The organism is Escherichia sp. 20412-1 (assembly GCF_003027595.1).
In the GTDB taxonomy this organism is placed as follows: domain Bacteria; phylum Pseudomonadota; class Gammaproteobacteria; order Enterobacterales; family Enterobacteriaceae; genus Escherichia; species Escherichia marmotae.
This window is the reverse complement of record NZ_PYQM01000006.1, coordinates 1-57,671: the sequence shown is the minus strand read 5'-3', so window position 1 is coordinate 57,671 and position 57,671 is coordinate 1. Positions and strand designations below refer to the sequence as shown.

The window sequence follows — 57,671 nt, the reverse complement described above, 5'->3', positions numbered from 1 at the left end:
GTCGCTCAAATCACGCCACAGCGCGTGGGTCAGGCATTTATCGCCGCCCTGGCAGCCGCCTTTACCCTGACAACGGGTGGCATCTACAGATTCGTCAACAGCGCTAATCACTTCGCCAACGGCGATGCTGCTGGCATCTTTGCCCAACAGATAACCACCGCCAGGTCCACGTACGCTGGAAACCAGACCATTTTTACGCAGACGGGAAAACAGTTGTTCCAGATAAGAAAGGGAAATTCCCTGACGTTCAGAAATATCAGCCAACGGAACCGGGCCTGCTTCGGAGTTGAGCGCAACGTCCAGCATTGCGGTCACGGCATAGCGCCCTTTAGATGTCAGTCTCATGTCTTACTTCACCTCAAACTCGCCCCTGCCCGGGGTTTTTTATTGTAAAAGTGGGGGTATTGCATAGCAGGGTCAAGTCTGACATTCCCGAGTAAATTGGTCAACTATTTACTTGACTGATTTAGTCAGGTATTTAGCCTTCAGTGCCATTTTCTTATCGTGGCATTTGTACCTGTTGTCGGATGCGGCGTAAACGCCTTATCCGACCTACGGTTCCGCGCACTTGTAAGCCTGATAAGACGCGTTAAGCGTCGCATCAGGCAATGACTGTCGGATGCGGCGTAAACGCCTTATCCGACCTACGGTTCCGTGCACTTGTAAGCCTGATAAGACGCGTTAAGCGTCGCATCAGGCAATGACTGTTATTCGGCCTTATTGCCTTTATTCTGCTGCTCAATAGAAGCCAGAATCCCACGCAGGATATTCAACTCCTGACTTTCCGGGCGCGCACGCGTAAACAGACGACGCAATTTATTCATCACCTGCCCCGGATGGTTTTCACGAATAAAACCGGTTGCCAGCAACGTTTGCTCCAGATGACCGTAAAAACGTTCCAGATCATCCACCAGCGGATACGGCGTCTCTGCATGCTCAACCTGCTCGCCGTTTTCCTGGGTCGCCAGCCAGGCCATACGCACTTCATAGGCGATAACCTGTACTGCCATCGCCAGGTTCAGCGAGCTGTATTCCGGGTTCGCGGCAATCGCGACATGATAATGGCATTTCTGCAGCTCTTCATTGGTCAAGCCGACGCGCTCGCGACCAAAGACCAGCGCCACCGGCGTGTTTGCCGCTTCAGCGACGCTTTTCAAACCGCATTCGCGCGGGTCGAGCATCGGCCACGGCAGCGTACGGGAACGCGCGCTGGTGCCAACGACCAGGCTACAACCAGCCAACGCTTCGTCGAGTGTATCGACAATCTGCGCATTACCAATCACATCACTGGCTCCCGCTGCCAACGCGATCGCCTGGGAGTCAGGTTTCACCAGAGGATTAACCAGCCACAGATTGGTTAATCCCATTGTTTTCATGGCTCGGGCAACAGAACCCATATTGCCGGTGTGTGACGTCTCCACCAGCACAATTCGAATATTTTGCAGCATTGTCTTTCTTCGTCTAAAGATTATTCGCGCATCTTATCATAAAACGAAGACAGATGCCGATCTCGCTGCTATACTCTGCGCCGTTTTCCCGTTCTTTAACATCCAGTGAGAGAGACCGATGCATCCGATGCTGAACATCGCCGTGCGCGCAGCGCGCAAGGCGGGTAATTTAATTGCCAAAAACTATGAAACCCCGGACGCTGTAGAAGCGAGCCAGAAAGGCAGCAACGATTTCGTGACCAACGTAGATAAAGCTGCCGAAGCGGTGATTATCGACACGATTCGTAAATCTTACCCGCAGCACACCATCATCACCGAAGAAAGCGGTGAACTTGAAGGTACTGATCAGGATGTTCAATGGGTTATCGATCCACTGGATGGCACCACCAACTTTATCAAACGTCTGCCGCATTTCGCGGTATCTATCGCTGTTCGCATCAAAGGCCGCACCGAAGTTGCTGTGGTTTACGATCCTATGCGTAACGAACTGTTCACCGCGACTCGCGGTCAGGGCGCACAACTGAACGGCTACCGTCTGCGTGGCAGCACTGCTCGCGATCTCGACGGTACTATTCTGGCGACCGGCTTCCCGTTCAAAGCAAAACAGTACGCCACCACCTACATTAACATCGTCGGCAAACTGTTCAACGAATGTGCTGACTTCCGTCGTACTGGTTCTGCGGCACTGGATCTGGCTTATGTCGCTGCTGGTCGCGTTGACGGTTTCTTTGAAATCGGTCTGCGTCCGTGGGACTTCGCCGCAGGCGAACTGCTGGTTCGTGAAGCTGGCGGTATCGTCAGCGACTTCACTGGTGGTCATAACTACATACTGACCGGTAACATCGTTGCGGGTAACCCACGCGTAGTAAAAGCCATGCTGTCAAACATGCGTGACGAGTTAAGCGACGCACTGAAGCGTTAATTTCTCTGGCGGGTGATTTCTCTCACCCGCCCTCGCCTTTCAGGCGCTATTCCGAAATACTTTCTCGCCGCTTTACTTTCCCTCACCGCTCTCCCACCATCTTTCCCCGATTAATAGATTACAAAAAAGTCGCAAGGAAAGGTTATGGTCCTGCCAGTAAACAAGCGCGTTTTCAAGATTCTGTTTATTCTCTTTGTTGTTGCCGTCTGCGTTTATTTAGTGCCGCGCGTCGCTATCAATTTTTTCTATTATCCTGATGACAAAATTTATGGCCCTGACCCCTGGTCAGCAGAATCCGTAGAGTTTACCGCTGAAGATGGCACACGCCTGCAAGGCTGGTTTATTCCGTCATCGACTGGCCCCGCTGAAAACGCCATCGCTACGGTGATCCATGCTCATGGCAATGCCGGAAATATGTCTGCACATTGGCCACTGGTCAGTTGGTTACCCGAACGCAATTTCAACGTGTTTATGTTTGATTATCGTGGGTTTGGTAAGTCTAAAGGAACGCCTTCGCAAGCCGGATTACTGGACGATACACTGAGCGCCATCAACGTGGTGCGCCATCGCAGTGATGTAAACCCGCAGCGACTGGTACTGTTTGGTCAGAGTATTGGCGGTGCGAATATTCTTGATGTTATTGGTCAGGGCAATCGTGAGGGCATCCGCGCGGTGATCCTCGACTCCACATTTGCCTCTTACTCAACCATCGCCAACCAGATGATCCCCGGCAGTGGTTACTTACTTGATGAAAGTTACAGCGGTGAAAATTACATTGCCAGCGTCAGCCCCATTCCGCTTTTACTGATTCACGGCAAAGCCGATCACGTTATCCCCTGGCAGCACAGTGAAAAGTTATATGCTCTGGCGAAAGAGCCAAAACGGCTGATTCTGATCCCCGATGGCGAACACATTGACGCTTTTTCCGATCGTCATGGTGATGTTTATCGCGAACAAGCGGTAGATTTTATCCTCAATACGTTGAGCCCGTAGAATTAACCTTAAGATTAAAACCCGATAAAACAGCATGAAATCACCTTAAGACATGGCATTCAACTGGCCATTGCTGTTTATATCGATAAAAATTCTGTGACGCCTGCCCGCATTTCTGATAAATAGCGTTCCATTCACCATTTCCCTAAGCAAACTTTAGCTATCCTTATCAATTATGCTTATGGGAGATCAACAGATGATGTCTACACTTGCTCCACCATCTGCCCTTTCTGCTCCCCAGCGCCGCTGCCAGATCTTGTTAACGCTATTTCAGCCGGGGTTGGCCGCTACCACGGCAACGTTTAGCGAGCTTAATGGTGTGGATGATGATATTGCCAGTTTTGATATCAGCGAAACAGGACGGGAGATCCTGCGCTATCATCAACTCACGCTCACTACTGGTTATGACGGTAGCTACCGGATTGAAGGTACAGTACTTAATCAACGTTTATGTTTATTTCACTGGCTACGACGCGGTTTCCGTTTATGCCCGTCATTTATCACCGGTCGTTTCGCCCCTGCCATAAAGGAAGAATTGAAGCGTCGGGGGATTGCTCGCAACTTTTACGACGATACCAACCTACAAGCTTTAGTTAATCTGTGTTCGCGACGATTGCAAAAATGCTTTGAAGCTCGTGATATTCATTTTCTGTGCCTATATCTGCAATATTGCCTGCTACAACATCATGCCGGGATCACGCCACAATTTAACCCACAGCAACGTCGATGGGCTGAATCCTGCCTTGAATTTCAGATAGCACAAGAAATTGGCCGCCACTGGCAACGCCGGGCGCGCCAGCCTGTACCATCAGATGAAGCGTTGTTTATGGCATTGCTCTTTTCCATGTTGCGGGTTCCCAATCCGCTGCAGGATACCCATCAGCGCGATCGGCAATTGCGTCAGGCTATTGTCCGTCTGGTACAACATTTTCGTGAGCTGGGAAATGTCCGTTTCTATGATGAACAGGGGTTATGCGATCAGCTTTATACTCATCTCGCTCAGGCATTACGCCGCAGTTTGTTTGCCATCGGTATTGATAACACCTTGCCAGAAGAGTTCAGCCGACTTTACCCACGCCTGGTTCGTACAACCCGCGCGGCGCTGGCCGGGTTTGAAAGTGAATACAATGTCCGTTTTTCCGATGAGGAAAGTGGTCTGGTGGCGGTGATTTTCGGCGCATGGCTGATGCAAGCAAATGAAGTTAACGAAAAACAGATTGTTTTACTGACGGACAATGACAGTGAAAGAGAAGCAAGTATTGAGCAACAATTGCGCGAAATTACGCTACTGCCGCTCAATATTAAACATATATCGGTGAAGGCCTTTTTACGAAATGGCGCACCGAGAAACGCTGTGCTGATTATTGCACCTTATTCCATCCCGTTACCGCTCTTTTCGCCGCCGCTGATTCATACGAATCAGACCCTGACCGCACACCAACAGGAGCAGATCCGTAAAATGCTGGAATAATCAGCATGAGGGAACCACTTTTGGGCGCAGAAACATTGCCGGAAGCGCCACCAATGCCATCACCCAGAACACGCCGTGCCCCAGATATTGATACAAGAATCCGGCGAAGACGGTCATGATAGCGATACTGCCGCCCATCGCGACGGCAGAGTAAACCGCCTGCAAACGGATCACCTCACTACCCTGACGAGCGGCGATATAGCGCATGGCGGCCAGGTGGCACACGGTAAAAGTGCCGCAATGCAGGATCTGCACCAATATCAACCACGGTAACTCAGTGGTTGCCCCCATAATGCTCCAACGCGCCACTCCGCAAATCGCTGAGATCAACAACATATCGCGAGCGCTACAGCGACGGAAAAGTTTGTTACTCAGCGCAAAGATGATAACTTCCGCCACCACCCCAAGTGACCACAAATAGCCCACCGCCGAAGCCGAGTAACCCGCTGCCTGCCAGTAAATGGCGCTAAAACCGTAATACGCCGCGTGCGCTCCCTGCAATAGACAAACACAAGCCAGAAAGCGCCAGTTCTGGCGAACCAGCGCCAGCCAGGCCGGCCATCCCGTGCTCTCCTGCTGGCGGCTTACCCCTTGTGGTTGAATGGTCGGGCGAATGAGAAAACCAAGTAGCATGGATGCCACGCCCAGCGTCAACATCGCGAGGATCACCCGATAATCAAACACCGTGACCAGTTTGCCCGTCAGCGCCGAACCAATGACAAATGCCACCGAGCCCCACAGCCGCACTTTGCCGTAATCAAGCGGAAACTGCTTTTGCCAGGTATTCGCCAGCGCGTCAGTCAACGGCACCAACGGTGAGAAAAAGAGGTTAAAACCGACCATTACCACCATCAGCCACGCGACATGCGCGCCAGCCCAGAAGGCGACGGCAAACAGCAGCGTCAGCAACGCCAGCACCCGCAGCGCGGAAATCAGACGAGAAGGATCGCTGACGCGGGGCGCGATTATCAAACTACCGAGAAAACGGGCAACCAGACCGGCCCCTAACAACAGACCGATGGTTTCTGGCGTTAAGCCAATCCCCTCAAGCCAGACGCTCCAGAAAGGTAGAAAAATGCCGTAGCTAAAAAAGTACGTGAAATAACCGAGCGCCAGCCAGCGCGTGGATTGCAAAACCATGAGTCCCTCCCGTCAGGAGGCGTTAGTCTGGAGTTAATCGAATGTTGTTGCAAGTTGGAAAATAAGAATATTCGAGCGAGCTTCCCGGCATGAAGCAGCAAGCACATTGTCAGCGACCTGCGCTATGCCGTTATAGCAAACCAGGATAATTAGCGAATATCTCAACGCCTGGGGCGTGGCGAGGTGCCAGAGTGTGTATTACGTTTAAATCACATCTTTTTGCAAAGGGATTGGTTATGAACACACTACGTTATTTTGATTTTGGCGCAGCCCGCCCCGTTTTGTTATTAATTGCCCGTATTGCCATCATCTTAATTTTCATTATTTTTGGTTTTCCCAAAATGATGGGCTTTGACGGTACGGTCCAATATATGGCCTCGCTGGGCGCGCCAATGCCGATGCTGGCGGCAATTATTGCGGTAGTTATGGAAGTGCCTGCCGCGATATTAATCGTGCTTGGTTTTTTCACTCGTCCGCTGGCGGTGCTGTTTATTTTCTACACGCTGGGTACAGCGGTGATTGGCCATCATTACTGGGATATGACGGGGGATGCGGTCGGGCCAAATATGATTAATTTCTGGAAAAATGTCAGTATTGCAGGCGCATTCCTGCTGCTGGCGATTACCGGACCGGGGGCGATTTCTCTCGATCGGCGTTAAAAACATGCCGGATGCGGCGTGAACGCCTTATCCGGCCTACCGCTCCGGCACCCATTGTAGGCCTGTGCATCCGGCATTTTATAAATTACAGCAACTCAACCCGCAACGACATATCTAAGGTTGTTGACTCCCCCGGCGCAAGCGCAATGAGATCTCCGCCTTCGGGACGATGATGGTCATCCGGCGCATGACTCATCGGCTCCAGGCAGAAGAAATCAAACGCATACCCTTTATCAAACGTCGGATCCGAAACAAAGATGAAATAACACGGTGCGGGCGGCGTCGTTTCCATAGTGATGGCGTAACCCTGCTGTGGCTGCTCAATGCGTGCCTGACCATTCCATCCGGAAAAACCATTGTTCACCCACTGACGCGGCAACGGCGCGAGCTGATTGAAATCCAGCTCCAGCGGTAACTGCGCGCAAAACGCCCCCGCCAGCCACTGTTCCCGCTCCAGCCAGTAACCGCTCGCCTGCGCCTGAATCCGCGTTTGCGACGACAACGGAAAATAAGGATGCCAGCCCGTACCAAACGGCAGCGTCTCTGCACCTTCATTGGTGACAGAGAGCGTGACCGTCAGCGCATCTGCCGTTAAATGAAACGTCTGACTTACCCGATAATGATAAACGCCACCGCGATGTTCATACTCCAGACATAAACTATCATCGCTGCGCGTTACACATTGCCACTGGCCCAGCCAGCCATCGCCGTGCAGATAATGCGCGTCCCATTCAACGTTAGGATGTAGCGGATACTCACGCCCTTGCCAGACAAAGCGGTTGCCGCTCACCCGGTTAGCAAACGGCACCAGCGGAAAACAGGAGGCATCGGTTGCCACACCGTTTTTTTTACCCGGACGTAGCAACGCCGTCGTGTCGTGCCAGAAGCCTTCTATGACTCCGCCCTGGTCAGAGATATCCAGCTTTAGCGCCCCATGAAATAAGGTATAGATGGTCATCCGCTAACTCCTTAATCCGGGAAATTAATCACGACTTTCCCACATTTGCCACTTGCCATCAGCGCATACGCCTCACCCGCCTGTTCCAGTGAGAAGCGGTGGGTAATGGCGTTACGCGGCCACAGTTTCCAGTCCGTCAGATCGTGAGCGCATTTTTCCATATGGAACAGGCTGGTCACCCAGGAGCCAATAATCCGCCGTTGATGGTGCATCAGATCGGCGCTGACCTCGAACTCCACTTTTCCAGTTTCCCCGATGTAAACCACGCGTCCCCAGTCGGCGGTGGATTGCAATGCCAGCAAGCGCCCCGCAGCATTACCGGAACAATCGAGCGCAACATCCGCGCCGCCGTGGGTGAGCTCGGCAATTATCTGCGGCAGACCTTCAGTGGTTGCTAAATAACCGTGATCCATCACACCTAACTGTTTCGCCATCGCCAGACGTTCCGGCAACATATCAACGCCGATGATCCGTTTCGCACCGCGACCTTTCGCCAGCATCATCGCCATCATCCCGACCGGCCCCAGACCGACCACCAGCACGTTATCGCTGCCGGAGACTTCGCCGCGCAAAATCCCTTCATACGCCGTGCCAACGCCGCAACTGATAAACGCTCCATCTTCGTAGCTCAGTGCGTCTGGCAGGAGGATCAGATCTTTTTCTTCCGCCAGCAGATATTCGGCATGACCGCCGTCACGCTGCCAGCCGTAAGCCGCTTTTCCTTTGCCAGTACAAGAGATAGGAAAGCCGCGGCGGCAGTTCGGGCAAAAACCACAGCCGGAAATGTGATACACCAGCACGCGGTCACCCTCTTTAAAATGTCGACAGCCTTGCCCCATAGCCACAATCTGCCCGCACGGTTCATGACCGTTGATAAATCCCTGATACAACGGTTTATCGGGCGCCGCCGCCGTGGCGCGGTGTTGATGATAGATATAGTGGACATCGCTTCCGCAAATCCCGGAGGATTTCATTTTGATCAGTACCTGGTTAATCCCCGGCGTCGGCACCGCAACTTCCCGTAGAACAACGGTCGAATTTCCTGGTAAGTAAGCTGCCAGCATCGTTTTCATAAGTCCCTCATTAACAATACGATTAATTTTCATCCCTGCCGCACCCGCGCCAGGGGCGTTAATATTTAGCGTTTCGCTTTACTGCTTCGCTGGGTCAGCAAGATATTCGCCAGTACCGCCACCACGATGATGACGCCGCGAACCACCTGCTGGAAAAAGGAGTTAATTCCGAGCAGCACCAGACCGTTACCGATTAGCGTAATGACCAGAACGCCAAGCAGCGTACCGAACAGGGAGCCGCGACCACCGGAAAGCGCCGTACCACCAACTACCACGGCTGCGATCACGTCAAACTCCAGACCGTTTGCCGCGCCTGCGTTACCAGAACCGAGGCGCGCCGCCAGTAAAATGCCGGTCACCGCCGCTAATAATCCTGAAAGGGTAAAAATAAGAATGCGTACTCGCCGGACGTTAATCCCGCACAACTGCGCCGCCGTGGCATTACCGCCCACAGCAAAAACCGAACGCCCGAAGGCAGTTTTACGGCTGATGAACACAAACAGCGCAAACAGCACCATCATGATCAGCGCGGATACCGGCACGCCGAGAAATTGCCCACCCAGCCAGTCCAGTACCTCGTTTTCGTCAATCGGCACAGGCAGGGCGTTAGTCATAAACAGCCCCATACCGCGCAGGGCGCTCCACAACCCCAGCGTGGCCACAAAACTTGGCACGTTAAACACGCCACGTAACACCCCGGCGAGCGTTCCCATCAGCGCGCCTAACAGCAACACCAACAAACACGCCACCGCCAGAGGAACCTCAAATTGCAGTAAAAATGCCAGGCACACCGAGACAAAAGCCACCATTGGCCCAACGCTGACATCAATTTCACCGGAGATAATAATCAGCGTCATCGCCCAGGCGGCAATACCGATGGTGGCGGCATCGCGTAGCACGTTCATCTGGTTATTTAATGAGATAAAGCCTGGTGCGTTCAGGGAGAAGACCAGATACAAAATGGCTATCACCACCAGCAAACCGATCTCATTAATGTGGCGACTGACAAATTGTTTGAGCGAGACGCTCTTGCCCTGCGGCAATGGTAATGACGAAGCAGACATCTTCAGGTTCCTCGGTAAAATTCATCAGTGCACAGACAGAATGGCGGACATCAGCTCATCCACATTGACCGGCGAGTGAAACTCCTGCGAGAACGTGCCGTGCTGTAACAACAGGATGCGGTCGCACACCAGCGGCAACTCCTCCACTTCACTGGAGATAAACACCACGCTTTTTCCTTCTGCGGCCAGCTCGCGGACAATACGGTAAATCTGCTGCTTGGCTTCGATATCGACGCCGCGCGTTGGCTCGTCGAGCAACAGAATCTGGCTGGCGGCATAGACCCAACGACCGATCACCACTTTTTGCTGATTACCGCCGGAAAGCGTACCAATCGGCGTTTCGCTACTGGCAGCCTTGACTGTCATCCGTTGCATCACCTCTTCGGTCAGGCGGCGGATGGTAGACCATTGCAGCACGCCGTTAGCGCTGATTTTTTGCCGGTTGGTCAGCACTGTATTTTCGTCAACGCCCAGCCAGGGAATGATCCCCGCTTCTTTGCGATTTTCCGGGGTATAGCCGATGCCGCGTTTCAACATGTCGCCGTAATCCGGGCGCGTGATTTTCTCGCCGTTGATAACAATTTCGCCCTGCTCAAACGCTTCCAGTCCAACAATCGCTTTCAGCAATTCACTGCGCCCGGCTCCCAGCAGGCCAGCAATACCGAGCACTTCACCACGACGCAGTGAAAAATTGATCTCCGCAAGTTTTGGTCTGTGGCGTAACGCACGAACATCCAGCACGATCTGGTCAGCAATTTCCTGGGCGGCAACCGGCGCAATATCAACGTGATCGCGTCCAAGCATCAGCGACACAATATGACGGGTGGAGGTGTTTTCGAGCATCACATCGCCCGCCACCTGACCATCGCGCATGACGGTGGCGCAGGAAGCGATACGGCGGATTTCTTCCATCCGGTGGCTGACATAAATCACCGCCACGCCCAGTGCCGACATCTTTTTCACGGCGCTGATCACCAGTTCAACTTCCGCACTGGCAAGCGAACTGGTAGGTTCATCAAGAATGACCACGCGCGGCTCGCCCTTCATCACTCGCGCAATTTCCACCAGTTGCTTTTGCGCCGGACTTAGCGTCGATACAAGTTGTTCAGGGCTAACGTCGACACCCAGCGCCTGTAAGCAACGTTGGGCATCCTGCGCCATTTGCGGGTAATCAATCATGCTGTTGCGGCGTGGCCATTGACCAAGGCTGAGGTTTTCCGCCACCGTCAGCCCCTCCACCAGACTTAACTCCTGATAAACCGCGCGTACCCCCAGTTCAGCGGCACGGCGAGTCAGCGTAGCTTCGTCACCTTCCAGCCGCGTCTCGCCAATCCAGATATCGCCGCTGTCCGGGCGTTCGCTGCCGGTGAGCATTCGAATGAGGGTCGATTTGCCCGCGCCGTTTTTACCTAACAGCGCGCGAACTTCGCCTTTATTGAGCGTGAAATTAACGTTATCCAGCGCAACGACGCCGGGATAACGCTTATTTCCTGCCACCACTTTTGCTACCGGGACTGCCTCTGTTGCCGTGAACATAGGGACCTCTGCGAATCAGCTATTAGGGCAGACCATCAACATGCGTTGCCAGCCACTGCTTACCGTCTTCCGTTTTGGTATAGAGATCGATAGGCACCTGAATCACTTTCTCACCGTCGGCTTTTTTATCGATAACCTTCAATGTTTGCGCAAAAACAGCGTTACCCATTTTCTTACCGGAAATATCCACTACCGCTTTCAGCACCTGGTTGTTTTCCAGTTCCTGGGCAATTTCAGTCGTCATATCTGAACCAAAGACGGCAATTTTCCCGGCCTGATTTTGATTACGTACTGCTTTAACTGCGCCGAGTGTCGCGCCGCCCGATTCCCCCATAATGGCGTTGAGATCCGGCGTGGAGATAATCAGTTTTTCACCGACAGAAATCGCTTTATCTAAAACAGTACCTTCCTGATTCGCGACAATTTGCGCTCCGGGAACACGGGCTTTTAATACTTCTTCAAACCCTTTACGCCGCTGCACACAAACTTCAAAAGCTTCGCAATTTATGACGGCAATTTTTGGTTGTTCAATTTTGTTGGCAATAAAATAATCGGCGGCGGCATTACCCAGTTTTTTACCGAATTCCAGAGGATCGCCCACCAGATACGCCGAGACATATTTATCGACCCCTTTCTGATTAATACAGGTGTTGTAGCAAATCACTGGAATACCCGCCTCACTGGCGCGTCGGACGGTGCGGCTACTGCCATTTTCAGACACTGCCGACAAAATAATGGCATCAACATTACGCGCCACGAGGGTATCAACAAAAGTACTTTCTTTTGAAATATCCCCCTGTGCGTTGGTTTCTATTAACTGTACCTGTACTGAGGAATCTTTTGCCGCATCCTGAACACCCTGACGTACACCGGCGTAATATCCCTGAGTATCAAGATATATTGCGCCAATGGTCATTTCTTTTTCCGCAGCCCTGGCGAATAGTGCGCTACCCAAAAGCGTAGCTATTAAAATTATATTACGGGTTGCTCTCATTTTTTCAGGCATAGTGCCTCCTGTAGGGTTTTTATTTACAACGGCTTATTTTAATTATTTAGTGATGAGCGGCAGCGCATGCCGCTCAAATATTACAGTTAATAGGGTTTAGTGAACGTAGTTAAAAATAAAAGGCATCACGGTGGTGAATAATGCCGCTTTCGGCCAGGCCGGATTAATCGCCGTCAGTTCAGCGCGCACAGATTCATATTGCGCAATCTCCCCTAATCCCGCAGCCGCCAGCATCGACACCATCAGGCATTTTTCTTTATGCTGCTGTTGTAAATCGCCATACAGCGACAACAAGTCCGGTTGTGAAACAGCAAAGAAATCCGCTTCGATACTGGTTTTCGCCATCTGTTGCGCCCACTGTTTCATTTCACTGAACAGTTGCTGTGCCGTTTGTTGTTCGCCCAGCAATCGCAGTGCCATCCCTTGCCAGAAGAGATAATCGACCGGCTGATCGTTGTAATAACTGTGGATGTTAATGGTGCGATCGCCGGTCGCCGCCATTCGTAAGCAGCGCGTCGCCTCAGCTTCATCGCCCTGCGTTTTCGCGCATACTGCCTGCCAGAACCAGATGTCGTTATCAGTCTGCCCAGGTAAACGACCTTCGCTTAAATTCTCCGGATAATGCAACGCGGCATGAAGCAGTTCGCTTGCCTGCTGCGGCTGTCTGGCATCAAGGTGTTGCCAGGCGCGTAACAACTGGTTGAGGATAAACTGGCAGGTAACTTTCCCTTCCCCGCCTTCCCACGGATGGAATTTGCGCGTGGCGAGAATGTCCGCCGCTTTGTCTGCCTGACCGGTGAGATGCCACAAATTGAGCAGTTCTGCGGTCATGTCGTCGCGTTTCAGGGCAATTTCCAGATTATTTTCCAGACGCGCCAGTCGTTTCTCCGGCGAAGATCCGGTTAACTTATCCAGCAAATCGCGTTCGAAAAGCAGACGTGCATCCTGTGGCGCAAGCTGATAAGCATTATCAAGATAACGTGCGGCCAGTTCATCATCGTGCTGCTTATTCCACGCATGGATCGCCAACCCGCGCCAGCCGTCGGCAAACTCCGGCGACATCTCTACGCAACGCTGCCATAAGGCAATGGCTTTGTCGTAGCAACGCTTGTTGTAGTAGAAGCAGGCCAGTAAATGACGGGCGAACCAACACTCTTCAATGCTCTCCAGTGCCGCCACTTCCTCCAGCGTATTCGGGAAACGGACAAACTGCGGAAAGACATCAATGGCTTTTGTCACCAGTTCGCCACGATCAGCTTTCGGCAATAAGCTCGCTTGCAGATAAAGCGGCAACGTGCGTTGGCAGTCCAGTGCGTTCAGCATCTCTGCCGCCAGGGCGGGCATTCCCCAGTTAATCAACTGCCCGGCAGTCATCAGGGCGTTCACGTCGCGCCCCTGACACAGACCTCGCCACTGCGTGAAGGCAGATTCAGAACGACCATCGAACCAGTTCAACCACCACAGGGTGGCGTTCAGCGGATAATCGCGCAGCAGTTTCTCGCGCTGTAAACGCGCATTATCCTGACGGCCGCTTAATACCAGCAGCAGATTATGCAGGCAAAGCACTTCCTGATTAGTTGGGCAGGCGCGCAGGCTTTGTTGGCAAAAATCCAGCCCTGCCTCGAAGTTGCCATTACGCGCCGCCAGTCGTGCCAGACCGTAATAGCCGCCCGCTTTACTGTTGCCGCTCCAGACTGCACGCCAGAAATCCTCTTCGGCTTGTTGATATTGCCCCTGACGTTCGTAAGCACTGGCGCGAATCAAACTTGCCTGTCCGCACTGCGGGTTTTTATTCAGCGCATGTGCGCGTTTTAGCGCCTGACTGGCATATGCCACCGCTTGCGGGAAATCTGCGCGGTTATATTCCAGCATCGCCAGCGCCAGGTTGCAGCGATAATCGAGCGGATCCAACGCCACGCCGCGCAGGTAGTAATCGAACGGCGAACGGCTGGCGTGATGGTATTGCTCCAGATGCTGACCGACAAACCAGGCTTCATCTGTACTGGTAATGTCTTGTGCTGCCAGTGGCGCTTTAGCAACGTCCGGCAACGGTAGTTCTTGCGGCTGATGTTCCTGATAACTCAGTACAATATTGCCGTCAGCATCGGAAAGTTCGATAGTCAATCTGCCCGGATCAATACCGCGTAACACGCCCTGGATGGCGGTCGCTGGTGTCAGGGCTACGGCATCGTCAAGTAACACGTTGCATTTGCCGATTTCGCGGATCGCCAGACGATATCCACTCAACGGGGAGATGGCATACAGCCCCCACTCAATCCCCCGCTCGCTACGCTCTAATTTAATCACCGCGTCGCGGGAGGCGTTTTGCACCATGCCCAGAGAATGATAAGGCAGGAAATACTGCTCGAAACGCTTCTCTTCGTAAGCATCAAGCCAGGTAAAATCGGGCTGGTTGTCAGCAAAAATGCCAGTCATCAGTTCGATATACGGGCCGTTATTGTCGGTCAGGCTCTTATCCCACGCCTGACCAAATTCACTGTGTCCCCAGCTCCACTGTTTTTTACCTGGTGCAATATGGTGGTTGGCAACGTGAAGCAAACCGCCATCTTCATCGTGACACCACGCGCCAACAAAATCGTACTGTGATTTTTCGGCCATATATGATGTTGGAACGGGTACATTTTTATAACGAGAAATGTCCACTCCGGCGGAGTAGTCCACTTTGTAATAGGTTCCGGTGGCAATGGGGAAAGCTGAAACGGCCCGTTTGCCATGATCGAATACCGCAGTCACATCCGGTGGGAAAACACTCTGATGCCCTTCACCACCTTTCACCGCCGGATTGGCCCACCACAAAAAATGACGCGGCGTAGCATTGCCGTTATAGACGCGGCTGGCGATTTCCAGTGCGGCACGGTCAGGGCGCAGCGTGAAACCGGTCATCACCTGTAAACCGTGCATCGGCTCCGTTTCGCCAACCCATACAGTCTGTGCGCCATCTTCATGTGCTTCGATGGCGAAATCAACGGGCATAAAGGTGGTCGGGCGATGGTGTTGCGGCCAGTTAAACTCAATCCCGCCAGAGATCCACGGCCCCAGCAGCCCTACCAGCGCCGGTTTTATCACCTCATTGTGATAGACAAAATCGCGCTGTTTTACTTTATCCCACGCGCGATGCACACGACCGCCCAGTTCCGGCAGGATCATCACTTTGATGTAGTCGTTTTCCAGCCATACCGCCTGCCACGATTTCAGGGTTTTCTGCTCGCTCAGCGTATCCGTCACGCCATAGGGATAAACCGCGCCGGACGATCCCTGATAAACGCGATTTTCCAGAAACATGGGATGTATATCCTGCGGCCCGGTTTCATAGGTCGGGATCTCAACGCGCTCTTGCCACACTTTTACTGGAGTCATGGTGCCCTCAATATTAACAAGACATACTGAATTAAAAGATTTGTGGCAGTGTATTGAACAATCTGGCAATGTTTTCGCGGAATAATCACGCAATTAACTAAACAAGGTTTAGTGAAGATGAGAGCCTGCATTAACAATCAACAGATCCGCCACCATAACAAATGCGTGATTCTGGAGCTGCTGTACCGGCAAAAACGTGCCAATAAATCGACGCTGGCCCGACTGGCGCAAATTTCGATTCCGGCAGTCAGTAATATTTTGCAGGAGCTGGAAAACGAAAAGCGGGTGGTGAATATCGACGATGAAAGCCAGACGCGCGGGCATAGCAGCGGCACATGGCTCATTGCACCGGAGGGTGCCTGGACGCTGTGTCTGAACGTTACGCCCACCAGCATTGAGTGTCAGGTCGCTAATGCCTGTTTAAGTCCGAAAGGTGAATTTGAACGCTTTCAGATTGACGCTCCGACACCGCAGGCGCTATTGGCGGAGATCGAAAAATGCTGGCATCGCCATCGCAAACTGTGGCCAGAGCGCACTATCAATCTGGCGCTGGCAATTCACGGCCAGGTTGATCCGGTCACCGGCGTATCGCAAACCATGCCGCAAGCGCCGTGGACAGCGCCGGTTGAGGTGAAATATCTGCTGGAAGAAAAGCTCGGCATTCGGGTAATGGTCGATAATGACTGCGTGATGCTGGCGCTGGCGGAGAAATGGCAAAAAAATTCGCAGGGGCGTGATTTCTGCGTGATCAACGTTGATTACGGCATTGGCTCGTCGTTCGTGATTAACGAGCAAATTTATCGCGGCAGTTTGTATGGCAGCGGACAGATTGGTCACACCATCGTTAACCCCGATGGCGTCGCCTGCGATTGTGGACGTTACGGCTGCCTGGAAACCGTCGCCTCGTTAAGCGCATTAAAAAAGCAGGCGCGGGTATGGCTAAAATCACAGCCGGACAATACTCAACTTGATCCCGAAAAACTGACTACCGCGCAATTAATCGCTGCCTGGCAAAGTGGAGAACCGTGGGTCACCAGTTGGGTTGACCGCAGTGCTAACGCCATTGGTTTAAGTCTGTATAACTTCCTCAACATCCTCAATATTAATCAGATTTGGCTGTATGGTCGTAGTTGCGCCTTTGGCGAGAACTGGCTTAATACCATTATTCGCCAGACAGGGTTTAATCCGTTCGACCGCGATGAAGGGCCTGGCGTGAAAGCGACGCAAATTGGCTTCGGGCAATTAAGCCGCGCGCAACAGGTGCTGGGGATTGGCTATTTGTATGTTGAAGCGCAGTTACGGCAAATTTAATGCCGCGATAACGTAACAAGGCTTCCCGAAGGAAGCCTCGCGATGATCACAAACGTAAGATTGCCTGATGCGCTACGCTTATCAGGCCTACACGGATATTGCAATATATTGAATTTGCAAAGTTTTGTAGGCCGGATAAGGCGTTCATGCCGCATCCGGCATGAACAACGAGCACATTGTCAGCAAACCACCGTTTCGCTTATGCGTAAACCGGGTAGCGAGCGCAGATGTCGAGAACTTTACCTTTGATGCGCTCGATAACCGCTTCATCATTGATGCTGTCCAGCACGTCACACATCCAGCCAGCCAGTTCTTTCGCTTCTGCTTCTTTAAAGCCGCGACGGGTAATCGCCGGAGTACCCACACGAATACCGGAGGTCACAAACGGGCTCTTCGGATCGTTCGGTACGCTGTTTTTGTTCACGGTGATGTTAGCACGGCCCAGAGCGGCGTCAGCTTCTTTACCGGTCAGGTTTTTATCAACCAGATCAACCAGGAACAGGTGGTTATCAGTACCGCCGGAAACCACTTTGTAGCCGCGCTCGAGGAACACTTCTACCATCGCTTTGGCGTTTTTCGCGACCTGCTGCTGGTAAGTTTTGAACTCCGGCTCCATCGCTTCTTTCAGCGCTACTGCTTTACCGGCGATTACGTGCATCAGCGGACCGCCCTGCCCACCCGGAAAGACTGCAGAGTTCAGTTTTTTGTACAGCTCTTCGCTACCACCTTTCGCCAGGATCAGGCCGCCGCGCGGACCCGCCAGGGTTTTGTGAGTGGTAGTAGTGACAACGTGAGCATGAGGAACCGGGTTCGGATAGACGCCAGCAGCAACCAGGCCCGCAACGTGCGCCATATCAACGAACAAGTAAGCACCGATGCTGTCAGCGATTTCACGCATTTTCGCCCAGTCAACCACGCCGGAATATGCTGAGAAGCCGCCGATGATCATTTTCGGTTTGTGTTCTTTCGCTTGTTTTTCCAGATCTGCGTAGTCGATATGACCTGTTGCATCGATACCGTAAGGAACGATGTTGTACAGTTTACCGGAGAAGTTAACCGGAGAACCGTGAGTCAGGTGACCGCCGTGTGCCAGGTTCATACCCAGAACGGTATCGCCTGGTTCCAGCAGCGCGGTGTAGACCGCAAAGTTAGCCTGGGAACCGGAGTGCGGCTGAACGTTAGCGTAGTCAGCGCCGAACAGCTCTTTCGCGCGATCGATCGCCAGTTGTTCGACGATATCAACATACTCGCAACCGCCGTAGTAACGTTTACCCGGATAACCTTCAGCATATTTGTTGGTTAGCTGAGAGCCCTGTGCTTGCATTACGCGCGGGCTGGTGTAGTTTTCGGAGGCGATCAGTTCGATGTGCTCTTCCTGACGTACTTTTTCCTGCTCCATAGCCTGCCACAGTTCGGCATCATAATCGGCAATGTTCATTTCACGCTTTAACATCCGCATCTCCTGACTCAGCTAACAATAAAATTTTTTCGCCTAATTTTGGCGGTCCTGATGGACAACGGCGAACAGTATAACCGAATCATTCTGCGATAACAGGTCTTGACAAAGGAATTTACGCAAACGATTACCTTCAAGCACGTCAAGGCTTTGGTGAATAAAGGACTTACTCCCGGAAACGGATTTCTTTTCAGGTTTGTGATGCAAATTTTTCACTTCATCACATTCCTAATGAAAAACACCAAGGAACCATTTACAGGACAGGGTTATTTTTTATAAGATGCATTTGAGATACATCAATTAAGATGCAAAAAAAAGGAAGACTCTATGCTTGACGCTCAAACCATCGCTACAGTAAAAGCCACTATCCCTTTGCTGGTGGAAACAGGGCCGAAATTAACCGCCCATTTCTACGACCGTATGTTTACTCATAACCCAGAACTCAAAGACATTTTCAATATGAGTAACCAGCGTAATGGCGATCAACGTGAAGCCCTGTTTAACGCCATTGCCGCCTACGCCAGTAATATTGAAAACCTGCCTGCGCTGCTGCCAGCAGTGGAGAAAATCGCGCAGAAACACACCAGCTTCCAGATCAAACCAGAGCAGTACAACATCGTAGGCGAACACCTGCTGGCCACCCTCGACGAAATGTTCAGCCCGGGTCAGGAAGTGCTGGACGCATGGGGCAAAGCGTATGGCGTACTGGCAAATGTGTTTATCAATCGCGAAGCAGAAATTTATAACGAAAACGCCAGCAAAGCCGGTGGCTGGGAAGGTACGCGCGATTTCCGCATTGTGGCTAAAACACCACGCAGCGCATTGATCACCAGTTTCGAACTGGAACCGGTCGACGGTGGCGCAGTGGCAGAATACCGTCCGGGACAATATCTCGGCATTTGGCTGAAGCCGGAAGGTTTCCCGCATCAGGAAATTCGTCAGTACTCTTTGACCCGTAAACCGGATGGCAAAGGCTATCGTATTGCAGTGAAACGCGAAGATGGCGGACAGGTATCCAACTGGCTGCACAATCACGCTAACGTTGGCGATGTCGTTAAGCTGGTGGCTCCGGCTGGTGATTTCTTTATGGATGTAGCGAATGACACGCCAGTGACCTTAATCTCTGCGGGTGTCGGTCAGACGCCAATGCTGGCGATGCTCGACACGTTGGCAAAAACAGGCCATAGCGCCCAGGTGAACTGGTTCCATGCTGCAGAAAATGGCGATGTTCACGCCTTTGCCGATGAAGTTAAGGAACTGGGGCAATCGCTGCCGCGCTTTACCGCGCATACCTGGTATCGTCAGCCGAGTGAAGCCGATCGCGCGAAAGGTCAGTTTGATAGCGAAGGTCTGATGGATCTGAGCAAACTCGAAGGTGCGTTCAGCAATCCGGCAATGCAGTTCTATCTCTGCGGCCCGGTTGGCTTCATGCAGTTTGCCGCAAAACAGTTAGTGGATCTGGGCGTGAAGCAGGAAAACATTCATTACGAATGCTTTGGCCCACATAAGGTGCTGTGATTTGATATTGCCGGATGGAGACATCCGGCAACCCCGACGCGGTTTAAATTGCCGCGTCGTCCTCTTCACCGGTACGGATACGAATGACCCGTGCCACGTCAAAGACGAAGATTTTACCGTCACCAATTTTACCGGTTTGCGCTGTGCGAATAATGGTGTCTACACAGGTATCCACAATGTCGTCGGGTACGACGATCTCAATTTTCACCTTCGGCAGAAAATCCACCATATACTCCGCGCCGCGATACAGCTCGGTATGGCCTTTCTGGCGGCCAAAACCTTTCACTTCGGTTACCGTCATACCGGTAATGCCGACTTCAGCCAGTGCTTCGCGGACATCGTCCAGCTTGAAGGGTTTAATAATCGCATCAATCTTTTTCATGCTATTCCTTGAAAAGGTCGCCTGTCTTTTGATCTGCTAAACGTAACACATTACGCCAATTCATTCCTTGAAATCGTTTGCATCCAGTTCGTGTCGGGAAAGCAGTTTATAAAATTCTGTCCGGTTGCGCCCCGCCATTCTCGCCGCGTGGGTGACATTGCCTTTGGTGATTTGCAGCAGCTTGCGCAAGTAGTTGAGTTCAAACTGATTACGCGCCTCAACAAAGGTAGGTAGCGCCGTGTTTTCTCCTTCCAGCGCCTGCTCCACCAGCGCATCACTAATCACCGGAGATGACGTCAGCGCCACGCACTGTTCAATCACATTCACCAACTGGCGCACATTGCCCGGCCAGGTGGCGGTCATCAGGCGCTTCATCGCATCGGTGGAGAACGCACGGACAAACGGTTTATGTCGCTCTGCCGCCTGACGCAATAAATGGTTTGCTAACAACGGAATATCTTCCGTGCGCTCCGCCAGTGCGGGGATCTTCAGACTAACAACATTGAGGCGGTAATAGAGATCTTCGCGGAACTCACCTCGCGCCATCGCTTTTGGCAGGTCGCGATGAGTGGCGGAAATAATCCGCACGTCGATATCAATATCGCGGTTGCTGCCCAGCGGACGGACTTTGCGCTCCTGCAACACGCGCAGCAATTTTACCTGTAACGGCGCGGGCATATCGCCAATCTCATCGAGAAACAGCGTACCGCCTTCCGCCGCCTGGAATAAACCTTCGCGATTGCTGACGGCACCAGTAAACGCGCCGCGTGCATGACCAAACAGTTCTGACTCCAGCAACTGTTCAGGCAATGCGCCACAGTTAATGGCAATAAACGGTTTGTTGTTGCGTGGGCTGGCGTTGTGGATCGCCTGGGCGAAAATCTCTTTCCCCGTGCCGCTCTGGCCGTTAATCAGCACACTAACGTCAGACTGCGCTACCAGCCTCGCCTGTTCCAGCAAACGCAGCATCAGCGGACTGCGGGTGACAATAGCCTCGCTCCAGCGTCCGTCGGTGGCTGGCGCGGATTGCTCCAGCGCATCGTCAATTGCCTGATACAACGCGTCTTTATCGACGGGTTTGGTGAGGAAACTAAACACGCCTTGCTGTGTCGCGGAAACGGCATCGGGAATGGAACCATGCGCGGTGAGGATGATAACCGGCATCCCCGGCTGCACTTTCTGGATTTCGGCAAACAGTTGCATACCGTCCATTTCATCCATCCGCAGGTCGCTGATGACTAAATCTATTTTTTCGCGATTCAGTACCCGCAACCCTTCAGCGCCACTTTCCGCCGTGACCACGCTGTAGCCTTCGCTGGTCAGGCGCAGACCAAGTAATTTCAACAATCCGGGATCATCATCGACCAATAATAAATGCGCAGGTTTATGGCTCATCAGGGGTGACCTCATTGGTAGATGGCGCGGGCTTTTCACTCTCGTGCGTCGCGTCCGGCGCGAAATTTCCGGCAGGTTTACGGGTCGAGAGCTGACGTTCAATATCGGTCAGATTTTCCAGTTTACGGGTGGTAAGCTCCAGTTGCTGCTGTAGAACGTGATGTTGCTGGCGCAAAGCATCCAGCTCGCTATCGCTGGACTGCTGGAGTTTACTGTAGCGTTGACGCTCTTCCGCCAGTTGCAATTGTAACGCCTGACCATCGCGCCAGAGCTGATACAGCGGGCGAACCTGCGCCGGGATCTCGGTACTTAACGCGTCAATGCGCGCAACTAACTGGCGGCGTTCAAAAGGCGTAATTTTAGCGTCGGCCAGCAAAATTCCCTGTTTAAAGGTATTTTGCCAGCTACCGTCGCCATACTTGCGGGCTTCCTGACGCGATTGCGCTGGCATTAAGCGGTTGGCACAATCCATCGCCCGTAGCCAGTAAAGCGGGTTAGTTTCGGTTGATTTCCCTTGCAGCGCCCAGATGTCACTACATTCAGTAGGAAGATAATCAGCCAGTTGATAAACCGGAATTTTTTCTTCTGCTGGCGTATTAAGAGCTGGTTTATTGTAACTCTGCACACAGCCCAGCAATGCCAGACAAGGCAACCCCGCCAGCCATAGCCGCCGGGGCAAAATTTGTTGAAAAATGTGTCGCATATTCACCAGACTTAGAGCCTTTCCCAGTGGGCGTAATTGTTGCAGGAAGTTTGGACATGGACAGCGCGGAGAAACCGGAGCGTACACGTAGTACGTGAGGATTTCGAGCACTGCCCGGGGCCAAACTGGCAAATAAAATAGCCTAATGGGATAGGCTCTTAGCATTATTTCGTGTTTTTTGACGCAGGCAATTCAATACGGAAACAAACGTCTTGCCCGCTCTCATCGACCAGATACAGTTCCCCTTGCATACGGCGAATACAATCCCTGGCAATGCTTAATCCCAGACCGCTGCCCTTCACCGCCCCTTTTCGCTGGTGGCTTCCCTGAAAAAAGGGTTCGAAGATCATGGCGCGTTCCTCTTGCGGAATGGGCATACCTGTATTGATGACATCAATGTAAACCCGCGCGCCATGTAAGCTGCTGTGAAGGCAAATGTTACCGGATTCAGCCCCGTAGTGCACCGCATTGGAGTAAAGATTATCCAGCACGCTCATCAACAACATTGGCTCTGCCTGGCAAACTGTTGCCTGCAGATCGACGTCGGTATGCATCATTTTAGCCCGTGCAGGCAAGCTGTGAGCGGAAACTACCATCTCCACCAGTGGTGCAAGCTCGACGTTCTCCAGTGCCACCGCGCCGTCCGCCTGTTTACGGTTGTAATCAAGCAGTTGTTCGATCAGCTTTTGCAGATTGCGACTGCTGTTATCGAGAATGCTCACCACCTCTTTCTGCTCTGCCGTGAGCGGCCCAACAACCTGATCAGCAAGTAATTCAGTACCTTCGCGCATACTCGCCAGCGGCGTTTTTAATTCATGAGATAGATGTCTTAAAAACTGATGGCGTTGAGATTCCAGCCATGACAGGCGCTCGCTTAACCAGATAATTCGTTGCCCGACCGAACGTAATTCACGAGGGCCGCTGAACGAAACGCTATTCCCCAGAGAACGCCCTTCCCCCAATCGGTTGATCATCCGTTCAATATTTTTTACCGGACCGATAATCATCCGTGTGAAAAGCAGCACCATTACCAGGCTTACCAAAAACAGTACCAGCGATTGCCAGCCGAAATATTGCCCACGTTCGGCAATTTCTCGTTGCAGTTGCTGCCCACGAGAGAACACCACGGTGCGCGTGGCCTGTACCATTTCAGTATTCGCGTTGGCGAAGGCTTCCAGACGCGCAGCAGCGGCGGCATCGGGGCCGCTGTTGTTGCACTGAAGTTGGGCGAGATTGTTCAAATCCTGACGCAATGCCTGGTAGAGTTTATCGTCCGGCAGCACGCCTGCGTGGGCGTCGAGCATTTCGCTGTAACGCTTGCGCTGGCTTTGGTAGACCTTCGCCAGGGTGGGATCGTCCAACACGCAATACTGACGGTAGCTACGCTCCATCTCCAGCGCCGCGTTGGTCATCGCTTCACTGCGCCGGGCATCGATAAGCGTCGTGCGGTTGACCAGCGCCGCCTGATCGCTAAGTACATTCAGGCTTTGCCAGGCTTGCCATGCCAACACTAACAAGGGCAGCAGGATCAGCAGGAATGCCAGCGTTACCAGTTGTCGTAATGAATGGGGAAAAACGGGCCAGCGTTTCAAGGCATTACTCTCGTCAGACGCGAATAACGTGATGCTAACCGAGGGGCTGTTCAGATACAACAAAGCCGGGAATTACCCGGCTTTGTTGTGGAATAAGGCGGTGCCTAACTCGACGTTTCGCCCGATGGTTGATATAGCTACGCTGATATCAGAAGTTGGACGGCAGGCACCTTGTTGTGCGTCATTCGGTTTTTATGTAGCACGTCCCGAAGGGGCTGACATAAGTGGGTGAATGAGCCACTGGTTACTATTATGCATTAACTGTGCCAATAAACAAAATAGTTTGATAACGTACTGATTGTACGTTGTTTTGATAGGTTTATGAGTGCTTCACGATTTGACTATAAATCAGCCGTTGTGTCGCCTAAAAGAGACGGTCAAAGATAAAATTATTAGTCTTAAATAAAATCAATAGGTTAAATGTCGCCAATGAGCGACACGGTAAACCACCCATTGTCGTGATTTACAGACACAAAAAAGCTCCCGGAGTTGGGAGCATATGATAGTGGTTGGTGTTTAATGCCGGATGCGGCGTAAACGCCTTATCCGGCCTGTAAAACCAATGCGTTGCGTAAAATACCCGCAGTCTTACCCCAACTGCTTACGCGCATTGCGGAAAATACGCATCCACGGGCTATCCTCACCCCAGTTTTCCGGGTGCCAGGAGTTGCTGACAGTGCGGAAAACACGTTCCGGGTGCGGCATCATGATGGTGACACGACCGCTTTCAGTCGTGACCGCCGTAATGCCGTTCGGGGAACCGTTCGGGTTAGCCGGGTAAGTTTCAGTGACTTTACCAAAGTTATCAACATAGCGCAGCGCCACCAGCCCTTTGCTTTCCAGTGCCGCCAGATGCGCAGCGTCACGCACTTCCACGCGCCCTTCACCGTGAGAAACAGCTATCGGCATCTGTGAACCCACCATCCCCTGCAACAGCAGTGACGGGCTTTGGGTCACTTCAACCAGACTGAAACGCGCTTCAAAGCGATCGGAGGTGTTACGCACAAAACGTGGCCACAGGTCGCTACCAGGGATCAATTCACGCAGATTAGACATCATCTGGCAACCGTTACATACCCCCAGCGCCAGCGTTTGCGGACGATGGAAGAAGGTTGCAAACTCATCGCGCACACGGTCGTTGAACAGGATAGACTTCGCCCAACCTTCACCTGCGCCCAGCACGTCACCGTAGGAGAAACCACCGCACGCGACCAGGGCGTGGAAATCCTCCAGGCCAGTGCGTCCAGCCAGCAGGTCGCTCATATGCACGTCGATAGCATCGAAGCCCGCACGGTGGAACGCTGCCGCCATTTCAACATGCGAGTTCACACCCTGCTCACGCAGCACAGCAACTTTCGGGCGCGCGCCAGTGGCAATAAACGGTGCCGCCACATCTTCGTTGATATCGAACGACAATTTCACATTCAGACCCGGATCGGCATCGTTAGATTTCGCCTGGTGTTCCTGATCGGCACACTCCGGATTGTCACGCAGACGCTGCATCTGCCAGGTGGTTTCTGCCCACCAGACACGCAACGTGGTGCGACTTTCGCTGAATACAGCCTGCCCGTTGGCCGTAATCACAAAACGGTCACCAGAAACAGCCTGACCGACATAATGGACACAATCAGCAAGTCCGTGCTGTGCCAGTACGCCTTCTACGGCTTCACGGTCTGCAGCGCGTACCTGAATCACCGCCCCCAGCTCTTCGTTAAACAACGCGGCCAGGCGATCTTCACCCAGAGTTGCGATATCTGCTTCAATGCCGCAATGACCGGCAAACGCCATTTCCGCCAGCGTCACCAACAGGCCACCGTCAGAACGATCGTGGTAGGCGAGCAGCTTACGTTGGGCGACCAGCGCCTGAATGGCGTCGTAGAAACCTTTCAGTTGAGCAACATCGCGCACATCTGCCGGTATATCGCCAAGCTGACGATATACCTGCGCCAGCGCCGTTGCGCCCAGCGCGTTATTGCCTTTGCCGAGGTCAATCAGCAGCAGTGCGTTATCTTCGGTAGAAAGCTGCGGCGTAATGGTGTGACGCACATCTTCCACACGGGCAAATGCAGAGATTACCAGCGACAGCGGGGAGGTCATTTCGCGCTCTTCATTACCTTCCTGCCAGCGGGTTTTCATCGACATAGAGTCTTTACCGACCGGGATCGTCAGGCCGAGCGCCGGACAAAGTTCTTCGCCCACCGCTTTCACTGCTTCATACAGGCCCGCATCTTCACCAGGGTGACCTGCCGCCGCCATCCAGTTGGCGGAAAGTTTGATGCGTTTAATATCGCCAATCTGCGTAGCAGCAATGTTGGTTAACGCTTCACCGACCGCCAGACGAGCAGAGGCGGCAAAATCCAGCAGCGCAACCGGCGCACGTTCACCAATTGCCATTGCTTCACCGTAGTAGCTGTCGAGGCTGGCGGTAGTAACCGCACAGTTAGCTACCGGTACTTGCCACGGACCGATCATCTGATCGCGCGCCACCATGCCGGTTACGCTACGGTCGCCAATGGTAACGAGGAAGGTTTTCTCTGCCACGGTCGGCAGATGCAGCACGCGTTTCACCGCGTCAGCAATAGTAATCCCTTCACGAACCAGCGCGTCGCCTTTCGCTTTCAGCGTTTGTACATCGCGGGTCATCTTCGGCGTTTTACCAAGCAACACGTCCAGCGGCAGATCGATCGGCTGATTATCAAAATGACTATCGTGCAGAGAAAGATGCAGTTCTTCGGTTGCTTCACCAATCACCGCATATGGCGCGCGTTCACGCTTACACAGTTCGTCAAACAACGGCAACTGATCGGCGGCAACAGCCAGCACGTAGCGTTCCTGGGATTCGTTACACCAGATTTCCAGCGGACTCATCCCCGGTTCGTCGCTAAGAATATCGCGCAATTCGAATTTACCGCCACGCCCGCCGTCACTCACCAGTTCCGGCATAGCGTTAGAAAGACCACCTGCACCAACGTCATGGATAAACAGGATTGGGTTTGCATCGCCCAACTGCCAGCAGCGGTCGATCACTTCCTGGCAACGACGTTCCATTTCGGGGTTGTCGCGCTGTACAGAAGCGAAATCGAGGTCGGCATCAGACTGACCGGAAGCCATAGAAGACGCCGCTCCGCCGCCAAGACCGATGTTCATTGCCGGACCACCGAGGACGACGAGCTTAGCTCCAACGTTGATCTCGCCTTTCTGCACATGATCGGCGCGGATGTTGCCGATCCCGCCCGCCAGCATGATCGGCTTGTGATAACCACGCAGCTCTTCGCCATTGTGGCTGTTCACTTTTTCTTCATAAGTACGGAAGTAGCCGTTCAGTGCCGGACGGCCAAATTCGTTGTTAAACGCCGCGCCGCCCAGCGGGCCTTCGGTCATAATGTCCAGTGCGGTAACAATACGTTCCGGTTTACCAAAATCTTCTTCCCACGGCTGTTCAAAGCCTGGAATACGCAGGTTGGAAACGGAGAATCCAACCAGGCCGGCTTTCGGCTTCGCGCCGCGTCCGGTTGCGCCTTCATCACGGATTTCACCACCGGAACCGGTCGCCGCACCCGGCCACGGAGAAATTGCCGTCGGGTGGTTGTGGGTTTCCACTTTCATCAGGATGTGAGCCGGTTCCTGATGATAATCGTAACGCCCCGTTTCATGGTCGGCAAAATAGCGGCCTACTTCGGAACCTTCCATCACGGCAGCGTTATCTTTATATGCAGAGAGAACGTGATCTGGTGTGGTTTCGAAGGTGTTTTTAATCATCTTGAACAGCGATTTTGGCTGTTGTTCACCGTCGATAATCCAGTCGGCGTTAAAAATCTTGTGACGGCAGTGCTCAGAGTTCGCCTGGGCGAACATATAAAGCTCGATGTCGTTCGGGTTACGACCAAGCTTTGTGAAAGCGTCTTGCAGATAGTCAATCTCATCTTCTGCCAATGCCAGGCCAAGACGCAGGTTAGCGTCGATCAGGGCCTGACGACCCTGTCCCAGCAAATCAACGCTGGTAACCGGAGCCGGTTGATGATGAGCAAACAACTGCTTTGCATCATCTAACGCAAAAAAGACCGTTTCCATCATGCGGTCGTGTAGTTCAGCGGTAATCTGCTGCCATTGTTCGTGAGTCAGCGTACCGGCTTCAACATAGTAAGCAACGCCACGTTCAAGACGGTTTACCTGTTGCAGCCCGCAGTTATGGGCAATATCGGTCGCTTTCGAAGACCAGGGAGAGATGGTGCCAGGACGCGGGGTCACCAGCAGTAGTTTGCCTTGCGGGGCATGGCTGGCGAGTGCCGGGCCATATTTCAGCAGGCGTTCAAGTTGCGCGTGCTCATCATCGTTTAACGGTGCATTGAGGTCAGCAAAATGGACATACTCGGCGTAAATGTTGTGAACCTGGAGCCTGGCAGCCTGAAAACGTGCCAGCAGTTTATTGATTCGGAATGCCGACAGTGCAGGCGAACCACGCAGAATTTCCATCATAAGTCTCTCGTCTTCTAAGCTTTCGGTGTACCCAAAGGGGGGAAACGGGCGTCATTATAAAGAATCTGGCGTGCTGACGAAACCGTTTGCGTGGAAATAAAATCGCCGCCGTGGATTAGCAACGCGTGCCGCCAATATCTGTAATAAGTTGCCAACTGGCGCGGGTTTACGCAAAATGCCGCTCATTTATGATGAAACCTTTCTACATTATTACGATTTTTCAGGCAGGGAAAAGCACGACGCAGAGAATTAACTAATTGAAAAAATTAAAGATTAATTATCTGTTCATCGGTATTCTGGCACTGCTTCTCGCGGTCGCTCTCTGGCCATCCATTCCCTGGTTTGGTAAAGCCGACAACCGTATCGCCGCCATACAAGCGCGGGGAGAGTTGCGCGTGAGTACTATTCACACACCTCTCACCTGGAACGAAATCAACGGCAAACCCTTCGGGCTGGATTATGAACTGGCCAAACAGTTTGCTGACTATCTTGGCGTTAAACTGAAAGTCACCGTGCGGCAGAACATCAGCCAGTTATTTGACGATCTCGATAACGGTGATGCCGATCTGCTGGCTGCAGGGCTGGTCTATAACAGCGAAAGGGTTAAAAATTATCAACCCGGCCCAACCTATTATTCCGTTTCACAACAACTGGTCTATAAAGTGGGTCAGTATCGACCACGTACGCTGGGTAATCTGACGGCGGAAAAGTTGGCCGTCGCACCTGGGCATGTTGTCATTAATGATCTGCAAAAACTGAAAGAGACTAAGTTCCCGGAATTAGGCTGGAAAGTGGACGACAGAAAAGGGTCTGCGGAGTTAATGGAAGATGTTATCGAAGGTAAGCTGGATTACACCATTGCCGATTCTGTCGCTATCAGCTTGTTCCAGCGCGTTCACCCGGAACTCGCCGTGGCGCTGGATATTACCGATGAACAACCCGTGACTTGGTTTAGTCAATTAGATAACGATAATACGCTTTCTGCTGCCCTGCTCGATTTCTTCAATGAAATGAATGAGGACGGCACACTGGCGCGTATTGAAGAGAAATATCTCGGGCATGGCAATGATTTTGATTATGTCGATACGCGCACGTTTTTACGCGCCGTTGATGCTGTTCTGCCACAGTTAAAACCGCTATTTGAGAAATACGCCGAGGAAATTGACTGGCGTTTGCTGGCAGCGATAGCTTATCAGGAATCGCACTGGGACGCGCAGGCGACTTCTCCGACTGGCGTGCGCGGCATGATGATGTTAACCAAAAATACCGCGCAAAGCCTGGGCATTACCGACCGTACTGATGCCGAACAAAGCATCAGCGGCGGCGCGCGTTACCTGCATAATATGATGAGTAAAGTGCCAGAAAGCGTGCCAGAAAATGAGCGGATCTGGTTTGCGCTCGCCGCCTATAATATGGGCTATGCACACATGCTGGATGCCCGTGCCCTGACGGCAAAAACTAAAGGTAATCCTGATAGCTGGGCCGATGTTAAACAACGTCTGCCTTTGCTTAGCCAGAAACCCTATTACAGCAAGCTGACTTACGGCTATGCACGTGGGCATGAAGCCTATGCTTATGTAGAAAATATTCGTAAGTACCAGATTAGTCTGGTGGGTTACTTGCAAGAAAAAGAAAAGCAGGCAACAGAAGCGGCGATGCAGTTGGCTCAGGATTATCCGGCGGTATCGCCAGCGGAATTGGGTAAAGAAAAATTTCCCTTTCTCTCATTTCTTTCGCAGTCGTCATCTAATTATCTGACGCACTCCCCTTCTCTACTGTTTTCCAGGAAGGGAAGTGAAGAGAAACGAAATTAATCTGTCGCGGATTGCGCTTTTTTCTGCGCTTTGATTTCCTGACGGCGCATTCGGAAAAAATCGCTGAGTAGCGCCGCGCACTCATCCGCCAGTATTCCTTCCGTAATTTCCACTCGATGATTCATGCCCGGGTGGTGAAGTACATCCATTAATGATCCGGCGGCGCCAGTTTTCGCATCACGCGCGCCAAAGACCACGCGACCAATACGGCTGTGGATCATCGCTCCGGCGCACATCACGCACGGTTCCAGCGTGACATATAATGTCGCGTCGATCAGGCGATAGTTTTGCAGCACCAGCCCTCCCTGCCGCAGCGCCATGATTTCTGCATGAGCTGTAGGATCATGGCGACCAATAGGTCGGTTCCAGCCTTCACCGATTACCCGGTTGTTATGCACCAATACCGCGCCGACCGGCACTTCCCGCTCGTCCCAGGCACGTTTCGCCAGCGTCAGCGCATGACGCATCCAGTATTCGTGACTAAATTCGACTTCAGACAAAAAGAAAACTCCGGTTATAAAAGCGCGGCGCATTATACACGGACGCTATGCGTTACTCTATTCCAGTTGCTGGAGTTCGCCGCGAGGCGTTACCCGCCAGCGATGCTGACAGAAATAGAGTAGCGGGTTGTCCTGGTTACTATCACTATAGCCACTGTAAAGTCGCAGCGGCGTGCCGATTTTGCGTTCCAGTTGCGCGACCTTTTCATGGCCGAGACAGCGCATGGTCAGCACCCAGCCGCCATAGCCGCGCTGGATCTGACTGGCGATAAGATTAACGCGTGGTAACCAGGGCGTATCGAAATAAACCGCTTCGACCAACGGCTGAGGGGAACCGGTAATCAACCAAATGTCGGCATCGGAACTTAACAGATAGCTGGTCAGACGTTCCTGCACTAGCGGAAAGGCTGTAACATTGTCGCGAAACCAACGCACAAAATCGGCCTGCAACGCCTGTATACGCGCTTCGCTATGACCAAAGGTACAACCCCATAGCAGCAGGCTCATCGGCCAGCGTGCCGCTCGGCCCTTGATTAATAATGCAATGACAATGATCGGCAACAGCGGCAGAACAAGTAGCGCATTCTGCGGCTGGCGGCGCAGTAAGTAGCGCAGAAAACAGCCAAACATATCCTGTTGATGCAATGTTCCATCTAAGTCAAAAAACACCACACGACGCTCGTGAGTTGCCAAACCATACCCCTCTGGACTGATACATCCTGATTAATTTTTGCTACTACATAGCCTAACAGATAGATCATCACTTTTCCGGCATCAATCTATCGCATAATGGCTGACTGGAATTTTTAATTCATGGTAATTGACTGTGATGGAATATAATATTCGCTCGCTTGTGTCTCATATTGCCTGTTGTCGCCATTAATTCATCGCGAGGAAAGATATGAACGGCTTACTTCGTATTCGTCAGCGTTACCAGGGACTTGCCCAGAGCGATAAAAAGCTGGCGGACTATCTCCTGCTACAACCTGACACTGCCCGCCACCTTAGCTCCCAACAACTGGCCAACGAAGCCGGAGTCAGTCAGTCCAGCGTAGTGAAGTTCGCGCAAAAACTCGGTTATAAAGGTTTTCCGGCCTTAAAGCTGGCATTGAGTGAAGCTCTGGCAAGCCAACCGGAATCTCCCTCCGTACCCATTCATAACCAAATTCGTGGTGATGATCCGTTACGGCTGGTGGGCGAAAAACTGATTAAAGAAAATACTGCTGCCATGTACGCAACACTGAACGTCAATAGTGAGGAGAAGCTACATGAATGCGTAGCGATGCTTCGTTCTGCACGGCGGATTATTCTGACCGGCATTGGCGCTTCCGGCCTGGTGGCGCAGAATTTTGCCTGGAAGCTGATGAAGATTGGTTTTAATGCTGCCGCTGAGCGTGATATGCACGCGTTACTCGCTACAGTACAGGCTTCATCGCCGGACGATTTGTTATTAGCCATCTCATACACGGGCGTGCGGCGCGAGTTAAACCTGGCAGCAGATGAGATGTTACGAGTGGGCGGTAAAGTGCTGGCCATCACCGGTTTCACCCCCAATGCCCTGCAACAGCGCGCTTCTCATTGCCTGTATACCATAGCCGAAGAACAAGCGACGAACAGTGCTTCGATCTCTGCATGTCATGCTCAGGGAATGCTAACGGATTTGCTGTTTATTGCACTGATACAACAAGATCTCGAGTTAGCCCCAGAACGCATTCGCCACAGCGAGGCTCTGGTGAAAAAACTGGTTTGAGTAAAGAATGCGCGTATAATGCCCGCCCGGTTTGTGTTGTTTTGAGAGTTTCCTTATGGCGCTGTTAATCACTAAAAAATGCATCAATTGTGATATGTGTGAACCTGAATGCCCGAATGAGGCGATTTCAATGGGCGATCACATCTACGAGATTAACAGCGATAAGTGTACGGAATGCGTAGGTCACTACGAGACGCCAACCTGCCAGAAAGTATGTCCGATCCCCAATACCATTGTGAAAGATCCGGAGCATGTCGAGACGGAAGAACAGTTGTGGGATAAGTTTGTGCTGATGCATCACGCGGATAAAATTTAGTATTTTGCTTCTGGAGCAGAATATTGATTATTTACTCTTGTAAAACGAAATTATTATATTTATTTTTATGTTGCCATTAATAAACACATTCATTAAATAAAACCCCATAATATCTGCGCAGACACTTAATTATCATTATTAAAGGCGCACCCGGCGGGTTCACCCGACGCGCCTTAATTACGTTTTCTGGTGTTACAAGAACAGAGGGATCAACTGTAAAATAGTAATGACGACTTTAATGCCCTGTTTAATAAGGTATATCGACAATCCGTCATTTGTTTTTCCTTAAACAAGGAATACAGCCATTCAGATTAGCCCTTACATCTCCCCAAAACTGAACGTGCGAGTTACTGGAATCGAGTGCCGCAAGCTTTGATGACACCACTCGTTTCAATGGGGGAATTCAGTAATATAGTGTAGAACACAGCAAAATCTCCAATAACGACGCCAATTCTAATGTACTTATGAAAAAGTGGTCACGTTAATCTTCTCATCAATATTAAATTCTTCGTCCCGGCTCGCATTTTTATGCCAGAAATTGCAAGTTGCTTATACAGACCAACTAAACTGCTCCATAATCATTTCTGTTGGAATCGTGTGCTGCACAATATTAAAATAGTAAAGTAACCCCCTGCTCCTTACCTGTTCGGGGGTTTTACTTTTTAAAAAGAACGGTACTTTTTTGATATTCAGGAAGGGCTTTTAACTTTCAATGATTACCGTGGCACAAGCGTAGTGGCGTTCATCTGCCAGCGTTACATGCATATGTGCGACGCCCAACTTTTCTGCCAGTTTTAACGCCTCGCCCCACAACCGTAGTCTTGGCTTGCCGAGCTCATCGTTAAACACTTCAAATTGATTAAATGCCAGGCCATTACGGATCCCAGTACCAAACGCTTTTGCCGCCGCCTCTTTCACAGCAAAACGTTTTGCCAGAAAACGCACCGGCTGATGATGCGTTTTCCAGATCTCCCATTCATTATCGCTTAATACACGTCGTGCCAGGCGATCACCGGATCGCGCGATTACCGCTTCTATGCGAGCGATCTCCACGATATCCGTGCCTAAACCTAATATTGCCATTAGCCACGCGCTTCCAGCATCAGGCGTTTCATTTCTGCCACGGCATCTTTCAGTCCGGTCATTACTGCGCGACCAATAATGGCATGACCTATATTCAGTTCGTGCATCTCTGGGATAGCGGCAATGGCTTTCACGTTGTGATAGGTCAGACCGTGACCAGCATTAACTTTCAAACCGAGGCTTGCGGCAAAGGTCGCGGCTTTCTCGATTCGCGCCAGCTCTTGCGCCTGTTCAGCGTCCGTTTTGGCATCAGCGTAACAACCGGTGTGGATTTCGATAAATGGTGCCCCCACCTCTGCTGCAGCTTTGATCTGCTCTTCGTCAGCGTCGATAAACAGAGAAACCTGAATCCCGGCATCTGCCAGACGTCTGCAGGCATCGCGCATTTTGTCACGCTGACCCGCGACGTCCAGGCCGCCTTCGGTTGTCACTTCCTGACGCTTTTCCGGCACCAGACAGCAGAAATGCGGCTTCGTCTCAACGGCAATCGCCAGCATCTCTTCAGTTACCGCCATCTCCAGATTCATGCGGGTATCTAGCGTCTGACGGAGGATGCGCACGTCACGGTCTGTAATGTGGCGGCGATCTTCACGTAAATGCACGGTAATGCCGTCCGCCCCCGCCTGTTCGGCAATAAATGCGGCCTGAACCGGGTCCGGATAAGCAGTACCGCGTGCATTGCGCAGCGTTGCGATATGGTCAATGTTGACGCCCAACAGTAATTCAGCCATGACAATCCTCATCAGTCATTAAATGTTTTCACTGTCCGCTTAGGTATAAACTGCCGGAACAGTTCCCTGCTTTTTAAAGGTTTACCGCCAAGATAAGGCTTAAGGGCCATACGGGTAAAGCGTTTCGCGGCGCGCAATGTGTCTGCGTCAGGAAATTCCCGCGCATGTAACGCTTTCAACTGCCGTCCGGTAAAGGTTTTATTGTCGATAACCACACTGGCGATAAATCCTTTTTCTTCGCGGTAACGATACGTCATGTTGTCATCCACCGGCTCACCGCTACCTGCGCAATGGGTAAAATTGACGCCATAACCCAGATGCCCAAGGAGCGCCAGTTCAAAACGACGCAACGCCGGTTCTGGCGTACCTGTGATCCCTGCCAGTGCCTGGATACAATGCAAATAATCGAAAAAAAGTTCCGAAAAGCGTGTTTCGTATTCCAGTACGCGGGAGAGGAGTTCGTTGATGTAAAGCCCGCTGTAAAGCGTGATACCGCTTAGCGGCAGTGCCAGCGAGACGGCTTCAGCACTGCGCAGCGTTTTGACTTCACCGCGCCCGCCAAAACGAAGCAAGAGGGGGGTGAAAGGCTGCAATGCGCCTTTCAGGGTAGAACGTTTTGAACGTGCGCCTTTAGCAACCAGACGCACGCGTCCCGATTCCTCCGTGAAGACGTCCAGCATCAGGCTGGTTTCGCTCCAGGGACGACTATGCAGTACGAATGCGCGCTGCCAGCCTTCCATCGGTGTAACTCTTAGAGATCGTCAACGTAACCGAGACTACGCAGTGCGCGTTCATCGTCGGCCCAACCAGATTTCACTTTCACCCATAGCTCAAGGTGGACAGGCGCTTCGAACATTTCTTGCATGTCTTTACGCGCTTCAATACCGATGGTTTTGATCTTGGCCCCTTTGTTGCCAATTACCATCTTCTTCTGCCCTTCACGCTCAACGAGAATCAAACCGTTGATGTCATAACCACCGCGCTCATTGGTGACAAAACGTTCGATCTCCACGGTTACAGAGTACGGCAGTTCTGCACCGAGAAAACGCATCAGCTTTTCACGAATGATTTCAGAGGCCATAAACCGCTGCGAACGATCGGTAATGTAATCTTCCGGGAAGTGATGCGTCGCTTCTGGAAGGTGTTTGCGTACAATTGCCGCGATAGTGTCGACGTTTAGCCCAGTTTCGGCTGAGATTGGCACGATATCGAGGTAATTCATTTGGCTTGCCAGAAACTGTAAGTGCGGCAGTAGATCGGCTTTCTCCTGCACGTTGTCTACTTTGTTCACCGCGAGAATCACCGGCGCTTTACCGTCACGCAGCTTGTTGAGCACCATTTCATCGTCCGGCGTCCAACGGGTGCCTTCAACGACAAAAATAACCAGCTCAACGTCGCCAATGGAGCTGCTTGCCGCTTTGTTCATCAAGCGGTTAATGGCACGCTTCTCTTCCATATGCAGGCCCGGGGTATCAACGTAGATCGCCTGATACGCACCTTCAGTATGGATACCCACAATACGGTGACGTGTAGTCTGCGCCTTGCGGGAGGTGATGGAGATTTTCTGCCCTAACAGTTTATTCAACAATGTGGATTTGCCAACATTCGGACGTCCGACGATGGCAATAAATCCGCAGTAACTTTTATCGATGCTCATTCCAGCTCCAGTTTTTTCAACGCCTGTTCGGCGGCAGCCTGTTCAGCCTTACGACGGCTTGAACCTGTGCCAACCACCGGTTCGCTCAGGCCGCTAACCTGGCAGTGGATCGTAAATTCCTGATCGTGCGCTTCGCCACGTACCTGGACCACCAGATAAGTTGGCAGAGGCAGATGGCGCCCCTGCAAATATTCCTGCAAGCGCGTTTTCGGATCTTTTTGTTTATCGCCCGGACTAATTTCGTCCAGACGAGTTTGATACCAGTTAAGGATTAATTTCTCGACAGTCTGAATATCGCTGTCGAGGAATACGCCGCCAATTAATGCTTCAACGGTGTCAGCAAGAATTGACTCGCGACGAAATCCACCGCTTTTAAGTTCACCCGGCCCTAAACGCAAGCACTCGCCTAACTCAAATTCACGAGCCAGTTCTGCCAGCGTATTACCGCGTACCAGCGTGGCGCGCATCCGGCTCATATCCCCTTCATCCACTCGCGGGAAACGGTGATACAACGCATTAGCGATAACGTAGCTTAGAATAGAGTCGCCTAAAAATTCCAGACGCTCGTTATGTTTACTGCTGGCACTGCGGTGAGTTAATGCCTGCTGCAGCAGTTCCTGATGATTAAAAGTGTAGCCCAGCTTCCGTTGAAGCCGATTAATTACGATGGGGTTCATGCGATACCAATAAATAAATGCGTCAACAATTCAGCACACGAAACAGACCTGATATGCAGGGTTCTGCTAACAGCTTTTCAGCAGTTTCAGTTGACCTGTATATGGGGACCAACGCTGTTTCGTGTGCCGTGGCGACCAGAAGGCGCCAACCTGAAACTTCGGGGGAATATTCTATACACAACGACAAGGGATGTCGTTAGCCACGGGAGATTTATCTCATAAATAATTCACGTTGCCACCATAACAGTGACAACGTGAACGGATAACGACAATTAGTGAATGCCGCCGATGCGACTTAAACGAACGCCAGTTGGCCATTCGCCTTCCTGTTTATCGAAACTCATCCAGATAGCCGTCGCCCGACCCACCAGGTTAGCTTCTGGCACAAAACCCCAGTAACGACTGTCCGCGCTGTTATCGCGGTTGTCACCCATCATGAAGTATTGGCCCGGCGGGACAATCCAGGTTGCCAGTTGTTGCCCTGGCTGCTGGTAATACATCCCTACCTGGTCCTGAGCGATAGGTACTGTCAGGATGCGGTGTGTAACATCACCCAGTGCCTCTTTACGTTCAGAAAGACGAATACCGTTTTCTTTAGTTTCGTTTTTCGGCACTTCAAAGAATCCGCTGGTCGCTTCCCCACCATTACGACGAGAGAAGGTTTGAACAAAATCGCTCGGCTCCACGTTGGAATACGTTACCGGTAGCGCGTTTTCACACGCCTGACCGGAACTGCATCCAGGTTGAATAGTCAGCTCTTTCGCAACCGGATCGTAAGTGACTTTATCGCCCGGTAAGCCAACCGCACGCTTGATGTAATCAAGCTTTGGATCTTCCGGGTATTTAAAGACCACAATATCACCACGTTTCGGATGGCCGGTTTCGATCAGCGTTTTCTGGTAGATAGGATCTTTAATACCGTAGGCAAATTTCTCCACCAGAATGAAGTCACCGATTAACAGAGTCGGCATCATCGAACCTGACGGGATCTGGAACGGTTCATAAATAAATGAACGCACAATTAACACTAGTGCCAGCACCGGAAATACAGAAGCACCGGTTTCCAGCCAACCTGGTTTTGGCGCAACTTTTTTCAGCGTAGCTTTATCCAGTGAGTCTCCAGCAGCCGCCTGCGCTGCTGCCTGACGTTCCCGCCGTTTAGGTGCGAAAAAGAATTTATCCACGCACCATAAAATGCCCGTCACCAGTGTGGCAATCACCAGAATCAGGGCAAACATATTCGCCATGCCAACTCCTAAAGATTATTTGTTGTCTTTGCCGACATGCAGAATGGCGAGGAACGCTTCCTGCGGCAGCTCGACGTTACCGATCTGCTTCATGCGTTTCTTACCTTCTTTCTGCTTCTGCAGCAGCTTTTTCTTACGGCTGATATCGCCGCCATAACATTTGGCCAGTACGTTTTTACGAAGCTGCTTCACGGTGGAACGCGCGATAATGTGCGTACCAATCGCTGCCTGAATGGCAATATCAAACTGCTGGCGTGGGATTAGATCTTTCATCTTCTCCACCAGCTCGCGACCACGGTTTTGCGAATTATCACGGTGGGTGATCAACGCCAGCGCATCGACACGTTCACCGTTGATTAAAACGTCAACACGCACCATGTCGGAAGCCTGGAAGCGTTTGAAGTTGTAATCCAGAGACGCATAACCACGCGAGGTAGATTTCAGGCGATCGAAGAAGTCGAGCACCACTTCCGCCATCGGGATCTCGTACGTCAGCGCCACCTGATTACCGTGGTAAACCATATTGGTCTGTACACCACGTTTTTCTACGCACAGCGTAATAACGTTACCGAGATATGCCTGCGGCAGCAGCATGTGACATTCCGCGATCGGCTCACGCAGTTCGTAGATGTTATTCACTGCTGGCAGCTTAGACGGGCTGTCGACGTAGATAACTTCTTTCCCCGTAGTTTCTACTTCATACACTACTGTCGGTGCCGTGGTAATCAGGTCAAGATCGTATTCACGTTCCAGACGTTCCTGAATGATCTCCATATGCAGCAGGCCGAGGAAGCCGCAGCGGAAGCCAAAGCCCAGCGCTGTAGAACTTTCCGGCTCGTAGAACAGAGAGGCATCGTTCAGACTCAATTTGCCCAGCGCGTCGCGGAAGGCTTCATAGTCGTCGGAACTTACCGGGAACAGACCGGCATAAACCTGAGGTTTAACTTTCTTAAAGCCTGGCAGCGCTTTTTCTGCCGGATTACGCGCCAGCGTTAAGGTATCGCCTACTGGTGCACCGTGAATATCTTTAATCGCACAAACCAACCAACCTACTTCACCACATTTCAGTTCAGTACGATCAACTTGCTTCGGCGTGAAAATACCCAGGCGGTCGGCGTTATAAGTCTGCCCGGTACTCATGACTTTCACTTTATCACCCTTACGCAGGGTGCCGTTTTTAATACGGATAAGTGAAACAACGCCCAGGTAGTTGTCGAACCAGGAGTCGATAATCAGTGCCTGCAATGGGCCTTCTGGATCTCCCTCCGGCGGCGGAATGTCACGCACCAGACGTTCCAGTACATCCTGCACACCAACACCTGTTTTTGCCGAGCAACGCACTGCGTCGGTAGCGTCGATGCCGACGATATCTTCGATTTCTTCCGCAACGCGTTCAGGATCGGCTGCTGGTAAGTCAATTTTGTTAAGTACCGGCACCACCTCGAGGTCCATTTCCATCGCGGTGTAGCAGTTTGCCAGGGTTTGCGCTTCTACGCCCTGCCCTGCATCGACCACTAACAATGCACCTTCACAAGCAGCCAGCGAACGGGATACTTCATAGGAGAAGTCCACGTGACCCGGGGTGTCGATAAAGTTAAGTTGATAGGTTTCGCCATCGGACGCTTTATAGTCCAGCGTCACGCTCTGCGCTTTGATAGTAATACCACGCTCACGCTCAAGATCCATGGAATCGAGAACCTGTGCCTCCATTTCACGGTCAGACAGGCCACCGCAGATCTGGATAATACGGTCAGACAGCGTCGATTTACCGTGGTCAATGTGAGCTATGATCGAAAAGTTACGTATATTCTTCATAAAGTATGATTATTGTGCCTTAATGCCCGGTTAACCAGGCTTTTAGAAGTCGCTGTTCTGAGCTTAACGTCTGTATTAATAGAAACGCCGCATTCTACACTACAACATTGAGGCGAGGAAATGTTCATACCGTATGGATTGTGGTATCTGGAAACGTCCTCGCATTTGTTATGCAAAATACAATAAAGCCAGTGAAATCACTGGCTCGCGTCTTCCGAAGATGCTTCATATCGCACAAGGCCAGGCGGCAATGCCACACTTAAGATGATCGGTTGCCATTCTGTTCGGGCGGCAAACTTACGTGAGTATCCTCGCGCAATCAGGAATCCACCAACGCCGCCGAGGATTGCTCCGCATAATGCTGCAATATCTGAAGCAAAGAGTAGCTGAAATAACGAAGCGACAAGGAATAATCCCACCAGCGGCGACATATAAACCAATAATGCGGAGCTAAGCAGGCTGCTTTCAGCGATTCCCAATTCAACTTTCTGCCCCGGCACTAACGGTTCATCACAGGATACGACGATGGTATGTGTGGTTTGCGGGCCTAGTTTATTCAACACGCGACTGCCGCAACCTGCGCGGGAAGCGCAACTGCTGCATGAAGCTTTAACATCGCAACTGACCAGCGCCTGCCCGTTTTGCCAGGAGACGACAGTAGCCCACTCTTTGATCATTCCGCTGCCCCAAACTTAATATTCTCGGCAATTCGTTTCGCCGTTTGCGGTGGCAGTTCACCAACAATGGTGATTTCCGCGTTGTCGCGTATGCTGGTGCTGACTGTTCGGCGTCCGGTTCGCAACATCTGATCGGTACTGGATGGCGTAGCGCGGTTAACGTTTACCGAGAAGCTGAACAACCCGTCGGAATAGAGACGCGATTCGATGGGCATGTTATCCATCGTCGGTAACGGACGTCGACTGCTGGAAACTTCGCTAAAGCCCTGTGGCAACCAGGTTGGAGTCCAGTTAAATTTGGCTTTCTCACCAACAGGTACAGAAAGCAGAGGCGGCAAGTTTGCCTTCGCCAGTGTCTGCATACTGTTGCTGATATCCTGATTAACGTTGAAAGCGATCACGCGGAATTGCTCCAGTGTCTCACCATCGCGATCAAGGAGATCAACCCGCATCGGTAATTTCGATTCGGTGTCCATCCACACGATGTAGCTGTAGCGTGTGCCATCACGGGCTACCACGCGGATTACCTCACATAAGCGGTCAGCAATACGGGTGCGCCCCACAGAGATAAAGTCGTAGTAAGGAGAAAGGCGTTTGAAATCGGTATAGATGAGCGATGGCAGAGAATCAACAATGTAATCGCCATTAAGAGTGAACGGTTCAAGGCCCGGTTCAAAGTAGCTGATTTCATTGCCGCGCTGTACCACTTCCCGGCGCGGGCCATCCATTTGCAACAACTGTGCAAGAGGACGGTTATCGAGGCGTGCATGTCGATAACGCAGAGACTCAACACCTTGTTTATTGATGCTGATGAATGACAGCTCGTAATTCAGTGACTGGCTAGCCAGGTTCATCTGCTGTAATAACGCCCCGGACGCGGGAGTGGCCGAGGCGTTAGCAGAGAATAACAGGCTACCTGTCACTAATGACATGGCAAACCAAAGTTGCTTCATTACTGCGATTGCGTTCCTAAAGTTTGAATTCCTGGCACCTGTACAGCGGCTTGCTGTGTCTGTGCCTGCTCAAACTGAAGCTGTTCGGAGTGGAGTCGACGTTGCAATTCGTAATCCTGCAACATGGCATTAATGCGACGACGCTGCTCCTGTACCTGCTGCTGTTGACCATTGTTCGCGGTCGCTTCAGAAGGTACTCCCAGGCTTACCGGACTGGCTTTACCCATCATCGGCAGAGTATTAAATACCGGTGTTTCGGGCTGCTGGGACGTTTCAGATTGTCCATTATAGTGCTGGACGCCAACGATAACTGCAAGCGATACGCATGCCGCTACACCCATTTGGGTGAGCTGTGCCGCCCACGGACGAACTTTCTGCCAGAATGGCATTTTCTGCCATTGATGCGGCGCAGGCTGAGCCTCTGGGATCAATATCGTCGGTTGGCGAACGGGCTCTTCTTCAATGGCGGCCATCACGCGTGAAGAGATATCGAAATGGAGTACCTCGGGAGTATCACCCCGCATAGAGTCACGGATTAAGTGATAATTTTCCCAGGTTTTCTGCATCTCCGGGTTGTGAGCCAGTTCGTTAAGCAGCTCACTATCCAGCGTTTCGCCATCCATTAAAGCGGAAAGTTGTTCTTTCTGCATGCCTAATACCCTTATCCAGTATCCCGCTATCGTCAACGCCTGATAAGCGGTTGAACTTTATTATCAATAGCTTCCCTCGCTCGGAAGATACGTGAACGCACCGTACCCACCGGACAATCCATGATAGCGGCTATCTCTTCATAGCTCAGGCCATCCAGCTCCCGCAAGGTTATTGCCATGCGTAAATCTTCCGGGAGGGACTCAATAGTTCGGAAAACTATCTGTCTCAGTTCTTCTGACAACATTAAGTTCTCAGGGTTCGAAATTTCTTTCAGCGCGCCGCCACTTTCGAAGTTTTCTGCTTCAATGGCATCCACATCGCTGGAAGGTGGACGACGCCCCTGAGCAACCAGGTAATTTTTTGCCGTATTAACAGCAATCCGATACAGCCATGTATAAAAAGCACTATCTCCCCGGAACGAATCCAGCGCACGATAGGCTTTAATAAAAGCTTCTTGTACCACATCGGGAACATCACCCGACGGCACATAGCGGGAAACCAGACTCGCCACTTTATGCTGATAGCGCACTACCAGTAAGTTAAAAGCTTTCTGATCTCCCTTCTGGACCCGTTCAACCAGGACCTGGTCCGTTAACTGCTCGCTCATCCGAGGTAAAGTCTCCCCAAACCAAATTTCCACGCGCTGTCGAAACGCCACTCCATTAGCTGCAATTTGAGCAAGCAAAAGATTAGAGTGTCTCGTTTTTGTAAAGTTCCGTAACGCATCTGTTTTTGTTTGTCATGCTGTAGACGGATCATTATCTATCATTATAAGTCTACAGAATCTGAATAACGCATTATCTGTGCAGAAATGCCCATTTAACTGCCTGAAGAGTAACCCAACGGCCTTTTTATTTCACCACCTAATCCTCCGTCGACGAGCAACTTCCCTTTTTTCCGCCTCCCAGGAACAATATGTTTAGCCATTGTAACAAATATTAAAATAGCAGGTGTTTAATTGTACAACATGATGCTATGCTGACCGGACTGTGTTTAGTAAATTAAACAACAAAAATGAATACTTTCCCTGAATATTCTTGTGATGTGTTGATTATCGGTAGTGGCGCTGCCGGGCTTTCACTGGCACTACGTCTGGCAGATAAGCATCATGTCATCGTTCTTAGCAAAGGCTCTGTTACTGAAGGCTCGACGTTTTACGCCCAGGGCGGAATTGCTGCCGTGTTTGATGAAACTGACAGTATCGATTCACATGTGGAAGATACGTTGGTTGCCGGTGCCGGAATTTGCGATAGCCATGCGGTTAAGTTTGTTGCCAGCAATGCGCGTTCCTGTGTGCAATGGTTGATCGATCAAGGGGTATTGTTTGATACCCAGGTGCAACCAAATGGGGAAGAAAGTTACCATCTGACCCGTGAAGGCGGTCATAGCCACCGCCGTATTCTTCATGCCGCCGACGCCACTGGTAAAGAAGTAGAAACTACGCTGGTGAGCAAGGCGCAGAGTCATCCGAATATTCGTGTACTGGAACGCAGCAACGCAGTCGATCTGATTATTTCCGACAAAATTGGTCTGCCGGGGACGCGACGAGTGGTCGGAGCATGGGTGTGGAATCGCAATAAAGAAGCGGTAGAAACCTGTCATGCGAAAGCTGTGGTGCTGGCAACTGGCGGCGCATCGAAGGTTTATCAGTACACCACCAATCCGGATATTTCCTCTGGTGATGGTATTGCCATGGCCTGGCGCGCCGGTTGCCGGGTTGCTAATCTCGAATTTAATCAGTTCCACCCAACGGCGCTGTATCATCCACAGGCGCGGAACTTCCTGTTAACGGAAGCTTTACGTGGCGAAGGCGCTTATTTGAAGCGCCCGGACGGCACACGCTTTATGCCCGATTTTGATGAGCGTGGTGAACTGGCTCCGCGCGATATTGTTGCCCGCGCTATTGACTATGAAATGAAACGCCTCGGCGCGGATTGTATGTTCCTGGATATTAGTCATAAGCCTGCGGATTTTATTTGTCAGCATTTCCCGATGATTTATGAAAAGTTGCTGGGTCTGGGTATTGATCTCACTAAAGAGCCTGTGCCGATAGTACCTGCTGCGCACTATACTTGCGGCGGTGTAATGGTGGATGACTATGGGCGTACTGATGTTGATGGGCTGTATGCGATTGGCGAAGTGAGCTACACAGGATTACATGGCGCTAACCGAATGGCCTCTAACTCATTGCTGGAATGTCTGGTCTACGGCTGGTCGGCGGCGGAAGACATTGAAAGACGGATGCCTTATGCACGTGGCGTCAACCGCTTGCCGTCATGGGATGAAAGCCGCGTTGAGGATCCTGACGAGCTGGTGGTGCTCCAACATAACTGGCATGAGCTGCGTCTGTTTATGTGGGATTACGTCGGTATTGTGCGCACAACAAAGCGCCTGGAGCGTGCCCTGCGACGGATCAATATGTTGCAGCAGGAAATAGACGAATATTATGCCCACTTTCGGGTGTCGAATAATTTACTGGAACTGCGTAATCTGGTGCAGGTTGCCGAGTTAATTGTTCGCTGCGCGATGATGCGCAAGGAGAGTCGGGGCTTGCATTACACGCTGGACTACCCGGAGTTGCTCACGCATTCCGGTCCGTCGATTCTCTCGCCTGGCCATCATTACATAAACAAATAAAAAGCCTGGGTCAGCGCCGTATACGCTTCAGAATAGTTCTGGTCTGGCCCACGAATCACTAACCGATCGCTAAAGTATTCCCCCGCCAGTGGGGAGAATGCCAGTAGCACCCGATGCGGTAATCGAGCCTCGTTTTCCGCCACGTCCGTCCGTAAACGTAAATGCCATCCCATGCTTAATGCCAGTTCAGTAAAACCATTACCAATCTGCTCCGGCAGCACCACGCAGAAAAATCCCTCTTCGGTAATGCATTCTGCCGCACAAGTAAGCAACGTCTGGTGATCCAACGTAGTGGTATAGCGCGCCTGTTCCCGTTGCGGCGTCGCGCACTCAACCCCCTGCTGATAATACGGCGGGTTACTGATAATTAAGTCAAAACGCGCGGCCTGCTGGGTTATCCACTGCTGAATATCCGCCGTATGGATATTAATCCGCTCTGCCCACGGGGACTGCGCGATATTTTCCTGCGCCTGAGCCGCTGCCTCACTTTCCAGTTCAACTGCATCAATCATCACGCTGTCATCAGTTCGTTGCGCCAGCATTAGCGCCAGTAACCCGCTACCACTGCCGATATCAAGGCAGCGTTTTACCCCTGCCACAGGAGCCCATGCGCCCAGTAAAATTCCATCCGTTCCCACTTTCATCGCACAGCGATCGTGCGCGACAAAAAACTGTTTAAAAGTAAATCCATTACGACGAAGCACGGATGTAGACTGTGACATGAAAATAAAACCTTGCTGTAAAAACGGCGATAGCACCGGGTAAGAACAATACCTGAGAAGCGATATCCATACAAACAGATGAAGATTGCAGCCGTAACGTCTATAATCAGCGCCCCACACAGAGGTAGAACATGACTGTAACGACTTTTTCCGAACTTGAACTCGACGAAAGCCTGCTGGAAGCCCTCCAGGATAAAGGTTTCACTCGCCCGACCGCCATTCAGGCTGCCGCCATTCCGCCTGCGCTCGATGGCCGTGATGTACTCGGTTCTGCGCCGACAGGCACCGGTAAAACGGCGGCGTATCTGCTGCCAGCGTTGCAGCACCTGCTCGATTTCCCGCGTAAGAAATCCGGTCCACCGCGTATTTTGATCCTCACCCCAACTCGCGAACTGGCGATGCAGGTGGCCGATCATGCCCGTGAACTGGCGAAACATACACATCTGGATATTGCCACCATCACCGGCGGCGTGGCCTATATGAACCACGCGGAAGTGTTCAGCGAAAACCAGGACATCGTGGTCGCCACGACCGGACGTCTGCTGCAATACATAAAAGAAGAGAACTTCGATTGCCGCGCGGTTGAAACACTGATCCTTGACGAAGCAGACCGTATGCTGGATATGGGCTTCGCCCAGGATATCGAACATATTGCTGGCGAAACTCGCTGGCGTAAGCAAACCCTGCTCTTCTCAGCTACGCTGAAAGGCGATGCCATTCAGGATTTTGCCGAACGTCTGCTGGAGGATCCGGTGGAAGTTTCTGCTAATCCATCCACCCGTGAGCGCAAAAAGATTCATCAGTGGTATTACCGTGCCGATGACCTTGAGCATAAAACTGCGTTGCTGGTACATCTGTTAAAACAGCCGGAAGCGACTCGCTCAATCGTATTTGTGCGCAAGCGTGAGCGTGTGCATGAACTGGCAAACTGGTTGCGCGAAGCAGGCATCAACAACTGCTATCTCGAAGGTGAGATGGTACAAGGCAAGCGTAATGAAGCGATTAAGCGTCTGACTGAAGGTCGCGTAAACGTGCTGGTTGCCACCGACGTTGCCGCACGTGGTATCGACATTCCGGATGTCAGCCACGTCTTTAACTTCGATATGCCGCGCAGTGGCGATACCTATTTGCACCGAATCGGGCGTACCGCTCGCGCCGGTCGTAAAGGGATCGCGATTTCACTGGTTGAAGCCCATGACCATCTGCTGCTGGGCAAAGTTAGTCGTTATATTGAAGAGCCGATTAAAGCTCGCGTCATTGATGAGTTACGCCCGAAAACGCGTGCGCCAAGCGAGAAACAGACGGGTAAACCATCGAAGAAAGTCCTGGCAAAACGCGCCGAGAAGAAAAAGGCTAAAGAGAAAGAGAAGCCTCGGGTGAAAAAACGCCACCGCGATACCAAAAATATTGGTAAGCGCCGCAAACCAAGCGGAACAGGCGTGCCGCCGCAAACGACAGAAGAGTAAAAATAATGCCGGGTTTTATCCCGGCATTATTTTTGTCTATAGATAACCACCAGCCTGACTGATGGTTATCTATAGACAAAAAGCGGAAGAGGTCACCCTCTTCCGCTTCTGTAATATCTTGCTACTTAAGCCTTACAGGCTTTCAGTAAAGGTACGAGCGATAACGTCGCGCTGCTGTTCCGGAGTCAGAGAGTTGAAGCGAACTGCATAACCGGATACACGGATAGTCAACTGCGGATATTTTTCCGGATGCTTAACAGCATCTTCCAGAGTTTCGCGACGCAGAACGTTTACGTTCAGGTGCTGACCACCTTCCACGCGAACTTCTGGTTTAACTTCTACTGGAACTTCACGGTATTCAATATCACCCAGTTTGCTTACTGCAACCACTTCGTCTTCTGCAAATCCTGCTTTCGCAACGATGCAACGCGCTTCGCCTTTTTCGCTGTCCAGCAGCCAGAAAGAGTTCAGCAGATCGTCATTAGCGGCTTTAGTAATCTGGATACCTGTAATCATGTGATGCCTCCCCGGCAAAATTATTTGATTTGTCAGCCTGTCGCGGCCAATTGGTAAAACCATTGTTGCTTGAGTGTATATATACTCCTCAAACACCCTTGGTTCTTTGATTTAAATCAATAAAAACCACACACTAAACGTGGTCGCAAATAGATTTTATTGTTTTACATCAACTTATGCGGGTGCGAAATTTTACCAATTTACATTTTTTTGCGCTCGATTATGTCTAAAAAATGAGCTTGATTTTGTTCTGTAGAAAGAAGCAGTTAAGCTAGGTGGATTGAAGATCCGCAGGAGAGCGAGATGGCTAACGAATTAACCTGGCATGACGTGCTGGCTGAAGAGAAGCAGCAACCCTATTTTCTTAATACCCTTCAGACCGTCGCCAGTGAGCGGCAGTCTGGCATCACTATCTATCCGCCACAAAAAGATGTCTTTAATGCCTTCCGTTTTACTGAGTTGAGCGATGTCAAAGTTGTGATTCTCGGCCAGGATCCTTACCACGGACCTGGACAGGCACATGGTCTGGCATTTTCTGTTCGTCCCGGTATTGCGACACCGCCGTCACTGCTGAATATGTATAAAGAGCTGGAAAATACCATCCCAGGCTTTACCCGCCCGACGCATGGTTACCTGGAAAGCTGGGCGCGCCAGGGCGTGCTGCTGCTCAATACCGTATTGACTGTACGTGCAGGTCAGGCGCATTCCCACGCCAGCCTCGGCTGGGAGACGTTCACCGATAAAGTCATCAGCCTGATTAATCAGCATCGCGAAGGCGTGGTGTTTTTACTGTGGGGGTCGCATGCGCAAAAGAAAGGGGCAATTATAGATAAGCAACGCCATCACGTACTGAAAGCACCGCATCCGTCGCCGTTATCGGCCCATCGTGGATTCTTTGGCTGTAACCATTTTGTACTGGCAAATCAGTGGCTGGAACAACGTGGCGAGAAGCCGATTAACTGGATACCTGTATTACCGGCAGAGAGCGAGTAAATTTGCGGGAAAATGCCGGATGGCAGAACTGCCATCCGGCTGATTTATCAGGCTTTATTCTGACGCCACCATTCACCAAGCAGAACACCCGTTGCGACAGAGATATTCAGACCAGCAACATTGCCAGTACCGTCAATCTTCACTCGCAGATCGTTTGGATCACGCGCAGCATCTGGTAACCCTTCATATTCCTGCCCCAAAACCAACACCATTTTCGCTGGCAAACTGGTTTTGAACAGTGGTTGGCCCTGTTCGCTGGAAGTGGTCACCACGGTGTAACCCGCCTGACGGAAATCATCCAGCACATTAACAATGTTGTCGCCAGTAATCGGTTGCACATGCTCTGCGCCACCTTCTGCGGTACGGATAGCCGCACCCGATTCCAGCAACGCCGCATCCTGCACAACAACACCTTTCACGCCGAAGTGCGCACAGCTACGCATCATCCCGCCCAGATTATGTGGGTTAGATTCATTTTCCAACGCCAGTACGCAATCCTGTGCACCTGCCTGGCTTACCCACTGCTGCACGGTTGTGCCGTTGCGCTTTTTGATCAGGAAGCAAACGCCGCCGTGATGTTCCGTGCCTGACGCTTTTGCCAGCTCGGCTTCATCTACCACGTGGTACGCTTTGCGGTTTGCCGCCATCCAGCGCAATGCTTCTTTAAAACGCGGCGTTACACTCTGGATAAACCAGGCGCGAACAATCGCTTCCGGACGGCTCTGGAACAGTGCCTGACATGCGTTTTCGCCGTAGACGCGGGTTTCTTCCGCACGCTGACGACGCAACACTTCCGGATCAATAAAACTTTTACCACTGATGCCACCGTGATCGGCCTTTTCCGGTGCCTCATCACCCGGCGCGCGGGAAACAGTTCGCCACGGCGACTCTTCCCACTTGCGGTCACGGGGCTGACTCTGTTTGTCATCGCGGGCGGGGCGACGGCCACCGTCGGCACGAGATTTTCCTGGACGCCCGCCCCCTTTCCCGGTTCGCGGGTTGTGGGTTCGTTTATCAGAATCATCATCACTGCGGACATACATCACTTTGACCTTGCCGCTTTTGCTTTTCATTTCATCGTTCATGCTTTTCTCCACCAGCGCTGCGCGAAGCGCGCAGATTACCCGAAGTGCGCGCGGTTCGCCATGATTTCGTTCCAAAGCCTGCGACTATCATACCCATTGAATAAAACAGATTGTTGTCTGGAACAATGCCCTCGATAATATGTAACATATTAGAAACATACCGGCGTCGTTGCCGATAAGTCTCCTTACTCATCCCGAGGTTAGTTATGAATACCGTTTGTACCCATTGTCAGGCCATCAACCGCATTCCCGACGAACGGATTAACGATGCGGCAAAATGCGGACGCTGCGGTCACGACCTGTTTGACGGAGAGGTGATTAATGCGACCGGTGAAACACTCGACAAATTGCTGAAAGACGATCTGCCTGTGGTGATCGACTTCTGGGCACCGTGGTGCGGCCCTTGCCGTAACTTCGCACCGATTTTTGAAGATGTTGCACAAGAGCGTAGCGGTAAAGTGCGTTTTGTAAAAGTGAATACCGAAGCTGAACGTGAATTAAGCAGTCGCTTTGGTATTCGCAGTATTCCGACGATCATGATTTTCAAAAATGGTCAGGTTGTCGACATGCTTAACGGCGCAGTGCCGAAAGCACCGTTTGATAGCTGGCTGAACGAATCTCTTTAATCTTATCGGGGCGCATCTTGTGCCCCGTTTTCTCCTCTGCGACAATGGCATTTTTTCGACGCTCTCTTATGACCGAAAACGCTGTTCTCCAGTTACGCGCCGAGCGTATTGCGCGCGCAACACGTCCTTTTCTTGCCCGTGGTAATCGCGTTCGTCGTTGCCAACGCTGCCTTTTGCCAGAGAAATTATGCCTCTGTTCAACCATCACCCCAACGGAAGCAAAAAGCCGCTTTTGTTTGCTGATGTTTGACACCGAGCCAATGAAACCCAGCAATACTGGACGTTTGATTGCCGATATCTTGCCAGATACCGTCGCGTTTCAATGGTCACGTACCGAACCATCGCAAGAACTGCTGGATCTGGTGCAAAACCCGTATTATCAGCCAATGGTGGTTTTTCCTGCCTCATATGCGGATGAGCAACGAGAAGTGATCTTTACGCCTCCTCCTGGTAAGCCACCGCTATTTATCATGCTCGATGGCACCTGGCCGGAAGCGCGGAAGATGTTTCGTAAAAGTCCGTATCTGGATAATCTTCCCGTCATTTCCGTCGATCTTTCGCGTTTGTCTGCCTATCGCCTGCGTGAAGCTCAGAGTGAAGGCCAATATTGCACCGCTGAGGTAGCCATCGCACTTTTAGATATGGCGGGTGACACCAAAGCCACAACGGGCTTAGGCGAGCATTTCACTCGCTTTAAAACGCGCTATCTGGCAGGAAAAACGCAACATCTGGGTAGTATCACAGCAGAACAGTTAGAAATCGTTTAAAATCATTCGGTCACTTCTGCGGGAGACCGGTATGAGTCAGCGAGGACTGGAAGCACTACTGCGACCAAAATCGATTGCGGTAATTGGCGCGTCGATGAAACCCAATCGCGCAGGTTACCTGATGATGCGTAACCTGCTGGCTGGAGGCTTTAACGGACCGGTGCTGCCGGTGACGCCAGCCTGGAAGGCGGTACAGGGCGTGCTGGCATGGCCAGACATCGCCAGTTTGCCTTTTACTCCTGACCTCGCAGTGCTATGTACTAATGCCAGCCGCAATCTTGCTCTTCTGGAAGAGCTTGGAGAGAAAGGCTGTAAAACCTGCATTATTCTTTCTTCACCGACATCACAACACGAAGACTTACGCGCCTGCGCTCTGCGCCATAACATGCGCCTGCTTGGACCAAACAGTCTGGGATTACTCGCTCCCTGGCAAGGGCTGAATGCCAGCTTTTCGCCAGTGCCAATTAAGCGCGGCAAGCTGGCGTTTATTTCACAATCGGCTGCTGTCTCCAACACCATCCTCGACTGGGCGCAACAGCGTGAAATGGGGTTTTCATACTTTATTGCGCTCGGTGACAGCCTGGATATCGACGTTGATGAATTGCTCGACTACCTGGCACGCGACAGCAAAACCAGTGCCATCTTGCTCTATCTCGAACAATTAAGCGACGCGCGACGCTTTGTGTCGGCTGCCCGTAGTGCCTCGCGAAATAAGCCGATTCTGGTGATTAAAAGCGGACGTAGTCCGGCGGCGCAAAGATTGCTGAACACCACAGCGGGTATGGATCCGGCGTGGGATGCAGCTATTCAGCGTGCCGGTTTGTTGCGAGTGCAGGACACCCACGAACTGTTTTCGGCGGTGGAAACCCTTAGCCACATGCGTCCGTTGCGTGGCGACCGACTGATGATTATCAGCAACGGTGCTGCTCCTGCCGCACTGGCGCTGGATGCCTTATGGTCACGCAATGGTAAACTGGCAACGTTAAGTGAAGAGGCCTGCCAGAAACTACGCGATGCCCTGCCAGAACATGTAGCAATCTCTAACCCGCTTGATCTACGCGATGACGCCAGCAGCGAGCACTATGTCAAAACGCTGGATATTCTGCTCCACAGCCAGGATTTTGATGCGCTGATGGTTATCCATTCCCCCAGCGCCGCTGCGCCTGCCACAGAAAGCGCACAGGCATTAATTGAAGCAGTAAAACATCATCCTCGCAGCAAGTATGTCTCTCTGCTGACTAACTGGTGCGGCGAACACTCCTCGCAAGAGGCGCGACGTTTATTCAGTGAAGCCGGGCTTCCGACCTATCGCACACCGGAAGGAACTATCACCGCTTTTATGCATATGGTTGAGTACCGTCGAAACCAGAAGCAGTTACGCGAAACACCGGCGTTACCCAGCAATCTGACCTCCAATACCGCAGAAGCGCATATTCTGCTACAGCAGGCCATTGCCGAAGGAGCGACATCGCTCGATACCCATGAGGTTCAGCCAATCCTGCAAGCATATGGCATGAACACGCTTCCCACCTGGATTGCCACTGACAGCACCGAAGCTGTGCATATTGCAGAACAGATTGGTTATCCGGTGGCGCTGAAATTGCGCTCGCCGGATATTCCGCATAAATCGGAAGTTCAGGGCGTGATGCTCTATTTACGTACGGCTAATGAAGTCCAGCAAGCCGCGAACGCTATTTTCGATCGGGTAAAAATGGCCTGGCCGCAGGCACGGATCCACGGCCTGTTGGTGCAAAGTATGGCTAATCGTGCTGGCGCTCAGGAGCTGCGTGTAGTCGTGGAACACGATCCGGTTTTTGGGCCGTTGATCATGCTTGGTGAAGGCGGTGTGGAGTGGCGTCCTGAAGATCAAGCTGTCGTGGCGCTGCCACCGCTGAACATGAATCTGGCTCGCTATCTGGTCATTCAGGGAATCAAAAGTAAAAAAATTCGTGCACGCAGCGCACTGCGTCCACTCGACATCGCGGGCTTAAGCCAGTTACTGGTGCAGGTTTCCAACCTGATTGTCGATTGCCCAGAAATTCAGCGGCTGGATATTCACCCTTTACTGGCTTCCGGCAGTGAATTTACCGCGCTGGATGTCACGGTGGATATTGCACCGTTCGAAGGCAATAACGAAAGTCGCCTTGCTGTGCGCCCGTACCCACATCAGTTAGAAGAGTGGGTAGAATTAAAAAACGGCGAACGTTGCTTGTTCCGCCCGATCTTGCCGGAAGATGAGCCACAACTTCAGCAATTCATTTCGCGAGTCACCAAAGAAGATCTTTATTACCGTTACTTTAGCGAGATCAACGAATTCACCCATGAAGATTTAGCTAACATGACGCAGATCGACTACGATCGGGAAATGGCGTTTGTGGCTGTACGGCGTATTGATCAAAAAGAAGAGATCCTTGGCGTCACTCGGGCGATCTCCGATCCTGATAACATTGATGCCGAATTTGCCGTACTGGTGCGCTCGGATCTCAAAGGGTTAGGCTTAGGTCGATGCTTAATGGAAAAGTTGATTACCTATACGCGAGATCACGGACTGCAACGTCTGAATGGTATTACGATGCCAAACAATCGTGGCATGGTGGCGCTGGCCCGCAAGCTCGGGTTTAACGTCGATATCCAGCTCGAAGAGGGGATCGTTGGGCTGACGCTAAATCTTGCCCAGCGCGAGGAATCATGAGTAAGGTACTGGAAATGTTGACCACTTAATCGGGACTGGTGTTATTATTGCCCGCTTATGTCGTCTGCATTGCACAGAGGACCCTTCAATGAACAGAGAAGAAATGCACTGTGATGTTGTCAAAATTTAAGCGTAATAAACATCAACAACACCTTGCCCAACTACCCAAGATTTCTCAATCAGTTGATGATGTCGATTTTTTTTACGCTCCCGCCGACTTCCGGGAGACACTGCTGGAAAAAATAGCCAGCGCGAAGCAGCGCATTTGCATTGTCGCCCTGTATCTTGAGCAGGATGACGGTGGCAAAGGCATTCTGAGCGCGTTGTATGAGGCTAAACGGCAGCGTCCGGAACTGGATGTGCGGGTGCTGGTCGACTGGCATCGTGCACAACGTGGGCGCATTGGCGCTGCGGCATCTAATACCAATGCTGACTGGTACTGCCGCATGGCGCAGGAAAACCCGGGCGTAGATGTTCCGGTTTATGGCGTTCCGATCAATACCCGTGAAGCCCTGGGCGTTCTGCACTTTAAAGGCTTTATCATCGACGATAGCGTACTTTATAGCGGTGCCAGCCTGAACGATGTTTACCTGCATCAGCATGATAAATACCGCTACGACCGCTATCATCTGATCCGTAACCGTAAAATGTCAGACATTATGTTTGAATGGGTTACACAGAATATTATGAATGGTCGCGGTGTTAACCGTCTGGATGATATTCACCGTCCGAAAAGCCCGGAAATCAAAAACGATATCCGCCTGTTCCGCCAGGAGTTGCGTGATGCTGCTTATCATTTCCAGGGCGATGCCGATAACGATCAACTCTCCGTAACGCCATTAGTGGGTCTGGGAAAATCGAGTCTGTTGAACAAGACTATTTTCCATCTTATGCCGTGTGCCGAGCAAAAACTGACCATCTGCACACCATACTTCAACCTACCGGCCATCCTCGTGCGCAATATCATCCAATTGCTGCGCGAAGGGAAAAAAGTCGAAATTATTGTCGGTGATAAAACCGCAAATGACTTTTACATTCCGGAAGATGAACCTTTCAAGATTATCGGCGCACTGCCGTATCTCTACGAGATTAATCTGCGTCGTTTCCTGAGCCGTTTGCAGTATTACGTCAATACTGACCAGTTAGTGGTCCGGTTATGGAAAGATGACGACAATACCTATCACCTGAAAGGGATGTGGGTTGATGATAAGTGGATGCTGATCACCGGTAATAACCTGAACCCTCGCGCCTGGCGTCTGGATCTGGAAAACGCCATTTTGATCCACGATCCGCAACTGGAGCTTGCGCCGCAGCGTGAGAAAGAGTTGGATCTGATCCGCGAGCATACCACTATCGTTAAGCACTACCGCGATCTGCAAAGTATTGCCGATTATCCGGTGAAGGTTCGCAAGCTTATCCGTCGCTTGCGTCGTATCCGTATCGACCGATTAATTAGCCGTATCCTGTAATCTGAACCCCGTCCTGTACGGGGTTTGTTTTTTGGAGGCCACGTTGCGTATTCTTTTTGCCTGTTCGCTATTGTTGCTTTCTGGTTGCAGCCATAGGGCTAACGATGGCTGGAGCGGACAGGATAAAGCGCAACACTTTATCGCCTCGGCAATGCTTTCAGCGGCTGGAAATGAATATGCACAGCATCGGGAGATGAGCCGCGACCGCAGCGCCATGTTCGGGTTGATGTTCTCTGTAAGTCTGGGCGTGTCAAAAGAGCTGTGGGATAGCCGCCCCGAAGGGAGCGGCTGGAGCTGGAAAGATTTTGCCTGGGACGTAGCCGGTGCCACCACCGGTTATACGGTCTGGCAAATGGCTCATCACTAAAGACGCATCCCCTTCCCTTTATGATGTAGCATCAAAGAAACCAGAAACGCGACTACGGCCATCAATGTCACATACCAGAAGAATGCCGTTTCCATTCCTATCGATTTTAGCGACAACGCCACATACTCCGCTGAGCCACCAAATATGGCATTCGCGACCGCATATGACAGACCAACACCTAATGCGCGAACCTGTGCCGGGAACATTTCCGCCTTCAGGATCCCACTAATTGAAGTGTAAAAACTCACAATCAGCAGGGCACACATCACCAAACCAAAAGCCGCATAAGGTGAGGAGACGTTCTGCAATGCCGAAAGAATGGGGACGGTAAAAATAGCGGCCAGAGAGCCGAAACATAACATTGAAGTCCGACGGCCAATCTTATCCGACAATGCTCCAATTATCGGCTGGATGAGCATAAATACAAACAGCGCCGCCGTCATAATGCCGCTTGCTACGTTGGCGTGCATACCCGCAGTATTCACCAGATACTTCTGCATATAGGTGGTGAAGGTATAGAAACAAAGAGAACCCGCAGCCGTAAAGCCGAGAACCATGATGAATGCACGGCGATTGCGCCATAATCCCTTCATTGAACCCGCTTCTTTTAGAGCTCGCGTTTCTTGTTGCGAAGTTTCATCCAACTGACGACGTAACCATAACGCCACAACGGCTAACACCGCGCCTAATGCAAAGGGAATACGCCACCCCCACTCTCTAAGCGCGATATCTTCCATTGTATGCTGTAAAACCACCACAACCAACAATGCCAGAAGTTGCCCGCCTATCAACGTGACATACTGAAATGAAGCGTAAAACCCTTTGCGTCCTTCTACTGCAACTTCACTCATATAGGTGGCGCTGGTGCCATATTCTCCACCTACAGATAATCCCTGGAATAAACGCGCGAGAAGTAACAACGCCGGAGCCCAGGTGCCAATTGTTTCATAGCCTGGCAAGCAGGCTATGACCAGTGATCCAAAACACATCATACATACCGATAGCAGCATCGATTTCTTGCGGCCATGTTTGTCAGCAATACGACCAAATAACCAGCCGCCTATTGGACGCATCAGGAATCCTGCGGCAAAAATACCGGCAGTTTGTAGTAGTTGAGTGGTTGTGTTATCTGAAGGGAAGAAGATGTGGGCGAAATAGAGGGAACAAAATGAGTAGGCATAGAAATCGAACCACTCAACCAGGTTACCTGATGAGGCCCCTACAATTGCCCAAATGCGGCGACGAGTATCACTACTTGTCAGTTTGCCGTCTGCCGTTACAGTGCTTTCTGCCATGCCATTATTTCTCCTGCCATAATCCGATGCTTTTGTCGGTTGTTATTTATTTTTTAGTAAGACAAATGTTATACATTTGTTATTTTGCTTGCACAACCATAACTGAGAATTTAGTTAGCAGAAGAATAATTATTGCGGATATTAAGGATGGATTGCAGGTGAGGCGATCGTATGGAAGCGGGCAGGTTGGGGAAACCGTATCCGCTACTGAATCTGGCGTATGTGGGGGAATAATGCGCTGCTGACCCCTACCGTAACCCTGCGCAGGACAGATAAGGCTCGCCAGCATCGCATCCGGCATTTTTTCCGCACCAGCGCAAAAAGGCCATCCTTACGGATGGCCTTTCGCTTTATTTGATGCCTGGCAGTTCCCTACTCTCGCATGGGGAGACCCCACACTACCATCGGCGCTACGGCGTTTCACTTCTGAGTTCGGCATGGGGTCAGGTGGGACCACCGCGCTATCTCCGCCAGGCAAATTCTGTTTATTAACCCGCTTATCGCCGGTTAATCTAATCTGTATCAGGCTGAAAATCTTCTCTCATCCGCCAAAACACCTTCGGCGTTGTAAGGTTAAGCCTCACGGTTCATTAGTACCGGTTAGCTCAACGCATCGCTGCGCTTACACACCCGGCCTATCAACGTCGTCGTCTTCAACGTTCCTTCAGGAGACTTAAAGTCTCA

50 protein-coding genes and 2 rRNA genes (1 of these 52 running past the window's edge) are annotated in these 57,671 nt (G+C 51.5%); 17 read left to right on the top strand and 35 right to left on the bottom strand.

Features of this window, described 5'->3' with window-relative positions; all coding sequences use genetic code 11:
* Both iscR and trmJ read right to left on the bottom strand, forming a co-directional pair.
* Positions 1-345: the 5' portion of a Fe-S cluster assembly transcriptional regulator IscR gene (gene iscR, locus C7B16_RS06590; RefSeq protein ID WP_001241357.1), read on the bottom strand. 144 nt of this gene lie to the left of the window's left edge; 345 of the gene's 489 nt are visible here — the first part of the coding sequence; its start codon is at positions 343-345; its stop codon lies beyond the left edge, outside the window.
* A gap of 362 nt (positions 346-707) precedes the next feature.
* Positions 708-1,448, bottom strand: a complete 741-nt coding sequence (gene trmJ / locus C7B16_RS06585; RefSeq protein WP_000940037.1) for a tRNA (cytosine(32)/uridine(32)-2'-O)-methyltransferase TrmJ — start codon at positions 1,446-1,448, stop codon at positions 708-710.
* 118 nt (positions 1,449-1,566) lie between these two features.
* On the opposite strand from trmJ, the gene suhB reads away from it, so the two are divergent.
* From suhB to csiE, 3 genes are all read left to right on the top strand, one after another.
* Positions 1,567-2,370: an inositol-1-monophosphatase gene (gene suhB / locus C7B16_RS06580; protein ID WP_000553448.1), complete on the top strand. Its 804-nt coding sequence runs from the start codon at positions 1,567-1,569 to the stop codon at positions 2,368-2,370.
* 144 nt (positions 2,371-2,514) lie between these two features.
* Positions 2,515-3,363, top strand: a complete 849-nt coding sequence (locus C7B16_RS06575) for an alpha/beta hydrolase (protein ID WP_085449148.1) — start codon at positions 2,515-2,517, stop codon at positions 3,361-3,363.
* A 196-nt stretch (positions 3,364-3,559) separates the two neighbouring features.
* Entirely contained in the window at positions 3,560-4,834 is a 1,275-nt protein-coding gene (csiE, locus tag C7B16_RS06570) for a stationary phase inducible protein CsiE (protein ID WP_107179507.1), read from the top strand.
* Here the strand turns inward: csiE and C7B16_RS06565 are convergent, their stop codons facing one another.
* A complete protein-coding gene (locus tag C7B16_RS06565; RefSeq protein ID WP_000244163.1) occupies positions 4,835-5,974 on the bottom strand; it encodes a 3-phenylpropionate MFS transporter in 1,140 nt (379 codons plus the stop codon).
* A 236-nt stretch (positions 5,975-6,210) separates the two neighbouring features.
* Between C7B16_RS06565 and C7B16_RS06560 the strand changes: the two genes are divergently transcribed.
* Positions 6,211-6,633 carry a DoxX family protein gene (locus tag C7B16_RS06560; protein WP_001094718.1) on the top strand — a complete coding sequence of 141 codons (423 nt, stop codon included), beginning with the start codon at positions 6,211-6,213 and terminating at the stop codon, positions 6,631-6,633.
* A gap of 85 nt (positions 6,634-6,718) precedes the next feature.
* Here the strand turns inward: C7B16_RS06560 and C7B16_RS06555 are convergent, their stop codons facing one another.
* The 6 genes from C7B16_RS06555 to C7B16_RS06530 form a co-directional block, all read right to left on the bottom strand.
* Complete coding sequence (locus tag C7B16_RS06555) at positions 6,719-7,591, bottom strand: aldose 1-epimerase (RefSeq protein ID WP_107179506.1); 873 nt, start codon at positions 7,589-7,591, stop codon at positions 6,719-6,721.
* An 11-nt stretch (positions 7,592-7,602) separates the two neighbouring features.
* Positions 7,603-8,697 carry a zinc-dependent alcohol dehydrogenase family protein gene (locus C7B16_RS06550; RefSeq protein WP_181244186.1) on the bottom strand — a complete coding sequence of 365 codons (1,095 nt, stop codon included), beginning with the start codon at positions 8,695-8,697 and terminating at the stop codon, positions 7,603-7,605.
* Positions 8,698-8,729: 32 nt separating this feature from the next.
* Positions 8,730-9,728 carry an ABC transporter permease gene (locus tag C7B16_RS06545; protein WP_001276671.1) on the bottom strand — a complete coding sequence of 333 codons (999 nt, stop codon included), beginning with the start codon at positions 9,726-9,728 and terminating at the stop codon, positions 8,730-8,732.
* A 24-nt stretch (positions 9,729-9,752) separates the two neighbouring features.
* Entirely contained in the window at positions 9,753-11,264 is a 1,512-nt protein-coding gene (locus C7B16_RS06540; protein ID WP_107179505.1) for a sugar ABC transporter ATP-binding protein, read from the bottom strand.
* 22 nt (positions 11,265-11,286) lie between these two features.
* On the bottom strand, positions 11,287-12,270 hold the full coding sequence (locus C7B16_RS06535) for a substrate-binding domain-containing protein (protein WP_016242530.1): 984 nt from the start codon (positions 12,268-12,270) through the stop codon (positions 11,287-11,289).
* A gap of 96 nt (positions 12,271-12,366) precedes the next feature.
* Positions 12,367-15,648, bottom strand: coding sequence for a DUF5107 domain-containing protein (locus C7B16_RS06530; protein ID WP_105267857.1), 3,282 nt, complete (start codon positions 15,646-15,648; stop codon positions 12,367-12,369).
* A gap of 117 nt (positions 15,649-15,765) precedes the next feature.
* On the opposite strand from C7B16_RS06530, the gene C7B16_RS06525 reads away from it, so the two are divergent.
* Positions 15,766-16,959, top strand: coding sequence for an ROK family protein (locus C7B16_RS06525; protein ID WP_001516887.1), 1,194 nt, complete (start codon positions 15,766-15,768; stop codon positions 16,957-16,959).
* A 199-nt stretch (positions 16,960-17,158) separates the two neighbouring features.
* On the opposite strand, the gene glyA is transcribed toward C7B16_RS06525, so the two are convergent.
* The gene (glyA, locus tag C7B16_RS06520) at positions 17,159-18,412 is read right to left on the bottom strand and encodes a serine hydroxymethyltransferase (protein ID WP_000919159.1); all 1,254 of its coding nucleotides are present in this window, start codon (positions 18,410-18,412) and stop codon (positions 17,159-17,161) included.
* 330 nt (positions 18,413-18,742) lie between these two features.
* On the opposite strand from glyA, the gene hmpA reads away from it, so the two are divergent.
* Positions 18,743-19,933 carry an NO-inducible flavohemoprotein gene (gene hmpA / locus C7B16_RS06510; protein WP_000883084.1) on the top strand — a complete coding sequence of 397 codons (1,191 nt, stop codon included), beginning with the start codon at positions 18,743-18,745 and terminating at the stop codon, positions 19,931-19,933.
* A 43-nt stretch (positions 19,934-19,976) separates the two neighbouring features.
* Here the strand turns inward: hmpA and glnB are convergent, their stop codons facing one another.
* From glnB to purL, 5 genes are all read right to left on the bottom strand, one after another.
* Positions 19,977-20,315 carry a nitrogen regulatory protein P-II gene (glnB, locus tag C7B16_RS06505; protein WP_000717694.1) on the bottom strand — a complete coding sequence of 113 codons (339 nt, stop codon included), beginning with the start codon at positions 20,313-20,315 and terminating at the stop codon, positions 19,977-19,979.
* Between the two features lie 60 nt (positions 20,316-20,375).
* Positions 20,376-21,710, bottom strand: a complete 1,335-nt coding sequence (gene glrR / locus C7B16_RS06500) for a two-component system response regulator GlrR (protein ID WP_001516890.1) — start codon at positions 21,708-21,710, stop codon at positions 20,376-20,378.
* Complete coding sequence (qseG, locus tag C7B16_RS06495) at positions 21,700-22,413, bottom strand: two-component system QseEF-associated lipoprotein QseG (RefSeq protein WP_001215851.1); 714 nt, start codon at positions 22,411-22,413, stop codon at positions 21,700-21,702. The genes glrR and qseG overlap by 11 nt, the downstream gene beginning before the upstream one ends.
* 164 nt (positions 22,414-22,577) lie before the next feature.
* Positions 22,578-24,005, bottom strand: a complete 1,428-nt coding sequence (qseE, locus tag C7B16_RS06490) for a two component system sensor histidine kinase QseE/GlrK (RefSeq protein WP_016262266.1) — start codon at positions 24,003-24,005, stop codon at positions 22,578-22,580.
* A 588-nt stretch (positions 24,006-24,593) separates the two neighbouring features.
* Positions 24,594-28,481, bottom strand: coding sequence for a phosphoribosylformylglycinamidine synthase (gene purL / locus C7B16_RS06485; RefSeq protein WP_016249082.1), 3,888 nt, complete (start codon positions 28,479-28,481; stop codon positions 24,594-24,596).
* 257 nt (positions 28,482-28,738) lie between these two features.
* Between purL and mltF the strand changes: the two genes are divergently transcribed.
* Positions 28,739-30,295, top strand: coding sequence for a membrane-bound lytic murein transglycosylase MltF (mltF, locus tag C7B16_RS06475; protein ID WP_000734181.1), 1,557 nt, complete (start codon positions 28,739-28,741; stop codon positions 30,293-30,295).
* Here mltF and tadA read toward each other — a convergent pair.
* Together tadA and yfhb are read right to left on the bottom strand one after the other, a co-directional pair.
* Positions 30,292-30,795 carry a tRNA adenosine(34) deaminase TadA gene (gene tadA / locus C7B16_RS06470; protein WP_001516895.1) on the bottom strand — a complete coding sequence of 168 codons (504 nt, stop codon included), beginning with the start codon at positions 30,793-30,795 and terminating at the stop codon, positions 30,292-30,294. The two genes, mltF and tadA, sit on opposite strands and share 4 nt — an antisense overlap.
* A 57-nt stretch (positions 30,796-30,852) precedes the next feature.
* Positions 30,853-31,488 (bottom strand): phosphatidylglycerophosphatase C, encoded by a 636-nt coding sequence (gene yfhb, locus C7B16_RS06465; RefSeq protein ID WP_061090351.1) that lies wholly within the window; start codon positions 31,486-31,488, stop codon positions 30,853-30,855.
* Between the two features lie 208 nt (positions 31,489-31,696).
* Between yfhb and C7B16_RS06460 the strand changes: the two genes are divergently transcribed.
* Positions 31,697-32,545, top strand: a complete 849-nt coding sequence (locus tag C7B16_RS06460; protein ID WP_001013776.1) for a MurR/RpiR family transcriptional regulator — start codon at positions 31,697-31,699, stop codon at positions 32,543-32,545.
* Between the two features lie 55 nt (positions 32,546-32,600).
* Entirely contained in the window at positions 32,601-32,861 is a 261-nt protein-coding gene (gene yfhL / locus C7B16_RS06455) for a 4Fe-4S dicluster ferredoxin YfhL (protein WP_001196284.1), read from the top strand.
* 702 nt (positions 32,862-33,563) lie between these two features.
* Here the strand turns inward: yfhL and acpS are convergent.
* From acpS to rseD, 12 genes are all read right to left on the bottom strand, one after another.
* Positions 33,564-33,944 carry a holo-ACP synthase gene (gene acpS, locus C7B16_RS06445; protein ID WP_000986026.1) on the bottom strand — a complete coding sequence of 127 codons (381 nt, stop codon included), beginning with the start codon at positions 33,942-33,944 and terminating at the stop codon, positions 33,564-33,566.
* Positions 33,944-34,675, bottom strand: coding sequence for a pyridoxine 5'-phosphate synthase (gene pdxJ / locus C7B16_RS06440; protein ID WP_001516896.1), 732 nt, complete (start codon positions 34,673-34,675; stop codon positions 33,944-33,946). The genes acpS and pdxJ overlap by 1 nt, the downstream gene beginning before the upstream one ends.
* An 11-nt stretch (positions 34,676-34,686) precedes the next feature.
* On the bottom strand, positions 34,687-35,415 hold the full coding sequence (recO, locus tag C7B16_RS06435; RefSeq protein WP_000399390.1) for a DNA repair protein RecO: 729 nt from the start codon (positions 35,413-35,415) through the stop codon (positions 34,687-34,689).
* An 11-nt stretch (positions 35,416-35,426) separates the two neighbouring features.
* Complete coding sequence (gene era, locus C7B16_RS06430; protein WP_107179504.1) at positions 35,427-36,332, bottom strand: GTPase Era; 906 nt, start codon at positions 36,330-36,332, stop codon at positions 35,427-35,429.
* Positions 36,329-37,009 carry a ribonuclease III gene (gene rnc / locus C7B16_RS06425; RefSeq protein WP_001068343.1) on the bottom strand — a complete coding sequence of 227 codons (681 nt, stop codon included), beginning with the start codon at positions 37,007-37,009 and terminating at the stop codon, positions 36,329-36,331. Before rnc ends, era begins: the two co-directional genes overlap by 4 nt.
* Positions 37,010-37,281: 272 nt before the next feature.
* Positions 37,282-38,256: a signal peptidase I gene (gene lepB, locus C7B16_RS06415; protein ID WP_107179503.1), complete on the bottom strand. Its 975-nt coding sequence runs from the start codon at positions 38,254-38,256 to the stop codon at positions 37,282-37,284.
* 15 nt (positions 38,257-38,271) lie between these two features.
* Positions 38,272-40,071, bottom strand: a complete 1,800-nt coding sequence (gene lepA / locus C7B16_RS06410) for a translation elongation factor 4 (RefSeq protein ID WP_000790174.1) — start codon at positions 40,069-40,071, stop codon at positions 38,272-38,274.
* A gap of 197 nt (positions 40,072-40,268) precedes the next feature.
* Positions 40,269-40,748, bottom strand: a complete 480-nt coding sequence (gene rseC / locus C7B16_RS06405; RefSeq protein WP_016249085.1) for a SoxR-reducing system protein RseC — start codon at positions 40,746-40,748, stop codon at positions 40,269-40,271.
* Positions 40,745-41,701 (bottom strand): sigma-E factor regulatory protein RseB, encoded by a 957-nt coding sequence (gene rseB, locus C7B16_RS06400; RefSeq protein WP_016249086.1) that lies wholly within the window; start codon positions 41,699-41,701, stop codon positions 40,745-40,747. The genes rseC and rseB overlap by 4 nt, the downstream gene beginning before the upstream one ends.
* Positions 41,701-42,351 (bottom strand): anti-sigma-E factor RseA, encoded by a 651-nt coding sequence (rseA, locus tag C7B16_RS06395; protein WP_001168447.1) that lies wholly within the window; start codon positions 42,349-42,351, stop codon positions 41,701-41,703. Before rseA ends, rseB begins: the two co-directional genes overlap by 1 nt.
* Before the next feature lie 32 nt (positions 42,352-42,383).
* Positions 42,384-42,959, bottom strand: coding sequence for an RNA polymerase sigma factor RpoE (rpoE, locus tag C7B16_RS06390; RefSeq protein WP_001295364.1), 576 nt, complete (start codon positions 42,957-42,959; stop codon positions 42,384-42,386).
* Positions 42,956-43,111: a rpoE leader peptide RseD gene (gene rseD / locus C7B16_RS24505; RefSeq protein ID WP_010378892.1), complete on the bottom strand. Its 156-nt coding sequence runs from the start codon at positions 43,109-43,111 to the stop codon at positions 42,956-42,958. The genes rpoE and rseD overlap by 4 nt, the downstream gene beginning before the upstream one ends.
* A gap of 255 nt (positions 43,112-43,366) precedes the next feature.
* On the opposite strand from rseD, the gene nadB reads away from it, so the two are divergent.
* Positions 43,367-44,989 (top strand): L-aspartate oxidase, encoded by a 1,623-nt coding sequence (gene nadB, locus C7B16_RS06385; RefSeq protein WP_016249088.1) that lies wholly within the window; start codon positions 43,367-43,369, stop codon positions 44,987-44,989.
* Here the strand turns inward: nadB and trmN are convergent.
* The gene (gene trmN / locus C7B16_RS06380) at positions 44,974-45,711 is read right to left on the bottom strand and encodes a tRNA(1)(Val) (adenine(37)-N(6))-methyltransferase TrmN (RefSeq protein WP_010378883.1); all 738 of its coding nucleotides are present in this window, start codon (positions 45,709-45,711) and stop codon (positions 44,974-44,976) included. The genes nadB and trmN overlap by 16 nt on opposite strands.
* A gap of 131 nt (positions 45,712-45,842) precedes the next feature.
* On the opposite strand from trmN, the gene srmB reads away from it, so the two are divergent.
* Positions 45,843-47,177 carry an ATP-dependent RNA helicase SrmB gene (gene srmB / locus C7B16_RS06375; RefSeq protein WP_107179502.1) on the top strand — a complete coding sequence of 445 codons (1,335 nt, stop codon included), beginning with the start codon at positions 45,843-45,845 and terminating at the stop codon, positions 47,175-47,177.
* 132 nt (positions 47,178-47,309) lie between these two features.
* On the opposite strand, the gene grcA is transcribed toward srmB, so the two are convergent.
* Positions 47,310-47,693: an autonomous glycyl radical cofactor GrcA gene (gene grcA, locus C7B16_RS06370; protein WP_000627804.1), complete on the bottom strand. Its 384-nt coding sequence runs from the start codon at positions 47,691-47,693 to the stop codon at positions 47,310-47,312.
* 303 nt (positions 47,694-47,996) lie between these two features.
* Between grcA and ung the strand changes: the two genes are divergently transcribed.
* The gene (gene ung / locus C7B16_RS06365; RefSeq protein ID WP_001262704.1) at positions 47,997-48,686 is read left to right on the top strand and encodes a uracil-DNA glycosylase; all 690 of its coding nucleotides are present in this window, start codon (positions 47,997-47,999) and stop codon (positions 48,684-48,686) included.
* A 47-nt stretch (positions 48,687-48,733) separates the two neighbouring features.
* Here ung and C7B16_RS06360 read toward each other — a convergent pair whose 3' ends face one another.
* Positions 48,734-49,771, bottom strand: a complete 1,038-nt coding sequence (locus C7B16_RS06360; protein WP_000997429.1) for a tRNA/rRNA methyltransferase — start codon at positions 49,769-49,771, stop codon at positions 48,734-48,736.
* A gap of 206 nt (positions 49,772-49,977) precedes the next feature.
* Between C7B16_RS06360 and trxC the strand changes: the two genes are divergently transcribed.
* From trxC to C7B16_RS06330, 5 genes are all read left to right on the top strand, one after another.
* On the top strand, positions 49,978-50,397 hold the full coding sequence (gene trxC / locus C7B16_RS06350) for a thioredoxin TrxC (RefSeq protein ID WP_107179501.1): 420 nt from the start codon (positions 49,978-49,980) through the stop codon (positions 50,395-50,397).
* Positions 50,398-50,465: 68 nt separating this feature from the next.
* Positions 50,466-51,164 carry a tRNA-uridine aminocarboxypropyltransferase gene (tapT, locus tag C7B16_RS06345; RefSeq protein WP_107179500.1) on the top strand — a complete coding sequence of 233 codons (699 nt, stop codon included), beginning with the start codon at positions 50,466-50,468 and terminating at the stop codon, positions 51,162-51,164.
* 31 nt (positions 51,165-51,195) lie between these two features.
* Positions 51,196-53,856, top strand: coding sequence for a peptidyl-lysine N-acetyltransferase PatZ (patZ, locus tag C7B16_RS06340; RefSeq protein WP_107179499.1), 2,661 nt, complete (start codon positions 51,196-51,198; stop codon positions 53,854-53,856).
* Positions 53,857-53,969: 113 nt separating this feature from the next.
* A complete protein-coding gene (pssA, locus tag C7B16_RS06335; RefSeq protein WP_016249092.1) occupies positions 53,970-55,325 on the top strand; it encodes a CDP-diacylglycerol--serine O-phosphatidyltransferase in 1,356 nt (451 codons plus the stop codon).
* A gap of 43 nt (positions 55,326-55,368) precedes the next feature.
* Entirely contained in the window at positions 55,369-55,692 is a 324-nt protein-coding gene (locus C7B16_RS06330; RefSeq protein ID WP_001516903.1) for a YfiM family lipoprotein, read from the top strand.
* Here C7B16_RS06330 and kgtP read toward each other — a convergent pair.
* From kgtP to C7B16_RS06310, 3 genes are all read right to left on the bottom strand, one after another.
* Entirely contained in the window at positions 55,689-56,987 is a 1,299-nt protein-coding gene (gene kgtP / locus C7B16_RS06325) for an alpha-ketoglutarate permease (RefSeq protein ID WP_107179498.1), read from the bottom strand. The two genes, C7B16_RS06330 and kgtP, sit on opposite strands and share 4 nt — an antisense overlap.
* A gap of 359 nt (positions 56,988-57,346) precedes the next feature.
* Positions 57,347-57,462, bottom strand: a 5S ribosomal RNA gene (rrf, locus tag C7B16_RS06315).
* Positions 57,463-57,556: 94 nt separating this feature from the next.
* Positions 57,557-57,671, bottom strand: a 23S ribosomal RNA gene (locus tag C7B16_RS06310); the annotation flags it as partial.

Coding starts and splice junctions, on each gene's coding strand:
- trmJ (WP_000940037.1), bottom strand. CDS start 1,448: ATGCTGCAAAATATTCGAATTGTGCTGGTGGAGACGTCACACACCGGC.
- suhB (WP_000553448.1), top strand. CDS start 1,567: ATGCATCCGATGCTGAACATCGCCGTGCGCGCAGCGCGCAAGGCGGGT.
- C7B16_RS06575 (WP_085449148.1), top strand. CDS start 2,515: ATGGTCCTGCCAGTAAACAAGCGCGTTTTCAAGATTCTGTTTATTCTC.
- csiE (WP_107179507.1), top strand. CDS start 3,560: ATGATGTCTACACTTGCTCCACCATCTGCCCTTTCTGCTCCCCAGCGC.
- C7B16_RS06565 (WP_000244163.1), bottom strand. CDS start 5,974: ATGGTTTTGCAATCCACGCGCTGGCTGGCGCTCGGTTATTTCACGTAC.
- C7B16_RS06560 (WP_001094718.1), top strand. CDS start 6,211: ATGAACACACTACGTTATTTTGATTTTGGCGCAGCCCGCCCCGTTTTG.
- C7B16_RS06555 (WP_107179506.1), bottom strand. CDS start 7,591: ATGACCATCTATACCTTATTTCATGGGGCGCTAAAGCTGGATATCTCT.
- C7B16_RS06550 (WP_181244186.1), bottom strand. CDS start 8,697: ATGAAAATTAATCGTATTGTTAATGAGGGACTTATGAAAACGATGCTG.
- C7B16_RS06545 (WP_001276671.1), bottom strand. CDS start 9,728: ATGTCTGCTTCGTCATTACCATTGCCGCAGGGCAAGAGCGTCTCGCTC.
- C7B16_RS06540 (WP_107179505.1), bottom strand. CDS start 11,264: ATGTTCACGGCAACAGAGGCAGTCCCGGTAGCAAAAGTGGTGGCAGGA.
- C7B16_RS06535 (WP_016242530.1), bottom strand. CDS start 12,270: ATGCCTGAAAAAATGAGAGCAACCCGTAATATAATTTTAATAGCTACG.
- C7B16_RS06530 (WP_105267857.1), bottom strand. CDS start 15,648: ATGACTCCAGTAAAAGTGTGGCAAGAGCGCGTTGAGATCCCGACCTAT.
- C7B16_RS06525 (WP_001516887.1), top strand. CDS start 15,766: ATGAGAGCCTGCATTAACAATCAACAGATCCGCCACCATAACAAATGC.
- glyA (WP_000919159.1), bottom strand. CDS start 18,412: ATGTTAAAGCGTGAAATGAACATTGCCGATTATGATGCCGAACTGTGG.
- hmpA (WP_000883084.1), top strand. CDS start 18,743: ATGCTTGACGCTCAAACCATCGCTACAGTAAAAGCCACTATCCCTTTG.
- glnB (WP_000717694.1), bottom strand. CDS start 20,315: ATGAAAAAGATTGATGCGATTATTAAACCCTTCAAGCTGGACGATGTC.
- glrR (WP_001516890.1), bottom strand. CDS start 21,710: ATGAGCCATAAACCTGCGCATTTATTATTGGTCGATGATGATCCCGGA.
- qseG (WP_001215851.1), bottom strand. CDS start 22,413: ATGCGACACATTTTTCAACAAATTTTGCCCCGGCGGCTATGGCTGGCG.
- purL (WP_016249082.1), bottom strand. CDS start 28,481: ATGATGGAAATTCTGCGTGGTTCGCCTGCACTGTCGGCATTCCGAATC.
- C7B16_RS06460 (WP_001013776.1), top strand. CDS start 31,697: ATGAACGGCTTACTTCGTATTCGTCAGCGTTACCAGGGACTTGCCCAG.
- yfhL (WP_001196284.1), top strand. CDS start 32,601: ATGGCGCTGTTAATCACTAAAAAATGCATCAATTGTGATATGTGTGAA.
- acpS (WP_000986026.1), bottom strand. CDS start 33,944: ATGGCAATATTAGGTTTAGGCACGGATATCGTGGAGATCGCTCGCATA.
- pdxJ (WP_001516896.1), bottom strand. CDS start 34,675: ATGGCTGAATTACTGTTGGGCGTCAACATTGACCATATCGCAACGCTG.
- recO (WP_000399390.1), bottom strand. CDS start 35,415: ATGGAAGGCTGGCAGCGCGCATTCGTACTGCATAGTCGTCCCTGGAGC.
- era (WP_107179504.1), bottom strand. CDS start 36,332: ATGAGCATCGATAAAAGTTACTGCGGATTTATTGCCATCGTCGGACGT.
- rnc (WP_001068343.1), bottom strand. CDS start 37,009: ATGAACCCCATCGTAATTAATCGGCTTCAACGGAAGCTGGGCTACACT.
- lepB (WP_107179503.1), bottom strand. CDS start 38,256: ATGGCGAATATGTTTGCCCTGATTCTGGTGATTGCCACACTGGTGACG.
- lepA (WP_000790174.1), bottom strand. CDS start 40,071: ATGAAGAATATACGTAACTTTTCGATCATAGCTCACATTGACCACGGT.
- rseC (WP_016249085.1), bottom strand. CDS start 40,748: ATGATCAAAGAGTGGGCTACTGTCGTCTCCTGGCAAAACGGGCAGGCG.
- rseB (WP_016249086.1), bottom strand. CDS start 41,701: ATGAAGCAACTTTGGTTTGCCATGTCATTAGTGACAGGTAGCCTGTTA.
- rseA (WP_001168447.1), bottom strand. CDS start 42,351: ATGCAGAAAGAACAACTTTCCGCTTTAATGGATGGCGAAACGCTGGAT.
- rpoE (WP_001295364.1), bottom strand. CDS start 42,959: ATGAGCGAGCAGTTAACGGACCAGGTCCTGGTTGAACGGGTCCAGAAG.
- rseD (WP_010378892.1), bottom strand. CDS start 43,111: ATGATCCGTCTACAGCATGACAAACAAAAACAGATGCGTTACGGAACT.
- nadB (WP_016249088.1), top strand. CDS start 43,367: ATGAATACTTTCCCTGAATATTCTTGTGATGTGTTGATTATCGGTAGT.
- trmN (WP_010378883.1), bottom strand. CDS start 45,711: ATGTCACAGTCTACATCCGTGCTTCGTCGTAATGGATTTACTTTTAAA.
- srmB (WP_107179502.1), top strand. CDS start 45,843: ATGACTGTAACGACTTTTTCCGAACTTGAACTCGACGAAAGCCTGCTG.
- grcA (WP_000627804.1), bottom strand. CDS start 47,693: ATGATTACAGGTATCCAGATTACTAAAGCCGCTAATGACGATCTGCTG.
- ung (WP_001262704.1), top strand. CDS start 47,997: ATGGCTAACGAATTAACCTGGCATGACGTGCTGGCTGAAGAGAAGCAG.
- C7B16_RS06360 (WP_000997429.1), bottom strand. CDS start 49,771: ATGAACGATGAAATGAAAAGCAAAAGCGGCAAGGTCAAAGTGATGTAT.
- trxC (WP_107179501.1), top strand. CDS start 49,978: ATGAATACCGTTTGTACCCATTGTCAGGCCATCAACCGCATTCCCGAC.
- tapT (WP_107179500.1), top strand. CDS start 50,466: ATGACCGAAAACGCTGTTCTCCAGTTACGCGCCGAGCGTATTGCGCGC.
- patZ (WP_107179499.1), top strand. CDS start 51,196: ATGAGTCAGCGAGGACTGGAAGCACTACTGCGACCAAAATCGATTGCG.
- pssA (WP_016249092.1), top strand. CDS start 53,970: ATGTTGTCAAAATTTAAGCGTAATAAACATCAACAACACCTTGCCCAA.
- kgtP (WP_107179498.1), bottom strand. CDS start 56,987: ATGGCAGAAAGCACTGTAACGGCAGACGGCAAACTGACAAGTAGTGAT.